Annotated in this window: 51 protein-coding genes (2 of these 51 running past the window's edge); 27 read left to right on the forward strand and 24 right to left on the reverse strand. The window is 74.0% G+C overall.

Annotated features, from left to right (window positions below; all coding sequences use genetic code 11):
* From ACFVGO_RS13730 to ACFVGO_RS13745, 4 genes are all read left to right on the forward strand, one after another.
* On the forward strand, positions 1 to 580 hold the final stretch of the coding sequence (locus ACFVGO_RS13730; protein ID WP_380631886.1) for a nitrate- and nitrite sensing domain-containing protein. 2585 nt of this gene lie to the left of the window's left edge; 580 of the gene's 3165 nt are visible here — the last part of the coding sequence; its start codon lies off the left edge, out of view; the stop codon is at positions 578 to 580.
* Positions 577 to 987, forward strand: a complete 411-nt coding sequence (locus ACFVGO_RS13735; RefSeq protein ID WP_359898615.1) for a roadblock/LC7 domain-containing protein — start codon at positions 577 to 579, stop codon at positions 985 to 987. The genes ACFVGO_RS13730 and ACFVGO_RS13735 overlap by 4 nt, the downstream gene beginning before the upstream one ends.
* 125 nt (positions 988 to 1112) lie before the next feature.
* Positions 1113 to 1460 (forward strand): DUF742 domain-containing protein, encoded by a 348-nt coding sequence (locus tag ACFVGO_RS13740; protein WP_359898661.1) that lies wholly within the window; start codon positions 1113 to 1115, stop codon positions 1458 to 1460.
* 196 nt (positions 1461 to 1656) lie between these two features.
* Positions 1657 to 2229, forward strand: a complete 573-nt coding sequence (locus ACFVGO_RS13745) for an ATP/GTP-binding protein (protein ID WP_359898660.1) — start codon at positions 1657 to 1659, stop codon at positions 2227 to 2229.
* Positions 2230 to 2366: 137 nt separating this feature from the next.
* Here the strand turns inward: ACFVGO_RS13745 and ACFVGO_RS13750 are convergent, their stop codons facing one another.
* On the reverse strand, positions 2367 to 2738 hold the full coding sequence (locus ACFVGO_RS13750; protein ID WP_359898613.1) for a hypothetical protein: 372 nt from the start codon (positions 2736 to 2738) through the stop codon (positions 2367 to 2369).
* A 361-nt stretch (positions 2739 to 3099) separates the two neighbouring features.
* Between ACFVGO_RS13750 and ACFVGO_RS13755 the strand changes: the two genes are divergently transcribed.
* Positions 3100 to 3666 carry an RNA polymerase sigma factor gene (locus tag ACFVGO_RS13755; RefSeq protein WP_359898611.1) on the forward strand — a complete coding sequence of 189 codons (567 nt, stop codon included), beginning with the start codon at positions 3100 to 3102 and terminating at the stop codon, positions 3664 to 3666.
* Between the two features lie 97 nt (positions 3667 to 3763).
* Positions 3764 to 4801, forward strand: a complete 1038-nt coding sequence (locus tag ACFVGO_RS13760; protein ID WP_380631889.1) for a hypothetical protein — start codon at positions 3764 to 3766, stop codon at positions 4799 to 4801.
* Positions 4802 to 4932: 131 nt separating this feature from the next.
* Here ACFVGO_RS13760 and ACFVGO_RS13765 read toward each other — a convergent pair whose 3' ends face one another.
* Positions 4933 to 6384 carry a cation:dicarboxylate symporter family transporter gene (locus tag ACFVGO_RS13765; RefSeq protein WP_359898608.1) on the reverse strand — a complete coding sequence of 484 codons (1452 nt, stop codon included), beginning with the start codon at positions 6382 to 6384 and terminating at the stop codon, positions 4933 to 4935.
* Between the two features lie 205 nt (positions 6385 to 6589).
* Between ACFVGO_RS13765 and ACFVGO_RS13770 the strand changes: the two genes are divergently transcribed.
* From ACFVGO_RS13770 to ACFVGO_RS13785, 4 genes are all read left to right on the forward strand, one after another.
* Positions 6590 to 8554 carry an ATP-binding protein gene (locus tag ACFVGO_RS13770; protein ID WP_380631891.1) on the forward strand — a complete coding sequence of 655 codons (1965 nt, stop codon included), beginning with the start codon at positions 6590 to 6592 and terminating at the stop codon, positions 8552 to 8554.
* Positions 8551 to 9279: a response regulator gene (locus tag ACFVGO_RS13775; RefSeq protein ID WP_359898606.1), complete on the forward strand. Its 729-nt coding sequence runs from the start codon at positions 8551 to 8553 to the stop codon at positions 9277 to 9279. Before ACFVGO_RS13770 ends, ACFVGO_RS13775 begins: the two co-directional genes overlap by 4 nt.
* Before the next feature lie 214 nt (positions 9280 to 9493).
* On the forward strand, positions 9494 to 10987 hold the full coding sequence (locus ACFVGO_RS13780) for a diaminobutyrate--2-oxoglutarate transaminase (RefSeq protein ID WP_359898605.1): 1494 nt from the start codon (positions 9494 to 9496) through the stop codon (positions 10985 to 10987).
* A gap of 92 nt (positions 10988 to 11079) precedes the next feature.
* Positions 11080 to 12534 (forward strand): pyridoxal phosphate-dependent decarboxylase family protein, encoded by a 1455-nt coding sequence (locus ACFVGO_RS13785; protein WP_380631939.1) that lies wholly within the window; start codon positions 11080 to 11082, stop codon positions 12532 to 12534.
* A gap of 127 nt (positions 12535 to 12661) precedes the next feature.
* On the opposite strand, the gene ACFVGO_RS13790 is transcribed toward ACFVGO_RS13785, so the two are convergent.
* The 10 genes from ACFVGO_RS13790 to ACFVGO_RS13835 form a co-directional block, all read right to left on the reverse strand.
* Positions 12662 to 13459 carry an inositol monophosphatase family protein gene (locus tag ACFVGO_RS13790; RefSeq protein ID WP_380631941.1) on the reverse strand — a complete coding sequence of 266 codons (798 nt, stop codon included), beginning with the start codon at positions 13457 to 13459 and terminating at the stop codon, positions 12662 to 12664.
* A 220-nt stretch (positions 13460 to 13679) separates the two neighbouring features.
* On the reverse strand, positions 13680 to 14945 hold the full coding sequence (locus ACFVGO_RS13795; RefSeq protein ID WP_380631893.1) for a type III PLP-dependent enzyme: 1266 nt from the start codon (positions 14943 to 14945) through the stop codon (positions 13680 to 13682).
* Positions 14942 to 16786, reverse strand: a complete 1845-nt coding sequence (locus ACFVGO_RS13800; protein ID WP_380631895.1) for an IucA/IucC family protein — start codon at positions 16784 to 16786, stop codon at positions 14942 to 14944. Before ACFVGO_RS13800 ends, ACFVGO_RS13795 begins: the two co-directional genes overlap by 4 nt.
* On the reverse strand, positions 16783 to 18000 hold the full coding sequence (locus tag ACFVGO_RS13805; RefSeq protein ID WP_380631943.1) for an MFS transporter: 1218 nt from the start codon (positions 17998 to 18000) through the stop codon (positions 16783 to 16785). Before ACFVGO_RS13805 ends, ACFVGO_RS13800 begins: the two co-directional genes overlap by 4 nt.
* Before the next feature lie 2 nt (positions 18001 to 18002).
* On the reverse strand, positions 18003 to 19982 hold the full coding sequence (locus ACFVGO_RS13810; protein WP_380631897.1) for an IucA/IucC family protein: 1980 nt from the start codon (positions 19980 to 19982) through the stop codon (positions 18003 to 18005).
* A complete protein-coding gene (locus tag ACFVGO_RS13815) occupies positions 19979 to 21205 on the reverse strand; it encodes an acetyl-CoA carboxylase biotin carboxylase subunit family protein (protein WP_380349183.1) in 1227 nt (408 codons plus the stop codon). Before ACFVGO_RS13815 ends, ACFVGO_RS13810 begins: the two co-directional genes overlap by 4 nt.
* A 144-nt stretch (positions 21206 to 21349) precedes the next feature.
* A complete protein-coding gene (locus tag ACFVGO_RS13820) occupies positions 21350 to 22354 on the reverse strand; it encodes an ABC transporter substrate-binding protein (RefSeq protein WP_380631899.1) in 1005 nt (334 codons plus the stop codon).
* Positions 22355 to 22462: 108 nt separating this feature from the next.
* Positions 22463 to 23290: an ABC transporter ATP-binding protein gene (locus tag ACFVGO_RS13825; RefSeq protein ID WP_380631901.1), complete on the reverse strand. Its 828-nt coding sequence runs from the start codon at positions 23288 to 23290 to the stop codon at positions 22463 to 22465.
* A 140-nt stretch (positions 23291 to 23430) separates the two neighbouring features.
* The gene (locus ACFVGO_RS13830; protein WP_380349179.1) at positions 23431 to 24465 is read right to left on the reverse strand and encodes a FecCD family ABC transporter permease; all 1035 of its coding nucleotides are present in this window, start codon (positions 24463 to 24465) and stop codon (positions 23431 to 23433) included.
* Complete coding sequence (locus ACFVGO_RS13835; protein WP_380631945.1) at positions 24462 to 25427, reverse strand: FecCD family ABC transporter permease; 966 nt, start codon at positions 25425 to 25427, stop codon at positions 24462 to 24464. Before ACFVGO_RS13835 ends, ACFVGO_RS13830 begins: the two co-directional genes overlap by 4 nt.
* A 257-nt stretch (positions 25428 to 25684) precedes the next feature.
* Here ACFVGO_RS13835 and ACFVGO_RS13840 point away from each other — a divergent pair, with 257 nt between their 5' ends.
* Together ACFVGO_RS13840 and ACFVGO_RS13845 are read left to right on the forward strand one after the other, a co-directional pair.
* Positions 25685 to 26518: a (2Fe-2S)-binding protein gene (locus tag ACFVGO_RS13840; RefSeq protein ID WP_380349178.1), complete on the forward strand. Its 834-nt coding sequence runs from the start codon at positions 25685 to 25687 to the stop codon at positions 26516 to 26518.
* 66 nt (positions 26519 to 26584) lie between these two features.
* Positions 26585 to 26986 carry a VOC family protein gene (locus ACFVGO_RS13845; RefSeq protein WP_359898598.1) on the forward strand — a complete coding sequence of 134 codons (402 nt, stop codon included), beginning with the start codon at positions 26585 to 26587 and terminating at the stop codon, positions 26984 to 26986.
* Here the strand turns inward: ACFVGO_RS13845 and ACFVGO_RS13850 are convergent.
* On the reverse strand, positions 26947 to 27360 hold the full coding sequence (locus tag ACFVGO_RS13850; RefSeq protein ID WP_380631904.1) for a DUF6191 domain-containing protein: 414 nt from the start codon (positions 27358 to 27360) through the stop codon (positions 26947 to 26949). The genes ACFVGO_RS13845 and ACFVGO_RS13850 overlap by 40 nt on opposite strands.
* A 226-nt stretch (positions 27361 to 27586) precedes the next feature.
* Between ACFVGO_RS13850 and ACFVGO_RS13855 the strand changes: the two genes are divergently transcribed.
* The 5 genes from ACFVGO_RS13855 (at position 27587) to ACFVGO_RS13875 (ending at position 35239) form a co-directional block, all read left to right on the forward strand.
* A complete protein-coding gene (locus tag ACFVGO_RS13855; protein WP_380631906.1) occupies positions 27587 to 28345 on the forward strand; it encodes a dienelactone hydrolase family protein in 759 nt (252 codons plus the stop codon).
* A gap of 185 nt (positions 28346 to 28530) precedes the next feature.
* On the forward strand, positions 28531 to 29508 hold the full coding sequence (locus ACFVGO_RS13860; RefSeq protein ID WP_380631908.1) for an alpha/beta fold hydrolase: 978 nt from the start codon (positions 28531 to 28533) through the stop codon (positions 29506 to 29508).
* Between the two features lie 115 nt (positions 29509 to 29623).
* The gene (locus ACFVGO_RS13865; RefSeq protein ID WP_380631910.1) at positions 29624 to 31702 is read left to right on the forward strand and encodes a serine/threonine-protein kinase; all 2079 of its coding nucleotides are present in this window, start codon (positions 29624 to 29626) and stop codon (positions 31700 to 31702) included.
* Between the two features lie 493 nt (positions 31703 to 32195).
* Positions 32196 to 33833: a M4 family metallopeptidase gene (locus ACFVGO_RS13870; RefSeq protein WP_359898593.1), complete on the forward strand. Its 1638-nt coding sequence runs from the start codon at positions 32196 to 32198 to the stop codon at positions 33831 to 33833.
* A gap of 437 nt (positions 33834 to 34270) precedes the next feature.
* Positions 34271 to 35239, forward strand: coding sequence for a CPBP family intramembrane glutamic endopeptidase (locus ACFVGO_RS13875; protein ID WP_359898592.1), 969 nt, complete (start codon positions 34271 to 34273; stop codon positions 35237 to 35239).
* A gap of 95 nt (positions 35240 to 35334) precedes the next feature.
* Here the strand turns inward: ACFVGO_RS13875 and ACFVGO_RS13880 are convergent, their stop codons facing one another.
* Positions 35335 to 36354, reverse strand: coding sequence for an ABC transporter substrate-binding protein (locus ACFVGO_RS13880; RefSeq protein WP_380631913.1), 1020 nt, complete (start codon positions 36352 to 36354; stop codon positions 35335 to 35337).
* Between the two features lie 59 nt (positions 36355 to 36413).
* Positions 36414 to 37190 carry a MerR family transcriptional regulator gene (locus ACFVGO_RS13885; RefSeq protein WP_380631915.1) on the reverse strand — a complete coding sequence of 259 codons (777 nt, stop codon included), beginning with the start codon at positions 37188 to 37190 and terminating at the stop codon, positions 36414 to 36416.
* Between the two features lie 213 nt (positions 37191 to 37403).
* Here ACFVGO_RS13885 and ACFVGO_RS13890 point away from each other — a divergent pair, with 213 nt between their 5' ends.
* From ACFVGO_RS13890 to ACFVGO_RS13900, 3 genes are read left to right on the forward strand one after another with little or no spacing between them, the layout of a single operon-like run.
* A complete protein-coding gene (locus ACFVGO_RS13890) occupies positions 37404 to 38978 on the forward strand; it encodes a flavin-containing monooxygenase (RefSeq protein ID WP_380631917.1) in 1575 nt (524 codons plus the stop codon).
* Positions 38975 to 39997 carry an alpha/beta fold hydrolase gene (locus tag ACFVGO_RS13895; RefSeq protein ID WP_380631919.1) on the forward strand — a complete coding sequence of 341 codons (1023 nt, stop codon included), beginning with the start codon at positions 38975 to 38977 and terminating at the stop codon, positions 39995 to 39997. Before ACFVGO_RS13890 ends, ACFVGO_RS13895 begins: the two co-directional genes overlap by 4 nt.
* Positions 39994 to 40899, forward strand: a complete 906-nt coding sequence (locus tag ACFVGO_RS13900; protein WP_380631921.1) for an SDR family oxidoreductase — start codon at positions 39994 to 39996, stop codon at positions 40897 to 40899. Before ACFVGO_RS13895 ends, ACFVGO_RS13900 begins: the two co-directional genes overlap by 4 nt.
* Before the next feature lie 114 nt (positions 40900 to 41013).
* On the opposite strand, the gene ACFVGO_RS13905 is transcribed toward ACFVGO_RS13900, so the two are convergent.
* The gene (locus tag ACFVGO_RS13905) at positions 41014 to 42360 is read right to left on the reverse strand and encodes a PLP-dependent aminotransferase family protein (RefSeq protein WP_380631923.1); all 1347 of its coding nucleotides are present in this window, start codon (positions 42358 to 42360) and stop codon (positions 41014 to 41016) included.
* Between the two features lie 156 nt (positions 42361 to 42516).
* Here ACFVGO_RS13905 and ACFVGO_RS13910 point away from each other — a divergent pair, with 156 nt between their 5' ends.
* Positions 42517 to 43179: a LysE family translocator gene (locus tag ACFVGO_RS13910; protein ID WP_359898585.1), complete on the forward strand. Its 663-nt coding sequence runs from the start codon at positions 42517 to 42519 to the stop codon at positions 43177 to 43179.
* Between the two features lie 55 nt (positions 43180 to 43234).
* Here the strand turns inward: ACFVGO_RS13910 and ACFVGO_RS13915 are convergent, their stop codons facing one another.
* From ACFVGO_RS13915 to ACFVGO_RS13930, 4 genes are all read right to left on the reverse strand, one after another.
* Positions 43235 to 44272, reverse strand: coding sequence for a serine hydrolase domain-containing protein (locus tag ACFVGO_RS13915; RefSeq protein WP_380349163.1), 1038 nt, complete (start codon positions 44270 to 44272; stop codon positions 43235 to 43237).
* Entirely contained in the window at positions 44269 to 45222 is a 954-nt protein-coding gene (locus tag ACFVGO_RS13920) for a DUF6895 family protein (RefSeq protein ID WP_359898583.1), read from the reverse strand. The genes ACFVGO_RS13915 and ACFVGO_RS13920 overlap by 4 nt, the downstream gene beginning before the upstream one ends.
* Positions 45219 to 45932: a hypothetical protein gene (locus tag ACFVGO_RS13925; protein WP_380631926.1), complete on the reverse strand. Its 714-nt coding sequence runs from the start codon at positions 45930 to 45932 to the stop codon at positions 45219 to 45221. Before ACFVGO_RS13925 ends, ACFVGO_RS13920 begins: the two co-directional genes overlap by 4 nt.
* 82 nt (positions 45933 to 46014) lie before the next feature.
* Positions 46015 to 46218, reverse strand: a complete 204-nt coding sequence (locus tag ACFVGO_RS13930) for a hypothetical protein (protein ID WP_359898581.1) — start codon at positions 46216 to 46218, stop codon at positions 46015 to 46017.
* A gap of 154 nt (positions 46219 to 46372) precedes the next feature.
* On the opposite strand from ACFVGO_RS13930, the gene ACFVGO_RS13935 reads away from it, so the two are divergent.
* On the forward strand, positions 46373 to 47146 hold the full coding sequence (locus tag ACFVGO_RS13935; RefSeq protein ID WP_380631928.1) for an SDR family NAD(P)-dependent oxidoreductase: 774 nt from the start codon (positions 46373 to 46375) through the stop codon (positions 47144 to 47146).
* 258 nt (positions 47147 to 47404) lie between these two features.
* The gene (locus tag ACFVGO_RS13940) at positions 47405 to 49243 is read left to right on the forward strand and encodes an ABC transporter ATP-binding protein (RefSeq protein WP_359898579.1); all 1839 of its coding nucleotides are present in this window, start codon (positions 47405 to 47407) and stop codon (positions 49241 to 49243) included.
* A gap of 115 nt (positions 49244 to 49358) precedes the next feature.
* On the opposite strand, the gene ACFVGO_RS13945 is transcribed toward ACFVGO_RS13940, so the two are convergent.
* Positions 49359 to 50027 carry a lysophospholipid acyltransferase family protein gene (locus ACFVGO_RS13945; RefSeq protein ID WP_359898578.1) on the reverse strand — a complete coding sequence of 223 codons (669 nt, stop codon included), beginning with the start codon at positions 50025 to 50027 and terminating at the stop codon, positions 49359 to 49361.
* Positions 50028 to 50202: 175 nt separating this feature from the next.
* On the opposite strand from ACFVGO_RS13945, the gene ACFVGO_RS13950 reads away from it, so the two are divergent.
* The gene (locus ACFVGO_RS13950; RefSeq protein ID WP_359898577.1) at positions 50203 to 50415 is read left to right on the forward strand and encodes an EF-hand domain-containing protein; all 213 of its coding nucleotides are present in this window, start codon (positions 50203 to 50205) and stop codon (positions 50413 to 50415) included.
* A 112-nt stretch (positions 50416 to 50527) separates the two neighbouring features.
* Here ACFVGO_RS13950 and ACFVGO_RS13955 read toward each other — a convergent pair whose 3' ends face one another.
* Complete coding sequence (locus ACFVGO_RS13955; protein WP_359898576.1) at positions 50528 to 52729, reverse strand: bifunctional glycosyltransferase family 2 protein/CDP-glycerol:glycerophosphate glycerophosphotransferase; 2202 nt, start codon at positions 52727 to 52729, stop codon at positions 50528 to 50530.
* Between the two features lie 923 nt (positions 52730 to 53652).
* Here ACFVGO_RS13955 and ACFVGO_RS13960 point away from each other — a divergent pair.
* A complete protein-coding gene (locus tag ACFVGO_RS13960; RefSeq protein ID WP_049650625.1) occupies positions 53653 to 53919 on the forward strand; it encodes a hypothetical protein in 267 nt (88 codons plus the stop codon).
* Positions 53920 to 54181: 262 nt separating this feature from the next.
* Complete coding sequence (locus tag ACFVGO_RS13965) at positions 54182 to 54643, forward strand: YjbQ family protein (RefSeq protein ID WP_359898575.1); 462 nt, start codon at positions 54182 to 54184, stop codon at positions 54641 to 54643.
* An 81-nt stretch (positions 54644 to 54724) separates the two neighbouring features.
* On the opposite strand, the gene ACFVGO_RS13970 is transcribed toward ACFVGO_RS13965, so the two are convergent.
* Positions 54725 to 55279: a DUF1990 family protein gene (locus ACFVGO_RS13970; protein WP_380631932.1), complete on the reverse strand. Its 555-nt coding sequence runs from the start codon at positions 55277 to 55279 to the stop codon at positions 54725 to 54727.
* Between the two features lie 212 nt (positions 55280 to 55491).
* Between ACFVGO_RS13970 and ACFVGO_RS13975 the strand changes: the two genes are divergently transcribed.
* Entirely contained in the window at positions 55492 to 55710 is a 219-nt protein-coding gene (locus ACFVGO_RS13975) for a hypothetical protein (RefSeq protein ID WP_359898573.1), read from the forward strand.
* A gap of 31 nt (positions 55711 to 55741) precedes the next feature.
* Here the strand turns inward: ACFVGO_RS13975 and ACFVGO_RS13980 are convergent, their stop codons facing one another.
* A protein-coding gene (locus ACFVGO_RS13980; RefSeq protein ID WP_380631935.1) for an AAA family ATPase crosses the window boundary here: on the reverse strand, positions 55742 to 56154 show its final stretch. 2623 nt of this gene lie beyond the right edge of the window; the window shows 413 of its 3036 coding nt (coding positions 2624-3036); its start codon lies off the right edge, out of view; the stop codon is at positions 55742 to 55744.

Below are 56154 nucleotides of genomic sequence, written 5' to 3' on the forward strand. Positions count from 1 at the left end.
CCGCACCCCCTTCCGGGCCTCCGGTGCCCGGGAGGCCGGTCCGGCTGCGGAGGGGCGCGCGGGTGCGGCCGCCCGTCCGCAGTCCGGGCCGCCGCAGCCGTACGGCGCGGAGCCGTACGGTCAGGGCTCCCTCGCGGAGCCGGTACCCGGACCGGCCACGGACGGTTCCGGCTCGGACGGCGTCGGATCGCGTGGCCCCGGCTCGGACGGTCCCCGCTCGGGCTGCCACCAACTCGGCCAGGGGCCTGAGGAGTTGCCGCGCCGGACCCGCCAGGCGAGCCTCGCGCCGCAGCTGCGCGAGGCCCCGGCCCGTCCGCCTGCGCACAGGGGCCGTACGGCTGCCTCCTCCTCCGTCCTCGCCTCCGCCGGGCCGGGTTCCGGGGGCGGTTCCGGCGACGGCTTCGGTGCGGCGGGCCGCAGCCCCGAGGAGGCGCGGGCGGCGATGTCCGCGTTCCAGAACGGATGGGCGCGCGGTCTGCACCCGGAAGGCCGGCGGGACGGGCAGCCCGCCGACCCTCCGCAGCCGCCGCGGGCGCACCACCCCCAATCCCCGTCCCGATCCGAAGGAGAGCGTCCGTGATCGCCACCACCCACCGCGCGGGAGCGCTGAACTGGCTCCTGGACGAGCTGGTCCAGCGCGCCCCCGAGCTGCGCTTCGCCGTGATGCTCTCCGCCGACGGCCTGGCCATGGGCACCTCGGCCGGACTGGCGCGGGAGGACGGAGAGCACCTGGCGGCCGTCGCCTCCGGATTCCACAGCCTTGCCAAGGGAGCGGGCCGGCACTTCGGTGCGGGCGAAGTCCGCCAGACCATGGTCGAGTTGGAGGGCGGCTACCTGCTGGTCGCGGCGGCCGGGGAGGGTACCTGCCTCGCCGTGTTCGCCACCTCCCGGGCCGACCTCGGCCTGATCGCCTACGAGATGGCCAGGCTGGTCCGCCGGGTCGGGGAGCATTTGGGCGCCCCGCCGCGGGCGGTGGGCGGCCGGTGAATCCGGTGCCCCGCCCGTACCGGGGGCGACATCCGGAGCACCCGGGGGTCGACCCCGACGGGCAGCCCCGCAACCCGCTCGCCGCGGCCCACCGGGCGCGCTGGTACGACGACGAGGCCGGGCCGATGGTCCGCCCGTACGCGATGACCAGGGGGCGCACCGGGGCCGGGGAGCAGCAGTTCGACCTGATCGCCGTGGTGGTCACCGAGCCGCCCGACCCGACGCTCCTGCCCGGCGTGCCCGAGCCGCCGGTCGGCCCGGAACAGGCGCACATCCTGGCGCTGTGCCGGGGCACCCCGCTGTCCGTGGCCGAGCTGGCCGCCGACCTCGACCTGCCGGTGGGTGTCGTGCGGGTGCTGCTCGGCGATCTGCTGACGGCCGGGCTCATCCGGGTCCGCCGTCCCGTCCCGCCCGCCCTGCTCCCCGACGAGCGCATCCTCCAGGAGGTCATCCGTGGACTCCGCGCACTCTGACCACCCGTCCGCATCGTCCGCACCGCGCGTACCGTCCGCACCGCGCGTACCGTCCGCACCGCGCGTACCGTCCGCACCGCGCGTACCGTCCGCACCGCGCGTACCGTCCGACCCCCTCGGCCTGTCCGATCCGTACGGCGGGCCGGATCCGTACGGCGGGCCGGATCCGTTCGACGCCGAGGATCCCGACGGCACCGTGCTCGCGCTCAAGATCCTGGTGGCGGGCGGCTTCGGGGTCGGCAAGACGACGCTGGTCGGCGCGGTCAGCGAGATCCGGCCGCTGCGCACCGAGGAGCGGCTGAGCGAGGCCGGGCGCGAGGTGGACGATCTGGACGGTGTGGAGCGGAAGACCACCACCACGGTGGCGATGGACTTCGGGCGGATCACCATCCGCGAGGGGCTGGCGGTCTACCTGTTCGGCACCCCCGGGCAGGACCGGTTCTGGTTCCTCTGGGACGAGTTGGCCCAGGGGGCGCTCGGTGCGGTGGTGCTCGCCGACACCCGCCGGCTGACCGACTGCTTCCCGGCCGTCGACTTCTTCGAGCACCGGGGCATCCCGTTCGTGGTCGCGGTGAATCGTTTCGCCGGGACGCGGGAGTTCGGCCCGGAGGACGTCGCCCGCGCGTTGGACCTGGATGCCGGGACACCCGTGCTGCTGTGTGACGCGCGCCGCCGGGCCTCGGGCAAGGAGGTGCTGATCAACCTGGTCGAGCACGCGGGCCGGGTGCACGCCGCCCGGCTGCTCGCGGACGTCTCGCCGGTGGGCTGAGACGGTGGCGGCGGAGGTGCAGCGGGCGGGCGGCGGACAAATGACGGCTGACAGATGACAGATGACAGCTTTCGAAATCTGTCAGCCGTCATCTGTCAGCCGTCGACCGCCGGTTCTGTCAGCGGTTCAGCAGTGCCTCAGCTGTGCCACTGGAACACGATCCGCGTCCAGGTGGACCCGGGACACTTGCCCCAGACCGCCCAGGCCTCCGGTCGCGCGCCGATCCACAGGCCGGTGGTGTGCGAGCCGTCGGCGCAGTAGGTGATGGTGCGCAGCCGCCCGGAGTAGACGTTGCAGTAGCCCTCCCAGCGCCAGCCGTAGTTGCCGGTGATGACGCAGTGGTAGGCCTCGGACGTGATGGTGTTCCAGGCCTCGGCGGCCCCGGGGGTGACGGAGCGGGTCCCGGCCGTCGCCGCGGCGGCCGGCAGGGCGGTGGCCCCGAGTGCGCCGAGGGCGGCCGTGGCGGCCAGCCCGAACGTGGCGATCTTCCTGGCGATGCAGCCTCGCACGGTGGTTCTCCTTGCTGAGGGGTTCTCGTCGGGCGGGTGTCCCGGACGTCGGGATGTCCGCGCGGTCCGAACGCGGATCGCGCGGTCCGAGCGGAGGTGAATTCCCGCCCCCCGTACGACTGGTGACGTGTTGCACACGAATGACTGCGCACAGTGAGACGACGAACTATGATGTGACCTGTGTCACAAGTAATCCGGTTGGCTCATGGTTCCTGCGGCCAGGACTGACCGGGTTCTCGGAGTGCCGATTTCCGGGGAGAGCGGCATGGCGGATTGCAGCGGTCGGAATGAGGGCGGCGGCGGACGGGAAAGGGACTTCGGTCCCAACGGGAGCGGCGGTCAATCGGCCGAATTCAACCAGGTGTTCACGGATCTGCTGCCCAGACTCCAGCAGGCGGCGGCCTCGCTCGCCGGCGGTCCGGCCGGTGCGGGGGACGTCGTCCACGACGCGTACCTCAGGATCGCCCGTCGGCCGGAGCGCTTCCTCGGCCATCCACAGCCGTACGCCTACGCGTTCACCACGATGGTCAACATCCTGCGCGACCAGTGGCGCCGGGAGCGCCGGCGGGTGTCGATGCCCGAGGTGCCGGAGACGGGCGACATCGGCGAGCGGGACCGGGGGCTGCCCGACCTCCGGGCCGGTGGGATGGCCGAGTTGCAGGCGCGGTGGGAGGTGATGCGGCTGCTCGGCTTCCTGACCGTCAAGCAGGCCCGTGCGGTGGTGCTGGTCGACCTCGACGGCTACAGCGTCGACGAGGCCGCCGAGCTGCTCGGGCTGCACCGCAGCACGCTGGCGGTCACCCGGCGCCGCGCCCACGGTCGGCTGCGCGCCGTCGTCCAGCGGGAGCGCGAGCGTGACGGGGAGTGCGGTCGGGAGCGCGGTCGGGAGCGCGATCGGGAACACGCGCGGGAGCGGGAGCGGAGCTGAGGGCGCGGTGGCGGGCGGGCGACCGCCGCGCCACCCCGACGCACCGAACCGTCGGCAAGTCGGCTCGGGCGCTGCCCCGGCCCGTACCCTGCGAATCGTGATCACGTACGAGGACGGCGGCCTGCGCGCACTGGCCGAGGACGGCCGCTGGCCCGAGCTGCTCGCCGCCTACCGGCAGGGCCGCGCGGCTGCCGTGGCGGAGGCGGGGGAGGAGGCCGCGGCGGCGCTGACGGCTCCGCTCGGCCACCTGATCGCCTACGCGGCGCCGCCCGAGCTGGCCGTCCGGCTGTTCGACCGGGAGGGTGGCGCGGGGACGGCCGCCGGGGTGGCCGACCATGACGCCGGTCCGCTCTGGGAGGTGCTGGCGACCAGGCACTCCTGGCTGCGGCTGGCCCCGCTGCTCGGTCCGGCCCCGGTGCGACGGCTGGTCGCACACACCAGGGCGCTGCTCGGCGAGGACCTCTCGCACACGGCCGAGCCCGATCCGGAGGGCGTGCCACTGCGTCTGGAGCCGTGGGAGGCGGCGGGCTGGGGCGAGACGGCCCGGGTGCGGGAGTACCTGCCCGGCGGGGGCGCGCGCAGTGCGCTGCTGACCCTGCCGGCCAGCCGGGAGGGCCTGGGCGAGGTGGAACTGCCCCCGGCGGCGCAGCCGGGTGGCCGGCCGGCCGGACCGCGGGTCGCCCGGGCGCTGGCCGGGCTGGGCGCGCTCGCGCCGTGGGCGCAGACGGCCTGCGTCCGCGGCCAGGCCCCGGCGGCGGCCGCCCTGCTGGCCCGCGACCGGCGGGTGGTCGGAGGCTATCTGCCGTTCGCGCTCGCCTACCCGGCGCTGGTGCGGGCCGCCGCCGTGGGACGGTCGCGGGGCTGTGCGCACGGGAGGCTGGGGCTGTGGCGGGCGCTGGCGGCGGTGGCCGGGGCGGACGGTCAGGGCGGTGCGAGCAGTACGGACGGTGCGGGCGGGACGGACGGCGCGGATCGTGCGGGCGGGACGGACCGGGGCGAGGTGAACGCGCTGGTGGCCCGGATGCGCTGCTTCACCTGGCAGGAACCGTCGGCCGGACTGCACCATCTGCACATCGCGCTGGAGGACCCGGCCAGTGGGGTGGCCTGGGTGGTCAGCGGCTCGCAGGAGTTGTGACGTGCCGGCCGGACTGCCGCCGGACCGAAAGCCGGACGGAAGCCGGGGGGAAAGACGAAACCCTGGTCCGGCGCCGATTCCGGGGGTTGGTGGGAGGCGCCGGACCAGGGAGTGAGGGGGTGCCGCCGGGCTCAGACGCCGACGGGGGAGGTCCCCTGAGGGGTTCCCTGCGGGGTTCCGTGGCCGGTTCCCTGGGCGGGGACGTCCTCCGGGGCGTCGGTCGTGGAGCCGTCCGCCGCGCCGGCGGGCCCGGCGGGCGCACCGTGGGCGTCGACCAGCGTCAGTTCGTCGAACGGCAGCTCGCCGGCCAGCACCTGCCGGGCCCGTGCGGCGTCGAGCTCGCCGGTCCAGTGCCCGATGAGCACGGTCGCGACGGCGTTGCCCGCGAAGTTGGTGAGCGCGCGGGCCTCCGACATGAAGCGGTCGATGCCGACGATCAGTCCCACGCCGTCCACCAGTGCGGGCTTGTGCGACTGGAGTCCGCCCGCGAGGGTGGCCAGTCCGGCGCCGGTGACCCCGGCCGCGCCCTTGCTCGCGATCACCATGAAGACCAGCAGTGAGAGCTGCTCGCCGAGCGACATCGGCTTGTCCATCGCCTCGGAGATGAAGATCGAGGCCATGGTCAGGTAGATGGCGGTGCCGTCGAGGTTGAAGCTGTAGCCGGTCGGCACGGTGATGCCGACGACGGGGCGGCTGACGCCCAGGTGCTCCATCTTGGCGATCAGGCGGGGCAGCGCGCTCTCGGACGAGGAGGTGGAGAGGATCAGCAGGAACTCGCGGCCGAGGTACTTCAGCAGCGCGAAGACGTTGACCCCGGCGACCAGGCGCAGCAGCGTGCCCAGCACCACGACGACGAACAGCACGCAGGTGACGTAGAAGCCGATCATGATGACGGCCAGGCTCTTCAGCGCGGCGGTGCCGGTGGCGCCGACGACGGCGGCCATCGCCCCGAAGGCGCCGATCGGCGCGACCCACATGATCATCGACATGACCCGGAAGACCAGGCGCTGCACGTGCTCGATCCCGCGCAGCACCGGCGCGCCGGCCGCGCCCATCGCCTGCAGCGCGAAGCCGGTGAACAGGGCGACCAGCAGGGTCTGGAGGACCTTGCCCTGGGTGAGGGCGGAGAACAGGGTCTCGGGGATCATCCCGAGCAGGAAGTCGGTGGTCGACTGGGCACCGCCGGCGGCCGCCTGGGCGTGGCCGGACTTGGCGAGCGCGGCGGTCAGGTGCAGGCCGCCGCCGGGCTCCAGGAGGTTGCCGACGACCATGCCGATGGCCAGCGCGACGGTCGACATGGCGAGGAAGTAGCCGATGGCGAGGCCGCCGACCTTGCCGACCTTCGCGGCCTTGGTCACCGAGCCGATGCCCAGGACGATGGTGCAGAAGATCACCGGGCTGATCATCATCTTGATCAGGTTGACGAAGCCCGTGCCGACCGGCTTCAGCTCCACGGCGAACCCTGGGGCGGCCAGACCGACCACGACGCCCGCGACCACCGCGGCGATCACCGCGATGTAGAGGTAGTGGGTCCGGTCCTTGCGTCTGGGTCCCGCCGCCGGGGCGGCTCCAGCGATCGACATCTGCGGCTCCCTTGCCGTGCAGTCCTGGTGGCCCCGGGGGATGGGCCGCTCCGACTATGGGCCCCGAAGTGACGGAGGTCACGTTTGCGTTCATAGAGTTCACGAACGCGGCGGACGGCCGGGACCGCCCGGACGGCGGGCCCGCGAAGGGTGCGGGCCGGGCGGGCCCCCGGGGTGTCCGGGGGCGTGGTGCACACTGGCAGGCATGTCCGAGCGCACCGCCCCCACCGCCCCGCGCCGCCGCTCGCACCGGCCGACGGGCCGCGGAGCCCGGCGGCTGCCTCCGGGTCCGCCCCGGCATCCGGCCCGCCGGCTGCCCCGCGGGCTGTCCCGGAGCCTGGTCCGATGCCTGGTCCGATGCCTGCCCCGGCGCCTGGTCCGCAGTCTGGCCGGGCAACTCTTCGTCGTCCAGGTGGTGATCGTCGCCGCCGTGGTCGCCGGTGGCGCGGTGCTCGCGTACCTCTTCACCGCCGATCGCGCCGAGGACGCCGCCCGCCGCCAGGTCACCGCGGTCGCGCATGCCGTCGCGGACTCGCCGTCCGTCCGGGCCGCGGTCGCCGGTCCGGACCCGACCTCGGTGCTCCAGCCGTACGTGGAGCAGGTGCGGGCGGACACCGGGGTCTCCTTCATCACCGTCATGGACACCGACGGCGTGCGCTGGACCCACCCGCTGCCCGAGCAGATCGGGCGGACCTACCTCGGGCACATCGACTGGGCGCTCGCCGGGCAGACCCGCAGTGAGACGTACACCGGCACGCTCGGCCCGTCCGTGCGGGTGGTCGCCCCGGTGTGGGACGACCGGCACCGGGTGGTCGCGCTGGTCAGCGCGGGTCTCACGGTGGAGTCGATCTCCGCACAGCTGAGCGGCCCGCTGCTCGCCCTGGTCGGCGTGGCGGTGGCCGCGCTCGCGGTCGGTGGCGTCGGCACCTACCTCGCCAACTCCCGACTGCGGCGGCACACCCACGGGATGGGGCCGGACGAGCTGAGCCACCTCTACGAGTACCACCAGGCCACCCTGCACGCGGTGCGCGAGGGACTGGTGCTGCTGGACCGCTCGCACCAGGTGGTGCTGTGCAACGACGCGGCCCGGGAACTGCTCGGCCTGGCAGGCGAATTGGACGGCCGTCCGGTGGCGGATCTGGGGCTTCCGGAGGCACTGGTGGCGGCCGTACTGGGGGAGGAGCCGGTCCGGGACGAGGTGCACCTGACCGCCGAGCGGGTCGTGGTGCTGAACACCTCCACCATCGGCACCGGCACCGGTCTCGGCCAGGTGGTCACCCTTCGGGACCACACCGAACTCCAAGCGCTCAGCGGCGAGTTGGACTCGGTTCGCGATTTCACCGAGGCGCTCGGCGCGCAGGCGCACGAGGCCGCCAACCGCCTGCACGCGGTGGTATCGCTGATCGAACTCGGCCGCCACGAACAGGCGGTGGAGTTCGCCACCGCCGAGCTCGAACTCGCCCAACAGCTCACCGACCGGGTGGTCGCGGCGGTGAGCGAGCCGGTCCTGGCCGCCCTGCTGCTCGGCAAGGCGGCGCAGGCCGCCGAACGAGGAGTGGAGTTGACCCTCACCGAGGACAGCCGGATCGACGACGGGGTGCTGCCGCCCGGGCTCCCCGCACGGGACCTGATCACCGTGCTCGGCAACCTGATCGACAACGCCGTGGACGCCGCCATCGCCGGTGCGGCCGAGAGCCCCGTCCCGCCGGAGGTCACCGTCACGGCACGGGTCGCCCGCGGCCGGGACTGCGGAGGGCCGGGCCGCAGCGCCCACGGCGACGAGAACGGGGACGGGGACCGGGGCGGGGGCGGGGGCGGCAACGGCGTCAGCGGCGGTGGCGCGGCGGCGGTGGCCGGTGACTTCCTGCTGCTGCGGGTCGCCGACACCGGTGCGGGCATCGACCCGGGCGCGGTCGAGGACGTCTTCCGGCGTGGCTGGAGCACCAAGCAGGACGGCCACGGGCACGGGCACGGGCTCGGGCTGGCGCTGGTCGCCCAGGCCGCCCGGCGCAACGGCGGCACCGTCGAGGTCGGGCGGGAGCGAGGCGCCGTGCTCACGGTGCGACTGCCGCTGGCCGGACGGCCGGGAGAGGCCGTCGGCGACCAGGGGGAGTCCATCCGGCGGCCGGGGGAGTCCCCCGGCCGGGAGCAGGAAGGGGCGCTGGTGTGACCGGTACCGCCGACACCCCCGCCGCGACGGGCATCTCGGTCCTGGTGGTCGAGGACGACCCGGTGGCCGCTGCCGCGCACACCCTGTACGTCCGGCGCGAGCCCGGCTTCCACGCCGCGGGGACCGTCCACAGCTGCGCCGACGCGCTGCGCTTCCTGGACCGGGCCCGCGCCGCCGGCACGCCCGTCGACCTCACCCTGCTCGACCTCTACCTCCCGGACGGCCACGGGCTCCAGCTCTGCCGCACGCTGCGCGCGGCCGGTCACAGCACCGACGTCATCGCGGTGACCTCGGCCCGCGACCTCGCCATGGTCCGGCAGGCGGTCTCCGCGGGCGTCGTGCAGTACCTGCTGAAACCGTTCAGCGCGGCCGCCCTGCACGACCGCCTGGAGCGCTACGCCCGGTACCGCGACAGCCTCGGGCGCACCGGCGAGGCGACCGGGCAGGAGGAGGTCGACCAGGCGTTCGCGCTGCTCCGCACGCCGGAGCGCAGCACCCTGCCCAAGGGGCTGAGCGCGCCCACCCTGGACACCGTCGCCTCGGTGCTGCGCGAGGCGGCCGCCGGGCTGTCGGCCGCGGCCGCGGGCGCCGCCGCCGGGGTCTCGCGGATCACCGCGCGGCGCTACCTGGAGCACCTGGTGGAGACCGGGTGCGCGGTGCGGGAGCCCCAGTACGGGAGTGTCGGGCGGCCGGAGCTCTGCTACCGCTGGAGGGGGCGGGCCTGACGGCCGCCGGGGGTGAGGCGGCATGGGTCGGCGGTCGGGATGGGTCGGAATGGGTTGGCGAGGGCCCGGCCCCGGGCCGTGACCCTTCCGCGCGATGCTCGTTGGATGAACCGGGGGAGGTTCACTCACTCGGGTGGTTCCGGAGGCCCCGGGGCGTTCCTCCAGGTCAAGGGCAGTAAAGTTAGGCTAACCTAACTTCCCCTGGGGGTTTCTCGTGTCACTCGCTGCCGTACCCGTCCAGGCCGCCTCCGGAGCCCCGGCCGCCGGTGAAGCCATCCTGCGCCGTCAGCGCGTCCGCGAGTCCGCCGCCAGAACGTACGCCCGCTCCTTCCCGATCGTCCCGGTCCGCGCCCACGGCATGACCGTCGAGGGCGCCGACGGGAGGCGCTACCTCGACTGCCTCTCCGGCGCCGGCACGCTCGCCCTCGGGCACAACCACCCGGTGGTGCTGGAGGCGATCCGCCGCACCCTCGACAGCGGTGCCCCGCTGCACCTGCTCGACCTCGCCACCGCGGAGAAGGACGACTTCACCAGCGCGCTGTTCGAGAGCCTGCCCGCGGAGTTCGCCGCCCGTGCCCGGGTGCACTTCTGCGGACCGGCCGGGACGGACGCCGTCGAGGCCGCCCTCAAGCTGATGCAGACCGCCACCGGCCGCTCCGGCGCGCTCGCCTTCACCGGCGCGTACCACGGCATGACCGCCGGCGCCCTCGCGCTCACCGGCAACGTCGCCGTCAAGGAGCCGCTGCCGAGCGGTGGCGAAGTCGCCCGGCTGCCCTTCCCCTACGGCTACCGCTGCCCGTTCGGGGTCGGCGGCGACGCGGGCGCCGGCCTCGCCGCGACCTACGTGGAGCGGCTGCTGGACGACCCCTCGGGCGGCGTGGTCCCGCCGGCCGCGATGATCCTGGAGGCCGTCCAGGGTGAGGGCGGGGTCGTCCCCGCGCCCGACGGCTGGCTGCGCGAGATGCGCCGGATCACCGCCGAGCGCGGCATCCCGCTGATCGTCGACGAGGTGCAGACCGGAGTCGGCCGCACCGGCGCGATGTGGGCGATCGAGCACAGCGGCATCGTCCCAGACGCCATGGTCCTCTCCAAGGCCATCGGCGGCAGCCTGCCGCTCGCCGTCGTCGTCTACCGCGAGGACTACGACGGCTGGCGGCCCGGCGCCCACACCGGCACCTTCCGCGGCAACACCCTCGCCATGGCCGCCGGGGCCGCGACGCTGCGCCACGTCGCGGCGAACGGGCTGGCCGAGCGGGCCGCCGCCGTCGGCGAGCGGATGACGGCCCGGCTGCGCGAACTCGCCGTCGAACTACCGGTGATCGGCGACGTGCGCGGCCGGGGGCTGATGCTCGGCGTCGAACTGGTCGACCCGGCGGCCGAGCCCGACGCCTGCGGCGCCCGGCCGGCCGACCCGGCGCTCGCGGTGCGGGTCCGGGAGGCCTGCCTGGCGCGGGGCCTGATCGTCGAGCTCGGCGGACGCCACGACGCGGTGCTGCGGCTGCTTCCGCCGCTCACCATCACGGACGAGCAGGTGGCGGCGGTCCTGGAGCGGCTGGCGGAGGCGATCGCGGCGGCCTCCACGACCGGGCGGCCGGGTGGATCGGCGAACGGGTCGGCGGGCGGATCACCGAGCGGGTCGGCGGGCGGGCCGGGGCAGGCGGTGGCAGGTGCGTCCGCGGGCGCGCCGGCGGCTCGGGGCCGGCGGTGAGCGGCCCCGGACCGGACCCCGGAACCGACCCAGGAACCGACCCCGGCACCGACCCCGTCGGGCTCCCCGCGGACGGCGTCGCGACGGACGCCCTGGCGGGCGGCGCCGCCGGGCCGGGCGCGCTCGGACCGCTGCTGGCCACCGTCCTCGACTCCCTGGAGACGGGCACCGCCATGCGCTCCGGACCGCTGCCGGCCGGCAGTCCGGCCGAGATCGCCGCACTCGTCGACGACGCGCTGGCCAGCGACGACGGACCGGGCGCGCTCGCCCGGCTCACCGAACTGCTCGCCTACGGCGCCGCCGACCCCGCCGACCCGGCCTGCGCCGCGCACCTGCACTGCCCGCCGCTCGCCGTCGCCGCCGCGGCGGACCTCGCGGTCAGCGCCCTCAACCCCTCCCAGGACTCCTGGGACCAGGCCCCCGCCGCCACCGCCCTGGAGAGCGCACTGCTCGCCGAGATCGCCGGACTGGTCGGCTACGACCCGGCGCGCGCCGCCGGCGTCTTCACCTCCGGCGGCACCGAGTCCAACCTCATGGGGCTCATGCTGGCGCGCGACCAGAAGCTCGACGGCATCGTGGAGCTGGACGGCATCCCGGCCGGAGTCCGGCCGTGCATCCTCGCCTCCGAGGCCGCGCACTTCTCCGTCCAGCGCGCCGCCGCCCTGCTCGGCCTCGGCGAGCGGGCCGTCATCCCCGTCCCGGTCGACCGCGGGCTGCGGATGCGGGAGGACGAACTGGAACGGGCGATGGCCGAGGCCAGTTGGGCCGGCCGGACCCCGATCGCCGTGGTCGCCACCGCCGGCACCACCGACACCGGGGCCGTCGACCCGTTGTCCGCCGCCGCCGACCTCGCCGGCCGCTACGGCGCCTGGCTGCACGTGGACGCCGCGTACGGCGGCGGCGCGCTGCTCTCCGACCGGCTCGCCCCGCTGCTCGACGGCATCGCCCGCGCCGACTCGGTCTCGCTCGACTGGCACAAGCTCGGCTGGCAGCCGGCCGCGGCCGGGGTCTTCCTGGTCCGCCGCGCGGAGACCTACGTCTCGCTCGCCCGCCGCGCCGAGTACCTCAACCCGGTCGACGACGAGCAGGCCGGGTACCCCAGTCTGCTCGGCCGCTCGCTGCGCACCACCCGCCGGGCCGACGCCTTCAAGCTCGCCGTCACCCTGCGCACCCTCGGCCGCGACGGACTGGGCCGGCTGGTCGACGCCTGCCACGACCTCGCCCGCACCGCCGCCGACGCCGTGCGCGCCGACCCGGCGCTCGAACTCCACGCCGAGCCCGTGCTCACCGTCATCCTCTTCCGCTACCGGCCGCCCGGGGTGACGGGCGAGGCGGCGTTGGACGAGGTGAACGGCCGGCTGCGGCGCCTGCTGCTGCGCACCGGCCGGGCGGTGGTCGGCCGCACCGAACTCCCGGGCGACGGCCCGGGCCGGGTCCGGCTGAAGCTCACGCTGCTGAACCCCCACGCCACGGTGGGGGAGGTCGGCGCGCTGCTGCGGGAGGTGGTGGGCGCCGGGCGCAAGGTGGCGGGCGAGCGGGCGGGGTAGGGCGGACGGGCGGGGCAGGGCGGACGGCTCTGGGCGGGCCGGGCGCTCCCGGGCGGGTCGGCCCTTCGGTCGGACCGGGCTTCCGGGCGGGCAGGCCCCGGGGTTCCGGGCGGGCTGGGCCTCGGGATCAGCTGCCCAGGAGGATCGACCGGGTGAGCTCCCAGGTGTCGGGGTCGGCGGCGACCAGGAGGCCGTCCTCGCAGCCGGGGGCCTCCGGGCGGTACGGGGTGCCGTCCGGGCGGGCGGAGACGCCGCCGGCCTCGGTGACCAGGAGCGAGCCGGGGGCGTGGTCCCAGGGAAGGGTGCGCCAGTAGAGGATGAAGTCGAAGCGGCCCTCGACGACGTCCGGGTACTCGATCCCGGCGGCGTGCCGGCCGGGGGAGATCTCGCCGAAGGACGCGATGTTGTCCTGGAGCCGGCGGCGGTGCTCGGCGTCGAGGTAGCGGCTCTTCACCGAGCCGCGCAGCTTCGCGACGTCCCGGGGTGCCGGTGGACGGGTCAGGCGCTCGCCGTCGCGCCAGGCGCCGGAGCCCAGTTCGGCGCAGTAGGCGGTGGCGGTGGCGGGCTGCCAGATCCAGGAGGCGACGGTCCGGCCGGAGCGGACCAGGGAGCACATCACGGCGTACTCGGGTCTACCGGCGACGAAGTTGGCGGTGCCGTCCACCGGGTCGACCAGCCAGACGGCGGGTTCGTCGCGAAGGGCCAGGGCGAGCGACGGGTCGGCGGAGACCGCCTCCTCGCCGACCACGGGGACGGGCAGCAGCTCGTGCAGTCGGCGGGCGATGATCGTCTCGGCCTCGCGGTCGGCGACCGTCACCACCTCGCCGGGGGCCTTCTCCATCACCTCGCCGGCGGCCAGCGCCCGGAAGCGCGGCTCCACCGCCTCGGCCGATGCCTCGGCGAGTATCTCCGCCACCTTGTCCATCAGCACGTTCGCGCTCCCTTCGCTGCATACCACTCTCCCACGAGTGGAGGAACGGGGCGGCGGCGGACCGGGGGCGGTGGGACAGCCGCCGGGCGGGAGGCGACGGGTGACAGCTCACGAGTGACAGCTGACAGCTTTCGAAATCTGTCAGCTGTCAGTTGTCGGCTGTTATCCGTCACCCGTCGGCCGCCGTCACCCGTCGCCCGTCCTTCGTCCTCCGTCACCCCTCCGCCGGGCTCGGTCCATCGCCGCCCAGGTAGTGGAAGCCCGGGCGAGGGTGCATCAGGAACTCGTGGTGCGAGATGTTCCACGCGTACGCGCCCGCCATCGCGAACAGCACGCGGTCGCCCGTCCGCAGGCCGTCCGCGCCCTCGGCCGCATGGGCGAGGACGTCCTTCGGGGTGCAGAGCTGTCCGGCCAGGGTGGCGCGGCCGCCGGTGACGGCCGGGCGCGGCCAGGGGTGCGGCCAGGCGTCCACCGGGAGCACCGCGAAGGGCTGGGAGTGCCCCCGGGTCGCGGGCGTGCGCAGGTGGTGGGTGCCGCCGCGGACCACCGCGAAGTCCTCGCCGTGGCTCGCCTTCACGTCCAGCACCTCGGTCGCGTACCAGCCGCAGTAGGCGGTCAGCGCCCGGCCGGGCTCGATCCGCAGGGTCAGCCCGGGGCGGGCGTCGAGCAGCTCGGCCAGGCCCTCGCCGAAGGCCGTCCAGTCGAAGCGGGAGGAGGGGTCCGCGTAGTCCACGGCCATTCCGCCGCCGATGTTGACCTCCGCCAGGGGGATGCCGTGCCGCTCGGCCAGTGCGGCCGACCAGGCGACGATCCGCGCCGCGACCGACAGCTGCTCCGCCGCCGGGAGCCCGCTGGCCAGGTGGGCGTGCACGCCGCGCAGCCGCAGCCGGCGCGCCGACGGACCGCCGCCGGTGAGCAGCCGGACGCACTCCTCGGCCCGGTCCGGGTCCAGCCCGAACGGCGTCGGACGGCCGCCCATCGCGAGCGGCACCGCGTCGAGCGCTGCCGTCTCGACCGCGAGGTTGACCCGCAGCAGCACGTCCACGACCGCGCCGGGCCGGTCCGCGAGGACGGCGGCCAGCCGGTGCAGCTCCTGCTCGCTCTCGACGTGCCAGCGGTGCACCCCGGCGTCCACCGCCGCGGTGATCTCGGCCGGAGTCTTGCCCGGCCCGCCGAAGGCCAGAGGAGCGTCCGGCACGACGGCCCGGACGTGGGCCAACTCCCCTCCGCTGGAGACCTCGTAGCCGTCCACCACCGGGCGCAGCGCGGTCAGCAGTGGCGCCTCCGGGTTGGCCTTGGCGGCGTAGTACAGCTCGACCCGCTCGGGCAGCGCGGCCCGGACGGCGGCAGCGTGCTCCCGAAGGGCTGCCAAGTCGTAGACGTAGGAGGGAAGTTCGTCGGGGGTGAGGCCGGCGGTGAAGCTGCGGACGGCCTCGGTGGGTCGGACGGCCTCGGCGGGCCGTGCGGTCTCGGTCGTCATCGGGCGGTGCTCCCGGCGGGTAGGCGGACGGGCGTGTGCGCCGGCGGGCGGGCGGACGCGTGGTCCGGTGTGCGGGCGGGCATGCGGGCGGCCCCGGCGAGGACGGAGCCGGCCAGCGGGGAGGGCAGCCGGACGTAGCCGGCCTCGCGGTCGGCCTTGCGCTCCCAGCGGGTCAACAGGTTGGCCTTGGCGGGCAGTGGCACACCGGCGAGCAGAGCGCGCAGCCGGGGCGGGCAGCCGTGCGCGGCGGCATACTCCTCCAGGGTGTCCCGGACGGCCTGCCAGAGCGCGCACTCCAGCTCGGGGTGGCGGTCGGCGAGCGCGGCGAGCAGTTCGGCGACGTGGTTGACCAGCAGGCAGTACACCACCCGGTCCCAGCCGCGTTCCGCGTCGTAGGTCATCGGGCCGGCCACCTCGGGCGCGAGCGCGGCGAGGATGTCGGCGTTCTGCTCGGGGACGAGCTTGGTGCCCTCCAGGTCGCGGAAGAGCACCTGGACGGGGTGCCCGGAGGGGTCCACGCCGATCAGCACGTTCTGCAGGTGCGGTTCGAGCACCACACCGTGGTCGAAGTAGGCGGACAGGACCGGCGGGAGGAGCAGTCGCAGGTAGTCGCGCCACCAGTCGAGCGCCGCCGCGCCGTCCGGACTCGCGCCCAGCAGGCGGGAGATGTGCGCGGAACTGGTCGGGTGCTCGTCGGCGACGGCGGCCGCGAGCAGCGGGGTGGCGCCGGGCCGCAGCACACCGCCGAAGCCCTCCCGGACGATCAGGCCGAAGCCTTCGTACAGTGCCCGGTCGGGCCGGCCGTCGGTGCCGGGCAGCGCGAGGGTGCGGAAGGCCGGTTCGCGCAGCACGCCCGAGGCCGGGAAGCGCCGGGCGAGGTCGGCCAGGGCCGGGGCGAGCAGCCGGGTGAGCGCGACGGCGCCGGTGAGCTCGTACGCGGCGTTCTTGCGCAGGCAGTTGGTGATGCGGACGTTCAGGCTGAACTTGAGGAAGGCGTCGGCGCCGTGCAGGGTGCGCACCGAGGCGGTGGCGGTGAAACGCTCGCCGCGGGGGCCCAGGTCGAGGACGTCGCCCCGGGCCAGGGCGGCGCGCAACAGGGGGTGGTCGCCGATGAGTTGGTACTGCCAGGGGTGCGCTGGCAGCAGCCGGTAGCCGTCCGGCATCTCGCCGAGGCCGTCCAGCAGTGCGGTCGCGCTCCCGTCCAGTGACTCCTCGGCCAGCAGGTCCGCGCGGACGGCGAGGTGGCGCAGGGGGAAGGCGGCGCGGGACTCGGGGGCGTAGCCGCGCCAGTCGCCGCGGGCGGCGGATCGGGACTTGGGGGCCGGGTGGAAGCGGTGGCCGAACAGTAGTGCCTGCTCGGACTCCAGGTAGCGGTCGGCGCCGGGGGCCGGCCGGTCGTCCAGGCCCTGGCGGACGCCCTGGTGGCTGGACGCGACCTGGTCGAGGAACTCCTCGTTCACCGTGCCGGTGCGCAGCTCCAGTTCGTGCTGGACGTACTCGGCCAGCTCCTGCCAGCCCAACTCGACCCAGTCGCCGTCCCGTTCGACCTCGACCGGCCCGGTGAAGCGGTGCGCGCCGAGCAGCGAGGTGCGGCGCAGGGCGACCCGCAGCAGGGCGCCTCGGCGCGGCAGCCGCAGCAGCAGGCGGCCGCCGTCGGCGGCGGTCTGGTGCTCGGGCGCGGAGACCTCCCGCAGCAGGCAGTTCAGCAGGGTGTGGACCACCGCCTCGTCGGCGGTGGGCAGTTCGTCGCCGCCGAGCCGGCCGGTGGTGTCGAGGGGCCGGCCGGTGGGGTCGCGGGGTTCGTCGGTCCTGGGCGAGTGGGCGGACTGCTCGGGGGTCATCGGCGACTCCAGCGCTGGCGGAGGGACGGGAGGGTGAGGGTGGCGGCCGCGACGGCGGCCAGCAGGGCGGCGGCGGTTCCGGCCACCACGGGGGCGGCGGCGCCGAACCACCCGTTGGCCAGCGCGGCGACGGCGCCGGCGGCGACGGCGCCGCCCTTGGAGACGAGTTCGAGGGTGCCGAACATCCGCCCGGGCGGGCGCCCCCGGGCGGCACCGGCGGCGAGTACGGCGAGGCAGACCAGCCCGAGTGTGAGCCCGGCGCCGAGCAGCAACCGGACGGCGACGAACACGGGCAGCGAGTATGCCACCGTGTGTCCGGCCAGGCCGAGCGCGACGAAGCCGAAGCCGAGCGCGATGCCGGTGTGCGGGCGGGCGTGGAACACGGTGTGGGTGCGGGAGGCGAACACCAGGTAGCACAGGTGCGGCAGGGCGAACAGCACGCCGGTCGTGGTGCCGTCCACGCCGGGCAGGCGCTGCTCGGCGAGGGCGATCAGGTAGGGGAGGGAGATCACCGTCGCGAAGACGAAGGCGAACTCGAAGGCGTAGAGCGGCAGCAGCGACACCGTGGCGACCCGCTCGGCCGGCCGGCCGGCGGTGGCCGCCGCGGCCTCGGCGAGCTCCGGTTCGGGCAGCAGGGAGAGGAACACCGCTGCCGCGAGCGGGAGTACGGCCATCACGAGGTACTGGCGGTGCGGATCGATCCACGGGGAGAGCGCCCCGACCAGGATCGGCGCCGCCACCAGCGCCGCCCGCGCGCTGCCCTGCATCAGGGTGAGGGCGCGGGAGAGCCGGGAGCCGTCGAGCGCGGCGGCCAGATAGCCGTTGGTGGCGGCGAAGGTGCCGCCGAGGAAGCCCTGGAGGACCAGCGCGAGGGTGAACGCGGTCAGGCTGTCGGCCGCCCCGGCCAGCAGGAAGGAGACGGCGAGGCCGAGTTGGGCGCGCAGCAGCAGTCGCTTGCGCCCGAAGCGGTCGGCCAGCCGGCCCCACAGCGGTGCGCCGAGCGCGCTGAACACCGTCGGGACGATGTACAGCACACCGGCCCAGCGGGCCTGGGGGTCGCCGAGGGCGGGCAGGATCGCGGTCAGAAAGGGCGGCAGGCCGAGAGCGGCGAAAGAGGCGACGAAGTAGCAGGCCGCGACGGCGTGCACCTGGCGCCGGGCGAGCCCGCCGGAGGGGTCGGCCGATGGCTGCGACCGCTGCGGCAGGGTCTCCACGCTCACCGGTGGGTCCCGTCCGGGTGCCGGTGGCCGTGCGGACCGCCGTACGGTCGGTTGTCCGGGTGACTGTCCAGGTGGCTGCCCGGGTGACTGTACGGACGGGTGTCCTGAGGAGCGTCCGGATGGTTCCGCGCGTGCTCGTTCAGATGGTCCTGCGGTGGTTCGCAGGCCTGTTCGCGCAGGTAGTTGGGCCCGCTGGTGTAGTGCTTGTTGATGTCGGCGGCCCCCGAGCGCTGCTTGCTGAGCAGTGTTCCGGCGGTGACCATGGCCTTGACCGGCAGCCGCTCGGCGTCCAGCAGGGCGGCCCGCAGGGGTTCGCCGACCGGCCCGATCCGCGCCACGGACTCCGCCGTGTGCTTCCTCAACAGGGCCAGGGTGTCCGTGAGTTCGGCCCTTCCGTGGTCGGCGAGGCCGAAGGCGAGGGCGCCGGTGCACAGGTGGCCGGTGATGGTGGCGAACAGGTCGACGAGCGGCCGGTCGTCCTCGCCGAAGATCCGCGCGTCGTCGAACTCCTCCTGGTCGGGTGCGAGTTCGCCGAGCGAGGCGGTCATCCGGGCGGTGTGCACGCGCGGTCCGTCGTCGTCCTTGTAGAGCAGCCGCAGGCCGTTCCGGTCGAGCACCAGGGAGGTGTTCTGCTGGTGCGACTCCAGGGCCACGCCGTGGCCGAACAGTGCGGCCTGCCAGTCGAGCAGCAGCTCCAGCAGGGCGTCGTAGCAGGCGAGGACGTCGCCGCCGTAGTAGCGGTCCGCGAGGTGGTCGACGACGAGCCGCCCGCCGGGCGCGGGGGCCAGCAGGGCGGCCAGCGGGACGGTCGACGCCTGCTCCAGTCCTGCCGGGTAGCGGCGCAGCAGTACGGCCAGCAGCTCGTGCCCGGCGTGTGCCCAGGACTGCTCGTCGGCGTGCAGGACGCGGCCGGCGAAGCGCGGCTCGCGCGCCAGGACGGCCTCGATCAGCCGTTGGCCGGCGGCGCCGTCGAGCAGCGTGCCGGGCTTGATGGTGCGGCGGTTGAGGCGGCCCAGAGTGGCGGTGGCCAGCGGGAGCTTGAGGTGGCAGGCGGGGTCGTCGGCGACGGCGACGGTGCGCATGGACAGCGTCGGGACGACGGTCAGGTACGACCGTTCGGCGAGCACCGCGCGGCCGGCCAGGCCGGTGGCGGCCAGTGCCTCGTCCAGCGGCGCGCCGACGGTGAGGGGGTGGACCGGAAGAGTGGCCCAGCCCTCGCCGGGGCACCGGTCGGCGAGGCCGAGCCAGGCCGGGGTGGGCCACCAGCTCGGCAGCGGCCGGTCGCCGTGGACGGTCAGCGCGCCGGCCGGGACGGCCAGCCAGCGCAGTTCGAAGGGGGCGTGGAACTCGGGTGCGTAGGACTGGAGTTGGGATTCGCTGAGGCCGGAGCGGCCGCGTGCGGTGGGGTAGACCGGGTGGTCGAGGTAGGCGGCCAGGGTGTCGTGGCCGAGGGCGGCGGCGAGGCCGGTCCAGTCGGCCGGGTCCGCGCCGTACAGGTCGGCGAGCCGGTCGTGCACCTCGGGGCGGACGCGCTCGTGCAGCTCCATGGTGGCGAGGGTCTGGCGGCACTCCTCGGCGAAGGCCGCCCAGCCGGGCCGGTCCTCGGCCTCGGCGGACTCGGCGAGTCCCGCCACGACGGCGTCCGGACCGGTGAGCCGCCGGCCGGCCAGCTCCAGCAGCGGCAGCCGGGCCGCGTACTCGCACTGGAAGCCCTCCGGGCGTACGGGCAGGGCGAGTTGCAGCCCGGGAACGGTCAGCCAGGGGCCGTCGGCGCGGTCCTCGACGGTGCCCTGGGAGCGCAGGCCGAGGACGTCCTCGCGCAGCAGGGCGGAGAGCACGCGCAGGGTGAGCTGCTCGGCCGCGGTCCACGGCTTCTCGCCGACCGCGGTCGACGGCTGTCCGGCGGGAGTCGCGGGGTGGGCCCCGGCCGCGGTCCGGTGTCCGCGGGCCGTGGCGGGTCGGTCTCCGGCGGTCACGGGGTGATCTCCCAGCGGTTGGCGGCGAGGAAGCGGGCGGCGGCGGCGTCGACCGCTGCCTGGTCGGTGCCGACCGTCCAGACGACGCCCAGGTAGTCGCGGTTGGTGCGGTAGTGCTCGTGGCGCTCGCCGACCGGGCGCAGCGGGCGATAGGCGAGCCGGACGCCGTCGCGCTCCTCGTCGTACGGACCGGGGGCGGCGGCGAGGACGCCGGCGCGGTCGGCGCAGACCACCTCGTTGCGGGCCCGGCGGGGCGTGGCGGCGCACTGCTCGGCGAGGTCGGCGGGCAGGTCGCGGCCCAGGTGGACACCGAGGATCAGCTCGAACAGGGGTATGCCGAGGACCTCGGCCAGCATCAGGTCGCACTGGTCGCCGATGGCGCGGTAGTTGACCTCGATGATGCGGGCGCGGCCGTCCGGCTGGACGACGAACTCGGTGTGGCAGGAGCCGAAACCGACGCCCAGCGCGTCGAGTTGGGCGAGCACCTGGTCGACCACCGGCTGCGGGTGGGCCGGGACGAAGGTGAGCACCTCCTCGATGAAGTCGGGCGGCGGGGAGACCCGGGTGCGGAAGCCGCCGAGGACGTGTCGTCGCCGGGCGTCGCCGAGGGTCTCCAGGGTGCACAGCTGCCCGGTCAGGAACTCCTCGACGACCAGGGTGGCGCCGGCCCTGCGGTGCTGGATCTCCCGGCAGCGCCGGGCGAGTTCGTCGGCGTCGGCGACCAGGGTGACGTCCTCGCTGGCGACCCCCTCGCGGGGCTTGACCACACAGGGGAACGGCACGTCCAGCTCGGCCGGGTCCTGGCCGGGGTCCAGCTCGGCGGACCGGACGGTGTCCAGGCCGGTCAGTGCGAGGTGGCGGCGCAGTTGGCCCTTGTCCTTGGCGCGCAGCGCGGCCTTCCAGTCCTTGGCCGGGAGGCCGAAGTACTCGGCGGCCAGCGCGGTCTGGGTCTGGAGGTGGTCGCTGTTGCTGAACACCGCCTCGGGCGCGTGGCCGGGGGCGGCCGCGGTGCGGCGGGAGATGAGGCTGATGACGGCGCGGAAGTCGCGGACGTCGCACTCCAGGACCTCGGGTGCGGGGAAGGACAGCTCGGCGTAGGCCCGCCGGTGGGCTTCGGCGCCGTCGGTCAGGACGGTGACGTCGAGCCCGAGCCGGGCGGCGGCGGGCAGGAAGCCGGAGGTGACCGAGTCGGTGGGGTTGAGCGCGAGCAGGTAGAGGCGCATGGAGGGTCCTCGGAGGGTGGCGGAGGAAGGAGGGAGAACAGATGACAGCTGACAACTTTCGAAATCTGTCAGTTGAATTCCGTCGTCTGTCATCGGTCGTCCGACGGATGACGGACGTCATCTGTTCGCCCCGGCTGTCGACGGTTACTTCGGCGTGTCCATGCCCGCCGCCTTGGCGATGTCGCCGAGCATCGCGTCGGCGGCCTGGACTCCGATGCCGGACATCCAGGTCTCGTCCGGGACGTTGAACACCTTGTTGTTCTTGACGGCGTTCAGGCCCTGCCAGACCGGGGTCTGCTGGACCTCGCTCTCCTTGGTCTTGGTCGGGTCGTCGGCGGTGGTGACGAACACCAGGTCCGCGTCGGCCTGGTTGATCTGTTCGGCGCTGACCTCGACGATGTTCTGCTCCACGTCCTGCGGGGCCGGACGGGCCAGGCCGACGTCCTTGAGCACCACGCCGCTGTAGGAGGCCTTGGCGTACAGGCGGGTCGGGCCGGCCACGAAGCGGACCACCGACGCCGTCGGCATGGTCCCGTCGTTCTTCGCCTTGATCGCCTCACCGAGCTTCTTCGCCCGCGCCTCGTAGTCGGCCAGCGCCTTCTTGGCGTCGTCCTCCTTGCCGAGCGCCTGGGCGTACAGCGCGAGGTTCTCCTTCCACGGGAAGCCCGTGGTCTCGGCCAGTACGGTCGGGGCGATCGCGTTCAGCTGGTCGTACACCTTGGCGTGGCGGACCTTGGAGGAGAGGATCAGGTCGGGCTTGAGGGAGGCGATCAGCTCCAGGTTCGGCTCGTTCATCGGGCCGACGTCCTTGGTGTCCTTGATCTTGTCCTTGAGGTAGTTCGGGAACCCGCCCTCGGTCTTCATGTGCGGGGACACGGCGCCGACCGGCGTGATGCCGAGCAGGGTGACGTCGTCCAGCTCGCCGCTGTCCAGCACCACGACGCGCTTGGGCCGGCTCTTGATCTGGGCCGTTCCGGCGGCGTGCTTGACGCTGCGCGGGAATCCGGCGGCGGTGGCGGCCGAGCCGGAGGACGCGGACGACGCGGAGTCGCCGCCCGACTCGGCGCCGTCCCCGGTGCTGCCGCAGGCGGCGAGCAGGGTGGTGGAGAGGGCGACGGCGAGGACGGCGACAGGGAGTCGGCGGTTCATCGGGGTTCCTTGGGTCGGTTCGAGCCGGCTGACCGAACAGGGCTGTGGGGAGGGGGAGTTCATCAACAGGAGGTCAGGGGGAGATCAGGGGGGAGGTCAGGGGGGAGGTCAGGGGGAGGGCGGGGCGTCACCGCGCCGCGTCCGTGCTCGCGGCACGACCAGCGGCGTGCCGGTCTCCGGGTCGGGCACGACCCGGCACGGCACCTGGAAGACGGCTTCCACCAGCTCCGCTGTCAGCACCTCCGACGGCGGACCGGCGGCCGCGAGCCGCCCGTCCTTGAGCACCACCAGGTGGTCGGCGTACCGGGCGGCCTGCCCGAGGTCGTGCAGCACCATCACGACGGTCCGCCCGGCCTCGGCGTGCAGGTCGGCGACCAGGTCGAGGACGTCCAGCTGGTGGCGCAGGTCCAGGAAGGTGGTCGGCTCGTCGAGCAGCAGCAGGTCGGTCTCCTGGGCGAGGGCGAGCGCGATCCAGACCCGCTGGCGCTGCCCGCCCGAGAGCCGGTCCACCTGGCGGTCGCGCAGCTCGGCGGTGCCGGTGCGCTCCAGCGCCTCCTCGACCGCCGCCTGGTCCGCCTTGGACCACGGGCTGAGCATCCGCTGGTGCGGGTAGCGCCCGAGCCGCACCAGCGCCTCGACGGTGACGGCTTCGGGGGTGACGGGCTGCTGGGGGAGCAGCCCCATCCGCTTGGCGAGCGCCCGGGCGGGCATCCGGTGGATGTCGGCGCCGTCCAGGGTGACCGTCCCGGTGGCCGGGTCGAGCAGCCGGACCAGCCCGCGCAGCAGCGTGGACTTTCCGCAGGCGTTCGGCCCGACGATCGCGGTGACGGCGTCGCCGGGCAGTTCGAGGTCGAGCCCGTCCACGATGGTCCGGTCGCCGTAGCGCAGGCCGAGGCCCCGGGCGGCGAGCCGGTTGGCACCGGCACCGGCGGCCACAACGGCGGGACTCCCGGCAGTCGCACCCGAGGCTTCGGCGGCCCTGTCAACCCTGTCAACCCTGTCAGCCCGTTCGGCCCCAGCAGCCCTAACAGTCCCGGCGGCGCCGGCCGTCCCGGCGGTCGTCTCGACGGAGGTCATCAGCTGCTCCTCTGGGGAAGCCGGCCCTGGCGGATCATCAGCACCAGGAGCCAGGGCGCGCCGAGGGTGGCGGTGACGGCACCGACCGGCAGGCCGTGGACGGGGATCACGTGCAGCACGAGGAGGTCGGCGGAGAGCAGCAGTACGGCGCCGGTGAGCGCGGTGAGGCCGAGCGTGCCGAGGGTGGGCGGTCCGGCGAGCAGCCGGACCAGGTGCGGGACGGCGAGGGCGACGAAGGCGACCGGCCCGGTGAGCGCGGCGGCCAGCGAGGCCAGGGTGATGGTGAGCAGCAGCAGTCCGAGCCGGTCCCGGGCCGGGCTGAGACCGAGGCCGCCGGCCGAGTCGTCGCCGAGGTCGAGCACGGCGATCCGCCGCTGGCAGAGCAGCAGGGCGACCGCGGTCAGCGCGATGGCGGTGCCGCCGATCGACACCTCGGTCCAGTTGCGGCCGTAGAGCGAGCCGGTGGTCCACTGGAGCGCGGAGGAGGCCAGCTCGGCCGGGAACCGTACGATCATCAGATTCACGGCGGCGGCCAGGCCTTGCTGGACCGCCAGTCCGACCAGCACCAGCCGGGTGACGGCCATCCTGGAGCGCCAGGCGAAGCCGCCGAGCAGCAGCGCCGCGAGCAGCCCGCCGCCGACCGCGGCCAGCGGGATCAGCTGCTGGGAGGCGCCGGTGGCGAGCATCAGCACCGCACCGAAGGAGGCGCCGCCGGTGATGCCGATGGTGTCGGGGGCGGCGAGCGGATTGCGGAACAGCCGCTGGAGCGTCGATCCGGCCATCGCCAGCCCGGCACCCGCGATCAGTGCCGAGACCACCCGGGGCGCGCGGAACTGCCGCACCACCAGGACGTTTCCGGGCTCGCCCTGTCCGACCAGCGCGCGCAGCGCGTCCCAGGCGGAGATGCCGACCCGCCCGGTGCCGAGTGCGATCCCGGTCAGCAGCACCAGCAGCGCGGCGGCCACCAGCGACCAGACGGCGGTACGGGCGCGGCGGCGGCCGAGGGCCCGGACGGGCAGGGGGATCGCGGTCACCTGGCCACCTTCCGGGCCAGCACCGCGAGCAGCGGCGCACCGAGGAACGCGGTCACGATGCCGACCTCGATCTCGGACGGGCGGACCACCAGCCGGCCGAGCACGTCGGCGGTGAGCAGCAGCAGTGGACCGGTGACCAGGCAGCCGGGCAGCAGCCAGCGGTGGTCGTTGCCGAGCAGTGGACGGACCAGGTGCGGGGCAGCCAGTCCGATGAACGCCAGCGGTCCGGCCACGGCGACCGCGCTGCCCGCGAGCAGCACCACGGCCAGGCCGCCGACCACCCGGATCCGGGCCACCGGCACGCCCAGCGCCTGCGCGGTCTCGTCGCCGAGCGCCAGCGCGTTGAGGGCGGGTGCCACGGCGAGGGCGCCGACCAGGCCGAGCACGAGGAACGGCAGGACGGGGGTGAGGGTGTCCAGGTGCCGCCCGGCGATCGAGCCGGCCAGCCAGAACCGGGCCTCGTCCAGGGTGCGGTGACTGGCCAGCATCAGCGCGGAGGTCCAGGAGGTGAGCACCACGGTGAGCACGGTGCCGCCGAGCGCGAGCCGGACCGGGTCGAGGTCCCCGCCTCGCCGGGACATCGCGTACGCGGCGACGGCGGCGACGGCCGCCCCGGCGAAGGCGAACCAGACGTACTCGACCGGGCGGGCGAGGTTCAGCGTGTAGATCGCGGCGACCACGAAGAGGCTCGCCCCGGCGTTGATGCCGAGGGTGACCGGGGAGGCCAGCGGGTTGCGGGTCACGCCCTGGGCGACCGCCCCGGCGACGCCGAGCGCGGCCCCGACCGCCAGTCCGATGAGCGTGCGCGGGACCCGAAGGCCCGTCACCACGTCGGCGTCACCGCCGTGGGCGGCACCGGTGAGGGCGTCGAGCACGGTGGAGAGCGGAATGGAACGGGAGCCCAGCGCAAGGCTCAGGGCGGCACACAGCACGAGCGTACACACGCCGGCGAACAGCAGCAGGGGCTGCCGGACCGCCGGAGAACGAGGCGTCGCCGGGGCTGTGGGGGCCGGCGGGTCGGTTCTCAGCACGAAGCGAGATCTTAGGTTAGGTTCGCCTAAGTTCGTCAAACCCCGACGGGCTCGGCCGATGGGGTCGACGGGTCGACCGGCGGGCCGGGCCGTGGTCGCCGGGCGCCGTGAGGCGTTGTAAGGTGAGCCTCACCTTAATCGATCATGCAGAATCGATCTCGGGAGTGCCAATGGTTCCCGGAACACCCATGCCCGTCGCGCCCTCGGTGCGTGCCGGGGCCCCGGCGCTCGTCGCCGACTACCGGCGACTGGTGGAGCTCTGCCCAGTGCTGGAGCTGCGCCTCCTGGACAGCGGCGAGCCCGACCCGCGCGCCGCCGACGGCTGGCACTCCGGAGCCCGACTCGCCGCCGACGAAAGCGCGCTGGCCGCCGTCTTGGCCGGTGCGGAGGCCCGCATCGCCGACGAGCACGGCAGTGCCCCGCGACCGCACGTCACCGCCTCCCGGCTGCTCCACCACTACGCCTGGTCGGCCTGCCTGCTGATCGCCGGCCCCTGGCACCTCTCCCGCCGAGTGCCGGCCGTCGACCCCGCCGACCTCTGGCTGCACGCCCCCACCGGTGCGCTCGCCCTGCGCCCGCGCGGCCACGTCACCCTGCCCGGCGATGTCACCATGCCTGGCCACGTCACCCTGCCCGGCGACGACGAACTGCGCGCCGAACTGCGGACCGCCGTGGTCGCGCACCTCGGGCCGGTGCTCGCCGCGTTCGCCGGGCCCACCCGGCGCCGCGACCGCGCCCTCTGGGGCATGGTGACGGACGACCTGGCCTCCGCCCTCTGGTACCTCGGCCGGATGCTCGGCGAGGAGGACGCCTCCGTCGCCGCCGCCGAGGCCGTCCTGCCCGGTGGCACCCTGCCGCTCCCCGGCGGCGCCGACTTCCGCCGCCTGCACACCCCCGACGGGCGCGCCCACCACACCCGCACCCGGCTCGGCTGCTGCCTCTACTACGCGGTCGGGCCCGCGGCGACCGCCTGCCTGACCTGCCCCCGGACCTCCGACGAGGAACGCCTGCGGCGGCTCTGACGGCCCGTCCGCGAACCCGCCGCACCGCGGGGTTCGCTGTCAGTGGCATGGGCTATGGTCGCCGGCATGATCGATTCCACCGTGCGGGTCCGGATCGCCCGCCCCTCGCGCGACCTCGCGGCGGCCGAGCGGTTCTACGTCGGCGGCCTCGGCCTCGCCGTGCTGTGGCGCAGCACCGAGCGGGTGTCCGGCGAGCACGACCTGCTGATGGTCGGCCCGTCCGGCGGCAGCTGGCACTTCGAGCTGACGCACGACCCGGAGCGGCCGCTGGAGCCCACCCCGACGGTGGACGACCTGTTCGTCGTCTACCTCGGCGCCCCGGTGGACGAGGCCCTGGTCGCCCGGCTGGAGGAGGCCGGCGGCACCCGGGTCGAGTCCCACAACCCGTACTGGGACGAGTACGGCGTGACGGTGGCCGACCCGGACGGCTACCGGCTGGTGCTCTGCTCCCGCACCTGGGGCGCCTGAGCGTCCGGCGCCAGGGGCACCGGGTCGGCCGTAGCCGTCGGGCCCTCCTCGCGCGGTGCGGGAGGGGGCGTCCGTCCCGCGGCCCCGACCGGCATCACCGCCACGCCCCGGTCCAGGTCCACGCCCAGGTGCGGCGGCCCGCCGGCCTGCGCGTCGTCCCGCAGCACGAGCTGCTCCCGCTTCTGCTCGATCTGCACCTGCTTGCCCGGGCTGAACAGGGCGTGCAGCTCGTCCAGCCCGCCGGCGCCCATCCCGGCCCCGGGCCCGCGGCGCCGCGGGCGCGACGAGGACTCGTCCTGAACCTGCCACGCCGCCAGCAGCACCATCCCCAGCACCGCCACCACCGCCGCCGCCACACCCACGATCCACCCCATGCCCGCTCAACGCGGCCGCGGGGCCGTCGCGTTCCCGGGGCAGGGCCGGGAGGAGTTGGGCCGGGCTGGACCGGGCTGAGCTGGGTCGGGTCGGGCCGGGCCGGGCCGGGCCCAGGAAGCCGGCGCGCCGTGGGCGCAGTGCGGGCGCAGTGTGGCGAAAACCGCATGGGCGGGCGACGGGCCCACCGGATACGCTGCCGGACGAACCGGAAGGAGCGCCCTGACCATGCCCGTGCGCGGAACCCTCGTGGACATTCCGACGGCGGACGGCACCGCCGACGCCTACCTCGCCCACCCCGACGACGGCCGGGCCCACCCGGGTGTCATCCTCTACATGGACGCCTTCGGGCTCCGACCGCACCTTGAGCGCATGGCCGACCGGCTGGCCGCGGCCGGGTACACCGTGCTCGTCCCCAACGCCTTCTACCGGGCGGGGCGCGCGCCGGTCGTCGAACTGCCGGAGCTCATCGACCTGGAGCAGGCCGACGAACTGTTCGCCCGGATCGTCCCGCTGCTCGACACGCTCACCCCGGAGGCGACCGCGCGCGACGCGGACGCGTATCTGCGCTGGCTCGGCGAGTCCCCGCTGGTCCAGGACGGCCCGCTCGGCCTGACCGGCTACTGCCGCGGGGCCCTGCTGGCGCTGCGCACGGCCGCCAGTCACCCGGACCGGATCGCCGTCGCGGCCGGATTCCACGGCGGCAGCCTCGCCACCGACAGCCCGGACAGCCCGCACCTGGGCGCCGACCGGATCACCGCAGAGCTGTACTTCGGCCACGCGGACGACGACCCCGCGCTGCCGCCCGAGCAGATCGACCGGCTCGCCGCGGCCCTCACCGCCGCCGGCGTCCGGTACCGGGCCGAGGTCTACGCCGGAGCCCCGCACGGCTACGCCCAGGCCGACACCAGCCGCTACGACGCCGCGGCCGCCGAGCGGCACTGGGAGGCGCTGCTCGGCCTGCTGAAGCGGGTCCTGCCGGCCTGAGGTCGTACCTGTTGACCGGGCGCCCGTTCGGCCACGCACCGGTCCGCGCGAGTCCGCACCGGTCCGCGCGGGTCCGCGGGAGTCCACACAGGTCCGTGCGAGTCCACACAGGTCCGCGCGGGTCCGCGCGGTCATCGGAACCGGCCCCGGGGGAGGGGCCGGACCACGATCCAGGGGGACGGCACATGAACGCCAGCCAGGACGAGCGGGCGAAGCCCGCCGGGCCGGATCTGCGGAGCGTCCAGCAGGCCGTCGCGCGGGCGCTCGGCGAGCACCTGCCCGGCGACGTTCGCAGCGGTGAACTGGACCGCGACGGAAGGGCGTTGCGCTGGGTGGAGGCCGGGCGGGGCGGTGTCGCACCGATGGTCCTGATCGCGGGTTGCGGCACCACGGCGCTCGGCTGGTCGGCCGTCCTGCCCGAACTCGCCCGGTACGGGCGGGTCGTGGCGTACGACCGGGCGGGGTTGGGCGCCAGCGAGCCCGGTCGGGCCGCCGCCCCGACGCTGGGCGGCCAGATCGCCGACCTGGCCGCCCTCGTTCAGCACCTGGAAGCTGGACCGGCGCTCCTGATCGGGCACAGCTGGGGCGGCCAGCTGGCCCAACTCCTCGCCTGGCAGCGGCCGGAGCTGGTGGCCGGGCTGGTCCTGGTGGACCCGGCGCACGAGGAGTTCCAGCCACGGTCCATCCGGCTCGCCGAGGCGGTGCTGAACCGGCTGTGGCTGTACCGGGCTGGATCGGTGCCGACGGCGTCGGCACCGGCGTCCCTCGATGCGGAGGTGCCGCTCGATCGGGCGACGCCGCTCGATCCGGTGACGCCGCTCGACCGGGCCGAGGCGGCCGTGATCGCGCACCGGCACCAGCGGCGGGCCGTCCTCGCCGAGCAGCGGCTGACCTCCGTCGCCGTTCCGGAGATCCGGCGACGCCGCTCCACCGCGCGACCGTTCGAGATGCCGGTGACGGTCCTGAGCGCGACCCGGGGACTGCCCGGTGCGATGCGCGTCCGCTGGACCGCCCTGCAGGCGGGCATCGCGAGGAACGCCGTCCGGGGAACCCACAGCACGGTCCACGGTGCCGGTCACGCCATTCAGGCCGACCGGCCCCGGGCGGTCGTCGCGGCCGTCCGAGAGGTTTCGGATCACGCCCGATACTTCCTCATGGACTGATGATTCGTGCTCAATTCCTGTCCGGACCTGATCAACTGAGCCCGCAACCCGCTCTGGCACACTGTGTGCCGATGACCCGTCGGGGCGGGGCACGGAACACGGGGGGAGCAGGGGTATGAGCGGGGCGGGCACCGTGCTCGGCGGGCGGTACGAGCTGGTCGAGAAGATCGGCGGCGGCGCGATGGGTTCGGTCTGGAGGGCCGAGGACACCGTGCTGGCACGCCGGGTCGCGGTCAAGATCCTGCGCTCGGAGCTGCTGGAGGACGACACCTCCGCCCAGCGCTTCCGCCGCGAGGCCCAGCTCGTCGCCGCGGTCGACCACCCCGGCGTGGTGGGCGTCCACGACTACGGCGAGAGCGGCGGGGACGGCGAGGAACGCTGCGCCTACATCGTCATGGAGCTGATCGACGGCCGTCCGCTGGACAGGGTGCTCAAGGACACCGGCCCGATGAGCGTCGAGCGCACCCTCGACCTGGTGGCCGGCGCCCTGGACGCGCTGCACGCCGCGCACCGGCGGGAGATCGTGCACCGGGACATCAAGCCGTCCAACCTGATGGTGCGCGTCGACGGGCGGGTGGCCATCACCGACTTCGGCATCGCCCGGGCGCTCGCCAGCACCAAGCTGACCGCCCCGTTCGCGATCATCGGCACCGCGCTCTACATGTCCCCGGAGCAGGCCGAGGGCGTGAACCTCGGACCGGCCACCGACCTCTACTCGATCGGCGTGGTCTGCTACGAGCTGCTGGTCGGCGTGCCGCCGTACTCCGGTGACGGGCCGCTCCAGATCGCGCTCAAGCACGTCAACCAGCCGGTGCCGGAACTGCCGGACACCTTTCCGGTGTCGGTGCGGGCGCTGGTGGCCAGGGCGCTCGCCAAGAAGCCCGAGGAACGGTACGCGGACGCCGCCGCGATGGCGGCGGCGGCCCGAGCGGCCCGTGCGGCACTCGCGAGGGACGGCGGCGCGGGCGGCGCGCAGGCACCCGGGAAGGCAGGCCCCGAGGGCAGCGGGACCATTCCGCTCGGGGTCGGCGCGGGCTCGGCGGACAAGAACGGTGCGGCGGACAAGAACGGTGCGGCGGCCAAGGGCGGTGCGGGGGCCAAGGGCGGTGCTGTCGAACTGATCAAGGGCGGCGCCGGGGCGGACCCGGCCGGGGCGGGGGCCTTGGTGGTCCCCGCTGCGGGCGGTGCCCCGGCGGCGGACGAGGTCGCGAAGGTGGAACCGCAGGCTCCCACCGAGCCCGGCCGCAAGCGGTCGCGGCGCGCCCTGCTGGTGCCCATCGTCATCCCCGTCGTCATCTCGATGGGCACGGCGACCGTGCTGCTGGTCGACCGCGGGGCGGGCGGCTCCGACGCGGTCCTGCCGCCCGGCGCCCAGCCGACCGTGGTGGTCACCGTGCCGGCGAACCCGGGCACCGCCACCGCGGCGCCCGCGACCACCACCGCGCCGGTCACCCCGGCGCCGACCGACACTCCGGCGGCCACCCCGGGCCCCGACCAGTCGGCACCCGCCGCCGGCCAGGGCCAGCCGCAGGCCCCGGTGCCCCCGGTGCCGGCCGCCGGACAGGGCGGCAGCGGCGGTGCGGGCGGTTCGAGTGGTGCGGGCGGTTCGAGCGGCGGCCGGACCGGTGGTACGGGCGCGGGTACGGGTACGGCTGCGGGCGGATCACCGGCCGATCAGGTGAACAAGCCCGGCGGTGGCAACCCGCCCAACCCGCCCGCCGACCAGAACCCGCAGCCCCCGGCCCAGACCACGAGCGGCACCGGCAACACCTCGTCAGGTGCGAACAGGCCGCCGTCCTGCGGCGGCAACAGCTGGAGCACCATCGTCAGCGTGAAGGACGGCCGCACGATCGGGATGCGCGACGACAACCTGAGCGGGGACAACCCGATCCTGGTCGGCGGTCACTCGCAGTACGGCTGGGTGCGCTCGACCAATCCCGGCGCGTGGATCCTCTTCAACGCCTGCAACAACGGCGGCCCGCAGCTGGTCCAGACGATGGACGGGAAGGTCGTGCTGAGCAACGGGTTCAGCTTCCTCACCAACTGGACTGTCCGCAGCGGAAGTTCGGCCGGCTCGTACACGCTCGGCGACTACCAGAACCAGAGCTGCATGACCAACAACGGCCCCGGCAACGCGGTCACCATGGTCGCCTGCACCGCCGGCAACGCCGCCCAGGAGTGGCGGCTCCAGTGACAACCCCCGGCTGCTAGCAGCCGTCCTTCCGGTGGGCAAGGGGGATCGGGTGGCGGAACCTCGCCACCCGGGTGTCAAGGGACCGTATGGAATCTTCTACACACATGTAAAAGTCGATCGACGGTCGGCCTGCCCGGTGCTCCGGGCCCGCGTTCGGTGGGCGAGTGCCCGTAGGCGCAGGCGATCGGCCGTCGCTCTGCTCGAAACCCTTGGCGGGATGCGGTGAATTGCCCCGATTCGTCTGCCGATTGGACGCTCTTTACCCAATGGCGGGACCTGGCCAATCAATGAAGCAGACCTGTCAATTCATCTGCTGGATTGTCATGCTTCTGGTCACCCCCTGGCGGTAGCCCCACCCCCACCCCTTGGTGGCGAGCCGCTCGACTGCACGGGGTTCCCGCACGTCAGCACCCGTCCCGCCCCACAGGGCCGACCCGGCCCCCGGGACGCGGTGCGACCGCGCCCTGACGCGGTTTCCCGGAAGGACTCGTTCGTGAAGCGTAAGCTCGCAGCCGTCGCCGTGCTCTCGGCCACGGCCCTGTTGACCGGTGTGATCCAGGTGAGCACCGCCGCCCAGGCCGCTCCCGCCCCCTCGCTGCAGGCGCAGGCCGCCCAGCAGCACGCGACCGCGCTCAAGTTGGCGGCCGGTCAGGCCGGCCCGCTGGCCAAGGCGCTCAAGCTCGGCGACAAGGAGCAACTGGTCGCCAAGGACGCCGTGGTGGACAAGGACGGCACCCGCCACCTGCGCTTCGAGCGCATCTACGCCGGCCTGCCGGTGATCGGTGGAGACCTGGTCGTCCACCAGAAGGCCGACGGCTCGGTGAAGTCGGTCGACAAGGCGGTCGCCGCACGGATCGCGCTGCCGAGCCTGACCCCGAAGATCGCCGCCGACCAGGCCGTCACCCAGGTCACCGCGGGAGTCAAGGCCACCGTCGGGGTGAGCGCCGACGCCGACGAGTCGCCGCTCACCGAGGTCCACCGGGCCGGTCGGGCCGAGCTGGTGGTCTGGGCCACCGACGGAACCCCGCGCCTGGCGTACCGCACCACGGTCGAGGGCCTGCGCGCCGACGGCACCCCGAGCCGCCAGATCCTCGTCACCGACGCCGCCGACGGCCGGGTCCTCGCCACGCACGAGACGATCGAGACCGCGGCCGGCACCGGCAACGGCGTCTTCGTCGGTCAGGTTCCGCTGACCACCACCCAGAGCGGTTCGAGCTACTCGCTCAAGGACGCGAGCCGCGGCGACCAGTCCACCAGCGACCTCAACGGCGGCACCGACGGAACCGGCTCGCTGTTCGCCAACACCAGCAACAACTTCGGCGACGGAACCGTCAACAGCCGCGAATCCGCCGCCGTGGACGCCCAGTTCGGCGCCGCCACCACCTGGGACTTCTACAAGAACACCTTCGGCCGCAGCGGCATCCGCAACGACGGCGTCGGTGCCCTGAGCCGGGTGCACTACGGCTCCAACTACGTCAACGCCTTCTGGGACGACAGCTGCTTCTGCATGTCGTACGGCGACGGCAACAACGACACCGCGCCGCTCACCGAGATCGACGTGGCCGGGCACGAGATGAGCCACGGCGTCACCGCCGCGACCGCCAACCTCAACTACTCCGGTGAGTCCGGCGGCCTCAACGAGGCCACCTCGGACATCATGGGCACGATGGTCGAGTGGTACGCCAACCTGCCCTCCAACCCGCCGAACTACTGGATCGGCGAGCTGATCAACCTGCGCGGCGACGGCAGCCCGCTGCGCTACATGGACCAGCCGAGCAAGGACGGCGCCTCGGCGGACTACTGGGACGCGAACGTCGGCAACCTGGACGTGCACTACTCGTCCGGGGTGGCGAACCACTTCTTCTACCTGCTGTCCGAGGGCAGCGGCGCGAAGACGATCAACGGGTTCAGCTACAACAGCCCGACGTACGACAACTCCACGCTCGCGGGCATCGGGCGGGACAAGGCCGCGCAGATCTGGTACCGCGCGCTGACCACCTACTTCACCTCCACCACCGACTACTCGGGCGCCCGGGCGGGCACCCTCAGCGCGGCGGCGGACCTGTACGGATCGGGCAGCGCGGAGTACAACGCCGTCGCCGCCACCTGGACGGCCGTCAACGTCAACTGAGCTGAGCTGAGCTGAGCTGAGCCGAGTCCGGTGCCGGTTCCGGTGAGACCTCGGGCGTGAGCCGAGCCCGGAACCGGGTCGGAACCGGGCCGGCCCGGGCCAGGGCCGATCAGGCCCGGGCCCGGGAAGGAGTCGAGGCCCCGCCGGGCCGTGGGTGCCGGCCGGCGGGGGAGTACGGCGGGAGCGACGGTGAGCGGACCACCGTCGCTCCCGCTGTATGGCGCCTGACGATACGTCAATTTTCCTTCTCGTGCAGCTTTGGAAGAGGTTCGCGGAACAGCCGGTGGCGGGCGGCGGAGCGCGGGGCGCGAAGTAGCACCTCCACCGGGCCTCCGTACACCCAGAAAACTCGACCATCGCGGTGGTAGTGGACAACCCTCGGGAGCGGCAGTGCACTTGGTTCCGGGGCGAGCCCCCGGGTCCGTAGCGTCCCCGGCATGACGCTACTGAAGCAAAACCCGTCGAGCGCCGTCCGATGGCGCGGCCTGCTGGTCTACCTGGTGCTCGCCTACGCCGGGATGTGGGCGGCCATGACACCACTGCTCGCCGACGGCTACCGGCGCGCCGACGCCCGCGAGGAGGTCGGCGTCCTGGAACAACTCTGCATCGGGGCCGCCATGCTGGCCCCGGCGCTGGCGGCCCTGCTCGTGGTCCGCTTCGTCGAGCGCGGCGGCGGGGTGCGGGAGGCGCTCGCGCTGCGGTGGCCCCGGCCGCGGGCCCGCGCGGTCCGGGCCTGTCTGCTGCCGATCGGGGTGCTCGGCGCACTGACGGCCGGGACGCTGGTGCTCGGTGCGGTGGCGGGCGGCTACCCGTTCGCCGGCTTCGGATCGCTGGACGCGGGGCGGATCGGATCGTGGGCGCTCCAGGGCTCGATCGGGATGGTGCTGTCGCTGCCGCTGTTCTTCGGTGAGGAGATCGGCTGGCAGGGCTTCCTCTTCCCCCGGTTGCTGCGACTCGGCCGGGGCGAGGGGCAGGGCGACGGCCGGGGCGAGGGCGGAAGCGGAGGCGGTGGCGGTGGCGGTACAGCGGCGTTGGTCCGGGCGTACGTGCTCACCGGAACGGCCTTCGCGCTCTGGCACCTGCCGACGCTGCTGATGGGCGGCCAGTACCCGGGGCGGCCCTGGTACCTGGCGGTGCCCGCGCTGACGGTGAGCTGTGTGCTCGTCCTGCCGGTCTTCACCTGGCTGAGGCTGCGCTCGGGGTCGGTGGTCCCGGCGGTGCTGGCGCACGCCTTCGCGAGCAGCATGAGCGTGTCGATGGTGCGGGAGTTCGCCGCCCCGGGCGCCGAGCTGGATCCGCTCACCATGTCGCTGGCCGGCTGGCCCGGCTGGATCGTCCTCGGCGGGTTCGTGGCCTTCCTCGCGTGCACCGGGCGGCTGCGGCCGGAGCGGTACGGGCAGTGGTGACCGCCCGGGCGGCGGGTGGATGACGGGTGGCGAATGACGAATGACAGATTTCATCATCTGTTATCTGTTATCCGTCCTCAGATATCTGTCGTCCGTCACCCGCCCGCCGGCGCCAGGTCCCTGCGGATCTCGTCCAGGATCAGCCCGGCGCCGGTGTAGCCGATGCCGAGCATCCACAGGCTGTCGTCCACGCCGAACACCCGCCTGCTGCGTACGGCGTCTAGGTTCTTCCAGAGCGCGCCCTCGGTGATCCTTCCCCGGTCCGACTTGGCCGCGTCCCCGTACACGGAGTAGAAGATGACGTCGGCCGCCGCCTGGTCCACCTGCTCGGGGCTGATCTCCATCGAGAAGCCGGGCTTGTCCTGGTTGGCGGGCCGGCCGAGCCCGACGTCCTTGAACAGCGAGCCGACGAAGGTGTCGTTGAGGTAGAGCCTGGTCGGCGCGCCCGCCAGGAAGCGGGCCATCTCGACCCGGGTGGCCGCCGCCCTGGCAGGCCCGCCGAGTGCGGTCACGAGGTCCCGCAGCCTGGTCCGGTACGCCGCGTCCGCGGCCTCGGCCTCGGGCTGGCGGCCCAGTGCCTCGGCGTGCAGCCGGACGTTCTCCTTCCAGGTCGGGCCGGTGGTCCTGGAGAGCACCGTCGGCGCGATCTTCGAGAGCTCGTCGTAGCGCTTGTCGTCGCGGACCTGGTTGCTCAGGATGAGGTCCGGCCGCAGTGCCGCGATCGTCTCCAGGCCGGGCTGGCCGATCGCCCCGACGGGCTTCGTCCCGGAAAGTCGCTCCGCCGGCAGGTAGGCGGGGAAGGGGGCGCCCGCGGTGACGGTGGTGGCGCCGACCGGGCTGAGGCCGAGGGTGACCACCGAGTCCAGCGCGTCGGTGTCCAGGACCACCACCCGGCTCGCCCGCGCGGGCACGGTGCTCTCGCCGCGCGCGTGCCGGACCGTCCGCGTTCCGCCTGCCGAGCCGCCGCCGGTCGAGCCTGCCGAGCCGCCGCCGGTCGAGCCTGCCGAGCCGGCACCCGGCGCCGGGGAGCCGGACCCGCAGGCGGTGAGCACGACCCCGGGGGCGAGCCCGGCGGCGAGGCCGAGGGCGGCGCGGCGGCTGAGCGGTCGGGGCATCGGCGGTACCTCCAACGTGCGGGCGGGACGCGGGGATCCCTGCCCGGACAGCGGCCCGGTTACGCCTCGGAGCCGTTCTCCCGTCGCTGGCGCAGGAGTTCGGTGTACTCGACGTGCACCCGTCGGTCCATCGCGAGGGCGAACTGGGCGTCCGCGACCGTACGCGCCAGCGGCCGGACCCGCAGGATGCGCTCGGTGAGCCGGGCCGCCGCGCCGGGCGGCAACGGGGTGTCGGCGGCCAGCGCGCTGAGCAGGTGCTCGCTGACCACCTCGATGAAGATCTCGGCGATGGCGTCCACGTGCTCCTGGGTGCGCCGGCTGGCCTCCAGTACGGCCGAGAGCGGCACCCCCTCCGCCACCAGCTCGGTGGTGGCGTCCATCAGCCGGCGGCTGACGTGGGTGATGCCGTCCTCCTCGACGGTGATGTAGCCCTGGGCGATCGATTCGGCGGTGTTCTCCTCGGTGAGCTGGTCGCCGAACGCGGTCTTCAGTTCGTCCCAGTCCAGGCGAACCGGGGTCTCGTCGGACCACGGCGCGACGATCGCCGCCTCCAGTCCGATCAGCTCGGCGACGTCCCGCCCGCTCTCGCCGGCGCCGATCAGCTCGGTGATGCCGCCCAGGGTGTGGCCGCGTTCGAGCAGTTCACCGATCATCCGCAGCCGGGCCAGGTGCTCCTCGCTGTACCAGGCGATGCGGCCCTCCCTGCGGGGTGGCTGAAGCAGTTTGCGCTCGCGGTAGAAGCGCAGGGTGCGGGTGGTGATGCCGGCGGCCTCGGCCAGTTCCTCCACCCGGTACTCGCGTTTTCTGTCGCCCGCAGCAGCTCTGACCTTGTCCACGGCGATCAGCATAGGACCGCCGGCCCGGAAGGTTCCCCGAACCGGAGCCGTCGTGCTTCTTCCATCCGGTGTCAGCAAGGGCTACCCTGCCAACCATGCCAGTGATTACTGGCGCGATTGGCAGGGTCCCGGAGGCGAGCCCCCGGGAGGTTCCGGGGCCGCGACCCCGGGAGAGCGCGACGATCACCGTCCCACCCTCAGGAGGTTTGCCGCATGGCACCCAGCAGCAAGCGCCCCCGCTCCGGCGCGTCCGCAGCGACCGACACCGCCGCTGCGCAGGAGCCCGTCCCGCACGTCCGGGTGGCGGTGATCGGCTCCGGCTTCGGCGGCCTCGGCGCCGCGGTCCGACTGCGTCGCGCCGGGATCACCGACTTCGTGGTGCTGGAACGGGCGGACTCCGTCGGCGGCACCTGGCGGGACAACAGCTACCCCGGCTGCGCCTGCGACGTTCCCTCGCACCTCTACTCCTTCTCCTTCGCGCCCAACCCCGACTGGCCGCGCAGCTTCTCCGGCCAGCCGGACATCCGCGCCTACCTGGAAAAGGTCGCGACCGTCTTCGGCCTCCGCCCCCACCTGCGCTTCAACACCGAAGTACTGGAAGCCCGCTGGGAGAGCGAGCAGACCCGCTGGCGGATCACCACCTCGGCCGGCCAGTGGACCGCCGACGCCGTCGTCTCCGCCGCCGGACCGCTCGCCGACCCGCAGATCCCCGACCTGCCCGGACTGAGCGGCTTCCCCGGCAAGGTCTTCCACTCCTCCCGCTGGGACCACGACTTCGACCTGACCGGCAAGCGCGTGGCGATGGTAGGCACCGGCGCCTCCGCCGCCCAGATCATCCCGTCGATCCAGCCCGGAGTCGGCAAGCTGACGGTCTTCCAGCGCACCCCGGCCTGGGTGCTGCCCCGTCGCGACCGCGAGATCACCCAGCTGGAGAAGTGGCTGCACGGCCGCCTGCCGGTCACCACGAAGATCCGCCGCGGCACGCTCTTCGCCCTCCGGGAGATCCAGGTCGACGCCTTCGTGCGCCGGCCCGGACTGCTGCGCCTGGTCCAGCGGCTCGCCGAGCGCCACATCGCCCAGGGCGTCCGCGACCCGGAGCTGCGCGCCAGGCTCACCCCGGACTACCGGATCGGCTGCAAGCGCATCCTGCTCAGCAACACCTACTACCCGGCCCTCGCGGCGGCCAACACCGAGGTCGTCTCCTCCGGCCTGCGCGAACTGCGCGGCTCCACCCTGGTCGCGGCCGACGGCAGCGAGCACGAAGTGGACGCCATCGTCTTCGGCACCGGCTTCCACGTCACCGACATGCCCATCGGCGCCCGGGTGTTCGGCGCCAACGGCACCAGCCTGGCCGAGGAGTGGAAGGATGGCATGGAGGCGCTGCGCGGCTCGACCGTGCGCGGCTTCCCGAACCTCTTCTTCGTCATCGGGCCCAACACCGGCCTCGGCAACAGCTCGATGATCCTGATGATCGAGTCCCAACTGAACTACATGATCGACGCGTTGACCACGCTCGGCTCGATCGGTGCCGCCGCGATGCAGCCCACCGCGCGCGCCCAGCGGCAGTGGAACCTCGAAGTCCAGCACCGGATGGACCGCACCGTCTGGACCACCGGCGGCTGCCTCAGCTGGTACCTCGACCCGAACGGCAAGAACACCGTGCTCTGGCCCGGTTCCACCACCTCGTTCCGCCGGGCCACCCGCAAGGTCGACCTCGGCGAGTACGAGCTGATCATGCGCGCCGCACCGGCCGCCACCCGCACCACTGCCCAGGAGGTCTCCGCGTGAGCGCCCGGCTGCCCGAGGAATACGAACCGCCGCTTCCGGCCGAGGAGTTGAGCGTCCGGTCGGCGGACGGCATCCGGCTGCACGTCGAGGTGCACGGCCGGCCCGGAGCGCCCACCGTGGTGCTCGCCCACGGCTGGACCTGCTCGACCGCCTTCTGGGCCCCGGTGATCCGCCGACTGTCCGACCGCTACCGGGTGGTGGCCTACGACCAGCGCGGCCACGGGAACAGCGAGATCCCGCCGAGCCGGGCCCGCTACTCGACCCGGGCGCTGGCCGAGGACCTGTCCGCCGTACTCGCGCGGACCGTTCCGGCGGGTGAACGGGCCGTCCTCGCCGGGCACAGCATGGGCGGGATGACCATCATGACCGCCGGCGGCCGTCCCGAGGTCGCCGACCGCACCGCGGCGGCCGTCCTGATCTCCACCGGGCCGGGCGACCTCGTGGCCGAACTCACCGTCCTGCCACCGGCCGTACGGCCCCGCGGCCTGCGGCGCTTCCTGCACCGGCAGCTGCTGCGCTCCCGGATGCCGCTCGGGCCGGTCTCGCCGGTCAGCCGGGTGGCGCTCAAGTACGCCACCATGGGGCCCGGTTCGTCCGCCGGCCAGGTCGAGGCGACGGCCCGGATCGTGCACGCCTGCCCGACCGCCGTCCGCGCCAACTGGGCCGCGGTGCTGGAACGGCTGGACGTCCACGCCGGGCTCGCCCGGCTCGCCGCGCCCACGGCGGTGGTGGTCGGCACCGGCGACCGGCTGACCCCGCCCGTGCACGCCCACCGGATCGTCGCCGAACTCCCGAACCCTCAGGGGCTGTTGCTGCTTCCCGGGGTCGGCCACATGTCGCCGCTGGAGCGCCCGGACGAGGTCGCCGCCGAGATCCACCGGATGGCCGCCGCGTACCTGGCGTCCGCGCCGGCCGGTGCGGCTTCGGCCGGTGCTGGTTCGGCCGGTGGTGCTTCCGCCGGTGGTGCTCCCGCCGGTGCTGCTTCCGCTTCCGTCGATGAGAGGACCGCCGTCGCATGAACGCCATCCCGCCGTTGTCCGCGCAGGTCGTCGTCGTCACCGGGGCCGCGCGCGGCGTCGGTGCGTCGCTGGCCCGCAAGCTCGCCCGGCGCGGGGCCAAGGTCGCCCTGCTGGGACTGGAGCCGGAGGAGCTGAAGGCCGCCGCCGCGCAGTGCGGGCCGTCCGCGAGCAGCTGGGAGGTGGACGTCACCGACCTCGACGCGCTGGAGGACACCGCCTGGCGGATCAAGGAGCACTACGGTCGGATCGACGCCGTCGTCGCCAATGCCGGGATCGCCATCGGCGGTCCGCTGACCGACAGCGACCACAAGGCGTTCAGCCGGGTCATCGAGGTCAACCTGCTCGGCAGCGTGGCCACCGCGCGGGCGTTCCTGCCGGCGCTCGCCGAGAGCCGCGGCTATCTGCTCCAGATCGCCTCGCTCGCGGCGCTGACTCCTGCGCCGCTGATGAGTGCGTACTGCGCCAGCAAGTCCGGGGTGGAGGCCTTCGCCCACTCGATCCGTGCGGAGGTGGCCTATCAGGGGGTCAAGGTCGGTGTTGGGTACCTGAGTTGGACCGACACGGACATGGTGCGCGGGGCCGACCAGGACGCCGTGCTGAAGCAGATGCGCTCCCGGCTGCCGTGGCCGGCGAACAAGACGTATCCGCTGGAGCCCGCGGTGGACCGGATCGTCGCCGGGATCGCCCGCCGGTCCGCCCACGTCTACGCGCAGGCCTGGCTGCGCGGGATGCAGCCGGTCCGCTGGCTTCTGCCGTCCCTGATCGCGGTGGTCGGCTCCCGGGACGTGGCCCGGATCGCACCCCAGCTCGCCGCCACCGCGGCGAGCCGCCTGCGCGCCGTCGGCGCCGGGGGCGCGGCGGACACCGCGGTCCGGGGGAGCCGGAGCGGGGCGGGCGACTGACGGGTGAGGACTGAGGGCTGAGGGCTGAGGGCGAAGGGCCAACGGCGGACAGCTGACAGCCGACGGACGACAGCGAACAGATGACGGACGACAGCTGACAGATTTTGAAACCTGTCAGCTGTCACCCGTTCGCCGTTCACCCGCCCCCTCCGCGATCCCCGCCAGCGTCTCCAGCGCCCGCGCGAGCACCGGCAGCGGCGGGGACGCGAGCCCGACCCGGACGGCGGAGGGCGAGCGCCGGGGGTCGACGGCGAAGGCCGCCGCGGGCGTGACCGAGATCCCGGCACGCGCCGCCTCCGCGACGAAGGCCTCCGCCCGTCGGCACGTCGGCAGCTCCCACCACAGGTAGTACGAGCAGGGGTCGGACCGCAGCCGTCGCCCCGTCAGCACCTCGCGGGCCAGCAGCTGCCGGGCCCTCGCGTCGGCCCGCTTCGCCGTCTCCACCGCGGCCAGCGTGCCGTCCCCGATCCAGCGCACCGCCGCCTCCAGCGCGAAACCGCTCGGCGTCCACCCGCCCGAGCGCAGCGCCCCCGCCACCCGCTCGCGCAGCGCCGTCGGGACGACCGCGAACCCGGTGGTCAGCCCCGGGGCGAGCCGCTTGGAGAGGCTGTCCACGAGCACGGTGCGCTCCGGCGCGAGCGCGGCCAGCGGTGCGAGCTCGGGTCGCAGGAAGGACCAGATGGCGTCCTCGACCACCGGCAGGTCGAGCCGTCGCAGCACCGCGACGAGTGCCACCGCCCGCTCCTGCGGCAGGCTCGCGCCGAGTGGGTTCTGCAGGCGCGGCTGGACGTACACCGCGCGCAGCGGCCCGGCCCGGTGGGCGGCGGCCACGGCCTCCGGCAGCAGTCCGTGCTCGTCCACGGCCAGCGGCACCAGTACGATGCCCAGCCGATCCGCCACCGCCTTGACCACCGGATAGGTCAGCTCCTCCACGCCCAGCCGCTGCCCGGGCGGCACCAGCGCGGACAGGGCCCCGGCGATGGCCTGCCGCCCGTTGCCGGCGAACAGCAGTCGCTCCGCCCCGACCTCCCAGGAGCCGGACGACACCAGGCCCGCGAACGCCCGCCGGGCCGCGACCGTCCCGGCCGCGCCGACCGGCCGCAAGGCGTCGCCCAGCGCGTCCGGACGCAGCAGCGGCGCCAGGGCGCCCGCCAGCAGCTCGGCCTGCCCGGGGACGGAGGGGTAGTTGAGCTCCAGGTCCACGGGGGCGGCGGCCGGCTCCGCGAGCGGCACCCGGGCGCCGTCCGGTGCGCGCCCGGCCCGGACGAACGTCCCGCGCCCGACCTCCCCGACGGTCAGCCCGCGCCGGGCCAGTTCCCGGTAGACGCGTCCGGCGGTCGAGTTGGCGATGCCCCGGCTGCGCGCGAAGGCGCGCTGGGTGGGCAGCTGCTGGCCGGGCCGCAGCCGCCCGTCCGCGATCTCGGCGGCGATCCGGTCGGCGATCAGGCGGTAGTCGTCCATCGGCGGTCGGCCTCCAGAGGTCTCTCGTTGCTCGCGGGCTCGCGCACCGGCCAAGCACCAGCCCGCGCGACGGCCCGCACGCCGGCCCCGGCCCACATTGCACCGAGTGCAAAGTCATCATTGCATTGACCCGATGGTCCGTCCTAGCCTCCTCGCATGGACGCGTTGACATCGGCCGTGGACGGCCGGGCCGTACTCGGGATCGCCGCCGTGGCCCTGGGCATGGTGCTGTCGCCCGGGCCCAACATGATCTACCTGGTCTCGCGCTCGATCGCGCAGGGCCGCCGCGCCGGGCTGATCTCGCTGACCGGGGTCGCGGCCGGTTTCCTCGTGTACCTGGTCGCGGTGACGGCGGGAGTGGCCGCGGTGTTCTCCGTGGTGCCCGCCCTCTACACCGCGATCAAGCTGGCCGGCGCCGGGTACCTGCTCTGGCTGGCCTGGAAGGCGGTCAAGCCGGGCGGCACGGCGGTCTTCGCCCCGCAGCAGCTGCCGCCGGACCCGCCGCGCCGGCTGTTCGCGATGGGCTTCCTGACCTGCCTGCTCAACCCCAAGATCGCCATCATGTACATCTCGCTGCTGCCCCAGTTCGTGGCCCCGGAGCGCGGCCACGTCGCCGTGCAGAGCCTGCTGCTGGGCCTGGTCCAGATCGCGATCGCGATCACCGTCAACGGCCTGATCGCGGTGAGCGCGGGCGGCATCGCCGCCTTCCTCAACCGCCGGCCCGGCTGGCTGCGGATCCAGCGCTACGCGATGGGCACCGTCCTCGCCGGCCTCGCCGTGCGCATCGCCGCCGACCGCGCCAAGGCCGTGGCGGTCTGAAGCCATAGTGCTCCGAGGCCGCAGCGGTCCAGGGGCGAGGTGCGAGTGCGAGATGCTAGGTGCTACGGCCGGTGGCGGTCCGCAGCACCTCGTACCCCGCCTGGACGAAGCGTCCGCCGCGCTTCGGGCCGGTGTTGGCGAGGGCCGCCACGGCGGTCGCGCCCGTCGGAGAGAACCCGACGAAGGCGGTGAACCCCCGGGTCGCGCCAGTGTGGAAGTACAGCTCGCGCCCGCCCGAGCGGCGGTGGTTCCACACCAGGCACAGCTCGTCGGGGGAGTGCGGAAGCCGCAGCCTGACCCGTTGGACCTCGGCCAGTGGCGTACCCAACTCGCCGCCCTCCTGGTCGAGATGGGCCTGGAGGTAGCGCAGCAGGTCGCTTCCGCTGGCCCGTACCGCGCCCGCGCCCGGCAGTCCGGGGATCCGCCAGGTCGGCATCGCCCGTTCACGCCGGTAACCGGTCGCCCGGCTCGGCGCGTCCGGCGCGTCCGGCGCGCATGTGGTGGCATCGAGTCCCAGTGGCACCAGGACCCGCTTGGCGAGCAGCTCCCCGTACGGCAGTCCGCCCGTCTCGGCCAGCAGTCGCCCGAGCAGTCCGACCCCGTAGTTGGAGTACCGGTACGTGCTGCCGGGCCTGCCGCGCACGGTGGTTCGGGCCAGGGCGGCTCTCAACCGGTCGTCGTCGAATGCCGCGTACGGGTTGGTCTGCCAGGTCGGCACGGCTCCGGCGAGCAGTCCGGGCGGCAACCCGGGCAGCCCCGAGGTGTGGGTGGCGAGGTGCAGCAGCCGGATCGGCTCGGGGGAGCGGACGGTCATCGGACGCCAGTCGGGCGGCAGTCGGTGTTCGACCGGGTCGTCGAGGGCGAGTTCGCCGCGCGTGGCCAGGTCGGCGAGCAGCAGCGCGGTGAACGTCTTGCTGACCGAGCCGAGTTCGAAGACGGTGTCCGGGGTGCATGCTGCCGCCCGCCCTCGCGCGAGGCGCCCGAAGCATCGCACCTCGCCCTGTCCTTCGCGCGCCACGGCCACGGTGACCGCGGTCGCGTACGGCGCGGCCGCCCGCACTGCCGCACGGACGGCCGTGTCGAGTTCGTTCATGCGGCCGCGATGTCGGCGGTTTCGGCGCCGTCCGCGCCGCCGAGTGCCCGGGAGAGTGCGACCGTCGAGGCCACGACCGCGACCACGCCGGTGTGTTCGTGTGCGCGGATGGCCAACTCCTCGTCGTCCTCGATCGGTTCGTTGTCCCGGGGCACCAGGCCGTCCGCCCGCTGCACCGAGGCCAGGGCCTCCCAGCCGGACCGCCCGGTGATGGGTTCCCCGATGCACGAGTCGACGATCAGCAGCTCGCCGACCAGGTCCCACTCGCCGATCTCCAGCCAGATGTCGAGCCAGACCGGCAGCCAGTCGTGCAGGTAGTCCCGCATCGGCTCGGGCAGGTCCTGGGGTCGGGCGCCCCAGTCGGTGAGGTGGAAGACGGTGTGGGTGACCTGGTAGGCGGTGGACCAGGAGACGGTCCAGGGTTCGGGGAGCGCGCCGAGCCAGGTGCGGGCTGCGAGCGTGGCCCAGTCCGGCCGGTGGCTGAGTCCGATGATCCGACGCGCGTTGGCCACGGCCAGCTGCCGGCTGCCCTGGATCTCGACGGCGTGCACGGCCCGCAACCGGCTGAGTGATTCGAGCAGCTCCTCCAGTGCGGCGTGCCGGTGGCCGAGCCGGGCGAAGTGGGCGTACGTCTCCAGCGGGTCCGTGATGGTGACGTACCGCAGCTGGCGCTCGTAGAGCATGTCGCCCTCGCGCAGCTGGCCCCAGGCGGTCGTGAGGAGGTCGCGCGCGGCAAGGATGTCCTGCGGTCCGGCGACCCCGTCGCGCAGCACCAGGGAGGAGGCCATCGCGACCTCGCAGAGCGGCTTGTAGATGTCGTCCGGTTCGGAGAGGTTGATAACGCTGTTGTCCGCGAACTTGCCGTAGCTGCCCTGGTACGAGGTGTGCAGCCAGGACAGCGCGCGGGTGCCGAGCTGTTGGGCGATGGTGAGCGTCTGGGTGTCGGTCATGCCGGGCTTCCCTCCAACAGGCGCTGGGCGACGGCGAGTTCGAGGCGCGTCCGGACTGCTCCGATGCCGACCAGGCGGGTCCGGTCCAGGACCGGTTCGACCTCGAGCCGTGGCGGGAGCCCCTCGGCGCTCGTCCAGGCGAGCCACCGGGCGAGCCGTACGGCGGTGGTGAAGTCCCGTCGGAGCATGGAGCGGACGGTGCCGTGGGCGAGGTGCAGGGTGCCGGAGCGGGCGGCGTCGTGCACCGGACCGTCCAGTCCGGGCAGCGCGAGCACGGACAACTGCGCCATCCGTACCGACCAGGACTGCCAGCCCAGGTCGGCCGGTCCGGGCACGGGGGAGGGCGGTGAGGCCGGTGCGGCGTCCCCGTACGGTGTGCGGGCGAGCAGCCGGTCGATCGCCCAGTCCTGCCAGGCGATGACCAGCGCGGCCTCGGCGGATGCCGGTGCCGGGGCGGGGAAGGCCCGTCGGGCCTCGGCGAGCAGCGCGGCGGTGGGTCCGTCGGGCTCGGCCCCGGCGAGCAGTTGCGGGGTGAAGAGGTCGGCGCCGAGCACGCGCACCGCGGCCAGCAGCGGGCGGGGCGCGGCGGTGTCCGGGTCCGCGAGTGCGGCCGCACCCCCGGCGCCCCGGAGGGCGTCGAGGGTCCGGCCGGCCACCCGCTCGACCGCCGCGGCGTACTCGTCACGGAGAGGGGTATCGGCGAACGGCATGGTGGTGAGCTACTCCTTCAGGAGACTCGGGAAGGGCGCGGGGCCCCAGGGGCGCACGGCCCGGTGGGGCGAGGAGGCCCGGCTACCTGATCGGCTTCTCCTTCGGTCCCTTCGGGGAGAGCAGGACCAGGCCGAGCAGGAGCAGGAGCCCCGCGGCCTCGGGCGAGTACGTGGGCGCGTCGGACACGACGGCCTCTTCCTCCACCATCAGGCTCGCGAGTGTCTCGGCCTCAAGCGTCGCGCTGCGTGACGTCGTTGCCGTTCCGGTCCGGAACTGAGTAAGCATCAGAAGTGCCTCCTCGTCTGGATTTCACCGCCCGGTCGGACGATGCCCCCGTTCGACAGTACGAGCACCTCCGGTGACCTGCATCCGCAGCCCGCTGAGCTGGGGCATTGCCCTGGATGTGGGCCCTGTCGAGGCGAGTCGGTACGGTCGGGGCATGACCACAGCCTTGATCACCGGCGCGACCGCCGGCATCGGAGCCGCCTTCGCCCGCCGGCTCGCCCGCAGCGGCTACCAGCTCGTGCTGGTGGCCCGGGACACCGAGCGCCTGGAGCGCGCAGCCGCCGACCTGCACGGCAGGTACGGCATCGAGGCGGAGGTGCTGGCCGCCGACCTCGCGACGGACGAGGGCATCGGCGCCGTGGAGGCCCTGCTCGCCGACGCCGCCCGCCCGGTGGACCTCCTGGTCAACAACGCCGGCTTCGGCAACAAGGGCGCCTTCGGCACGGTTCCGCTCCAGGACGAGCTGGCCATGCTGAAGGTGCACATCGAGGCGATCCTGCGGCTGACCACGGCCGCCCTGCCCGGCATGCGGGAGCGCGGCCGCGGTGCGATCGTCAACGTCGCCTCGGTGGCGGCCTTCCTGCCGCGCGGCACGTACGGCGCGAGCAAGGCCTGGGTGGTGAGCTTCACCCAGGGCGTGCTGCGCGACCTCGGCGGTACGGGCGTGCGGATGATGGCGCTGTGCCCGGGCTTCACCCGGACCGAGTTCCACCAGCGGGCCGGGATGGGCACCGGCAACATCCCGTCCTGGTCCTGGCTCTCCGCCGAGCGGGTGGTGGACGAGGCGATGCGCGACCTGGCCCGCGGTCGGTCCGTGTCCGTGCCGGGCAAGCGGTACAAGGCCGCCGTGGCCATCGCGCGGGTGCTGCCCTCCGGCAAGCTCGGCGGGTTCTCCTCGAAGGCGGCGCGCACCTACCGGACCAACTGACGGCCGGGGCGGTCGGGCGGTCGGGTACGGGCGCGGGTCCTGGGCGGCCGCCGGGCTCCGGGCGGCCGGCTGGCCGGGGCGGTCGGGCGCGGGTCCCGGGCGTCCGCCGGGTCCCGGCCGGTCGGGCGGTCCGCGGGTCGGCGGGAGTCGAGGAATAGAGCAACCCTCACTATTAGCTTGTCTAACTATGAGCTATCCTCGCTATGCTGACCCCAGTCCGACCGTCCGCCCGACTGTCCCACCCAGGGAGGCCCGTCCTTGAGGCCCACCGCCATCGACTGGACCCCGCCCGAGCGCGCCGAGGGCGAACCCCGCCCCTCGGCCGAGTGGCGCCGCATCCTCGCGCTCTTCCGCCCGTACCGGGGCCGCCTGACCGTCGTCGGGCTGCTGGTGGCCGCCTCCGCGGTGGTCTCGGTCGTCTCCCCGTTCCTGCTCAGGGCCGTCCTGGACATCGCCATCCCGCAGGGCCGTACCGGGCTGCTCAGCCTGCTCGCGCTCGGGATGATCCTGACCGCCGTGGTGAACAGCGTCTTCAACGTCCTCCAGACGCTGATCTCCACCACCGTCGGCCAGCGCGTGATGCACGACCTGCGGACCTCCGTCTACGGCCACCTCCAGCGGCAGTCGCTGGCCTTCTTCACCCGGACCCGCACCGGCGAGGTGCAGTCCCGGATCGCCAACGACATCGGCGGCATGCAGTCCACGGTGACCTCCACCGCGACCAGCCTGGTCTCCAACCTGACCGCGGTGGTCGCCTCGGTCGTCGCCATGGTCGCCCTCGACTGGCGGCTGACCGTCGTCTCGCTGCTGCTGCTCCCACTGTTCGTCTGGATCAGCCGCCGGGTCGGCCGGGAGCGCAAGAAGATCACCACCGAGCGGCAGAAGCAGCTGGCCGCGATGAGCTCGGCGGTCCAGGAGTCGCTGTCGGTCAGCGGCATCCTGCTCGGCCGCACGATGGGCCGCTCCGGTTCGCTGGCCCGGGAGTTCACCGACCAGTCCGACCAGCTCGCGGACCTGGAGGTGCGGGCCAGCATGGCCGGGCGCTGGCGGATGAACACCATCATGATCGTGATGGCCGCGATGCCCGCGCTGATCTACTGGGCGGCCGGGCTGACCTCCGCCGCCGGCGCGCCGATCGTCTCGGTCGGCACCCTGGTCGCCTTCGTCACCCTCCAGCAGGGCCTCTTCCGCCCGACCGTCAGCCTGCTCTCCACCGGCGTGGACGTGCAGACCTCCCTGGCGCTCTTCCAGCGCATCTTCGAGTACCTCGACCTGCCGGTGGAGATCGACGAGCCGGCCGACCCGGTCACCCTGACGGGCATCCGCGGCGAGGTCCGCTTCAAGGACGTCGACTTCCGCTACGACCCGGAGCAGGAGCGCCCGACCCTGGCCGGCGTCGACCTCACCGTCCCGGCCGGGAGCTCACTGGCCGTGGTCGGCGAGACCGGCTCGGGCAAGACCACCCTCAGCTACCTCGTGCCGCGGCTGTACGACGTCACCGGCGGGCAGGTCGCCCTGGACGGCGTGGACGTGCGCGAACTGTCCTTCGACACCCTGGCCCGAGCCGTCGGCGTGGTCTCCCAGGAGACCTACCTCTTCCACGCCTCGGTCGCCGAGAACCTGCGCTTCGCCAAGCCCGGCGCCGACGACGCGGAACTGGTCGAGGCCGCCCGGGCAGCGCAGATCCACGACACCATCGCCGCCCTCCCGGACGGCTACGACACCCTGGTCGGCGAGCGCGGCTACCGCTTCTCCGGCGGCGAGAAGCAGCGCCTCGCGCTCGCCCGGACGATCCTGCGCAACCCGCCGGTGCTGATCCTCGACGAGGCCACCAGCGCGCTCGACAACCGCACCGAGCGCGCCGTCCAGCAGGCCGTGGACACCCTGGCCGCCGGCCGCACCACGATCACCATCGCGCACCGGCTCTCCACCGTCCGCGCCGCCGACCAGATAGCCGTCCTGGACCGCGGTGAGGTGGTCGAACTCGGCACCCACGAGGAGCTGGTGGCGCTGGACGGCCGGTACGCGGCGCTGCTGCGCCGGGAGGTGCCGGAGGCCGCCGGGCAGCCCGAACCGGCCGTGCTCGGGCGCGTGTGACGACCCGGGTGCGGGCGCGTGCGACGACCCGGGTGCGGGCGCGTGCGACGACCCGGGGCGCGGGTGCGAGCGTGGGTGTGCGCGTGGGTGTGCGCGCCGGTGACGGACGCGGCGGTCAGGCCGCCTTCGGCACCTCGTTGTAGCTCTCCGCGACCTCCTGGCCGGAGAGCCGCTGGATGGCCGCCATGACCTCGTCGGTCACCTGCCGACGGGCCTTCAGCGAACGGGCCTGCCCGTGCAACTCGTCGAAGTGCAGCGGCTCGCCGAAGCGGACCGTCACCTTCTTCAACCGCGGGATCCGCTTGCCCACCGGCAGGATCTGCTCCGGACCCTCCAGCGCCACCGGCACGACCGGCACGCCCGCGGTCAGCGCGAGCCAGGCGACGCCCGTCTTGCCCCGGTAGAGCCGGCCGTCCAGCGAGCGGGTGCCCTCGGGGTAGATGCCGAAGGCCTTGCCGTCCTCCAGGATCTCCAGCGCCGACTCCAGCGAGGCCTGAGCGGAACGGTAGGTGCCGCGCTCGACCGGCACGGCGCCGATGGCCTCGAAGAAGTCCTTGGAGAGCCGGCCCTTGAGCCCGGTGCCGGTGAAGTACTCGGCCTTCGCGAGGAAGTGGACCCGGCGCGGGGCGGTCAGCGGGATCACCACGCTGTCGATGAAGGACAGGTGGTTGCTGGCCAGGATCACCCCGCCCTTGCGCGGCACGTTCTCGATTCCCTCGATGGCCGGCCGCCAGATCCCCCGCGAGACCGGTTTCAGCACCAACTTGGTGACGAGGTCGAGCACGATTCCCTCCCTGGACGAACGACCGCCCGGGAGGAGCCCGGGCCTGCAATCAGATCCGCAGACTACGACACCCACCCCCGCGCACGTCCACTCCCGGCGACCGTGGCGCGCGCCACGGCCGGGTAGGGTACGGCCGTCCGAACCGAGCGACACCCGCAGTACCCAGGAGGGCACGATGGAGACCACCGAGGCGATCAAGGCCTTTTTCGACCGTTTCGACAAGGACGGCGACGGCAGGATCACCCCGGCCGAGTACGCCCTGGCCGCCAACGAGATGGGCGACCACGACGTCACCATCTCGATGGCCGAGGCGCTGATCCACAGCATGGACACCAACCACGACGGCGTCCTGACCTTCGAGGAGTTCCTGGCCGCCCGCCGGCGCTGAACCCGCGCCGACGGGGCCGGTCGCCGTACCGGCGGCACCGGCCCCGTCCGGAGGCCCCCGCTGTTCCCCGCAGGGCCCTCGCTGTTCTCCGCAGGGCCCTCGGCAGGGGCCGCTACTCCTCCACCGGGAACACCCGGCGCACCACCCGCTCCGAGGCCCCGCCGTCGTCCCAGACGCAGAACTTCGCCCGGAACCGCGCCCGCGCCGCCGGCTCCGGGTCGCCCGCCAGCAGCGCCCGCGCCAGCCCGTCCGCGTCCACCGTGACCGCGCCCGGCGGCTCCGCGAACAGGTCGAAGTAGACGCCGCGTTCCCGCTGGTACTCCTCCCAGTCCGGGGCGAAGATCACCACCGGCCGGTCCAGCACCGCGTAGTCGAACATCATCGACGAGTAGTCCGTCACCAGCACGTCCGCCGCGAGGTAGAGGTCCTCGACGGTCGGGTGCGCCGAGACGTCCACGATCCGCGCCGATTCCGCGCCGGCCGCCGACAGGTCGCCCGGTCCGTCGGTGTGGAAGTAGTGGGTGCGCACCAGCAGCGTGAAGTCCGGGCCCAGCCGCCGGGCCAGCGCCGCCACGTCCAGCAGCGGCACGTAGCCGCCCTTGCTGCCGCGGTGGGTCGGCGCGTACAGCACCGCCCGGGTGTCCGGCCGCAGCCCGAGCCGCTCGCGCATCGCCCGGACCTCGTCCGGAGCGGCGTTCGCCAGCCGGTCGTTGCGCGGGTATCCGGTGTCCAGCATCTCGTACCGGCCGGGGAAGGCGCGGGCGAAGTGCCCGCTGGTGTGCGGGTTGGGGGAGACCAGGAAGTCCCAGCGGTCGACGGCCTCCTGGAGCAGCTCGAAGTCCATCCCCTCGGCCGCCGCCGGGTGGTCGCGCAGGTCCATGCCCATCGCCTTGAGCGGGGTGCCGTGCTGGGTCTGGACGTGCACCGTGCCCGGCCGCTTCGTCATGGTGCGGGGGAAGTTGACGTTGTTGACGAAGTACTTGGCGGTCGCCATCGCCCTGAGGTAGGCGGGGGTGTTGACGATCACGTGCGGAACCCCGGGCGGCAGCGCGGCGGCCTGGGCGCGGTTCTCCACCACCCACACGCCCCGGATCCGCGGGGCGAGTTCCTTCGCCTTCTCGTAGATCGCCGCCGGGCTGCACGCGTAACCCCGGTGCCAGTAGGCGGCGTAGACGGCGAGGTTCTCGTCCAGCGGCAGCCGGCGGAACGCGTTGTACGCGGTGAACCGGGCGCCGCTGCGCATCCCCTTCTTCACCGCGGGTGCCACCGCCCGTGCCCCGCGCTTGAGTTCGCGCGGCAGCCGCCCGGTGCGGCGCAGCTCCGCGTAGGCGATCCGGGCGCCGCGGGCGGCCAGCCGGTACTGCACGCCGCGCACCCCGCCGGGGAAGCGGTAGCCGGCCGGGCGGTGGCGGTCGAAGTGCCGGGCGATCCGCCGGAAGAAGTCCTTGCGCAGGTCGGCGGGGACCAGCCCGGGGGTGTCGTAGACGTTCAGCGCCTGGCGGACGGTCCGGTCGAAGACCAGGGTGCGCAGCGGGTCCGGGACCGGCCGGCCGGGGCGGTCCGGGCGGTCCAGGAAGGCGAAGATCGCGTCGTACTGGGCGAACACGTCCGCGTGCTTGGGGGAGGAGGTGGCGGTGATCGCGCCGTCCCGGCCGCGCCGGTAGAAGTAGCAGGGGCGGTCGAGGTAGCGCAGCCGCTCGGCGGCCAGCAGCGCCGGGTAGGTGACCGAGATGTCCTCGTAGTAGCCGCGGCCGAAGGAGACGCCGAGGCCGTCCAGGAACGCGCGGCGGAACAGCTTGTTCCACACCGACATCACGGTCTGGAACAGCGCCGGGTGCTCGGCCAGGGTGCAGCCCTCGACCAGCGGGGAGCCGGCCAGCACGTGGCGCCAGGGGTTGGGCTCCGTCCCGCCGTCCGGGTAGACGTGGGTGAAGTCGGTGATCAGCACGTCGGCGGGGGTCTCCCGGCGGCGCTCCTGCGTCAGCTCGTCCAGCAGCGCGCCGACCGTCCCCTCGGGCACCCAGTCGTCGCTGTCCACGAACCAGACGTACTCGCCGCGGGCCTGCGGCAGGGCGGCGGTGCGGGCGCCGCCGAGGCCCTGGTTCTCGGTGAGGTGCAGCACCCGCAGCCGGCTGTCGCGGGCCGCGTAGGCGTCCAGGATCGCGCCGGAGCCGTCGGGGGAGAGGTCGTCGACCGCGATCACCTCGAAGCGGGTCTCCGCGGCGGGGGTGTCGCCGAGGATCGAGTCGAGGCAGTGCGGGAGGTACCGCTCCACGCCGTGGACCGGGAGCACGATGCTGAGGAGGAGGGACACGCTGGCCGAGTGTACCGATCCACCGGGTGTCACCTGCGCGGACGTCCGGTGCGGGGCTTCCGGGGTGGTGGCCGGGGCGGTGACCGGGGGTGGCGGTGGTGGTGGGGCGGGGTGGCGGCCACGGTGGGGCGGCTCGCGGCAGGGGCCGTGGTGCACCCGGAACCGCCGGTGCCGGGCCCCTTGCGGGACGGCACCGGCAGTCAGGTGGCGGTCCGGCCGACCCTCGACGGCCGACCGCCGGTCCGGGCACCGCGCGAGCCGGGCCACCGCAGCGTCGAGGCGGCCGGGCAGTGGCTCGCGGGAGCCGGAGTTCTTCATCAATCGAACACACGCTTGGGTGCGGTGCGAGCACTGGCGTGTGCATCAGATACTGCTTGGAGGTTCGGCGGGAGTCAATCCCTCGAATGTGTTCACTTCCTGAAGTCTGTCGGTCACGGTGTCGGTCGGCGCCCGGTTCGGCCGGGCCGTGCACGGATCGGGCGCGGAGAACGCCCCCGATGATCGCTTTGTCGATGTGGCGGCCGTCTCCCGGCTGTCCCCTATATGGCGGCGCGAGCGGGGTGCGGGCGGGTCGCGGGCCGGCTGCGGGGCCGGCTGCGGGGTGGGGCGCGGGCGGGTCGTCGGTGGGGTGCGGGCGGGCCGCGGGGCCCGGATCCGCAGGGGCGCCGCCGTGCGCCGGGTGAGCGTCGTGCGCGTGCCGTGCGTACGGTTGCCGCACCCGCGCCTGTCGGACCGGGTGACGTACGGCCGGTCGTGCACCATCATTGATGCCTAGTCGTGACCGGCCTGGTGGCCCCTGGTGCTTCGTCAGTTGACGCCGCACGATACGGTGGCACAACACCAAGGACGGTTGCGCGAAGGCCGTCCTTCACGGATAGTCTTCGCCTCACGGCCCTGGCGCCTCGTAGGGGTGGGAAAAACTGATGGAACACATGCAAGTGCGGACTCGGCCCCGCGTGCCGGCGATCCAGTGCGGTGTCGGCACGACCGGCCGCCGGATCGACCGACACCTGGCCGTGCTCGGCGCGCCCGCACTCCCGGCGGTGGACACCGCCGAAGCGCTCGGGTTGATAAGGGAGCTCACGCCGCGCGGCGCCGAGGCCCCGACGACCCGTCGTCGCCACACCAGGATCTCGCTGCTGACGCCGCTGCGTCGGCTGCGGCGGAGCCTCTTCGGCGGGCGCGGCTAGTTCGACCGGCGCGGTACGGGTCCCTCCCCACCGCCCGGTCGGGAACCGACCCGGTGGACCGTCCGGTCCACCGGGTCTTCGGTGTGTCCGGACGATGTCCCGGGTTCGGGCCCGGTGAAGGCCCCGGGTGGCGGCTCCGGCACGTGCCCCGCCGTCCGGGTGATGTGGTCTGAACCTTTCACCCTACGCGAGTTCGCCTCCCCGGCGCGGCGACTCGGCGAGGGAGTACGCCCGGCCCGCTGGCCTGGGACAGGATGGCGCCATGGCGGACAACAACCACTCCACCCGGACCGGCTCCTTCCCGGACACCACCTTCCAGAGCGGCACCATCGAGATCACCACCGGCAGCCGCGAGGTCGCGCTCGACATCACCGACCGCTGCGCCGCGTTCCTCGACGAACGGGCCACCGGGCGCGACGGCCTGCTCAACATCTTCGTCCCGCACGCCACCGCGGGGATCGCGGTGCTGGAGACCGGCTCCGGCAGCGACGACGACTTCCTCGCCACCCTGCGCGACCTGCTCCCGGCCGACGACCGCTGGCGCCACCGGCACGGCAGCCCCGGCCACGGCCGGGACCACGTGGTGCCCGGCCTGGTCGCCCCGCACGCCACCCTGCCGGTCCTCGGCGGCCAACTGGCCCTCGGCGTCTGGCAGTCGGTGGTGCTGATCGACACCAACGGGGACAACCCGCGCCGGACCGTCCGGCTGTCCTTCCTCGGCTGACCTTCCTCGGCTGACCTCGGCGCGGTGCGCGCGGGCCCGGGCGCGCTCGGCGGGTTCGATGGGTCCGGCGGGCTTCGCGACTCAGCGGACGTGCGAGGCCACCGCGGCGAGGTAGCGCTCGATCGCGAGGTGCTGGCAGAGCAGGGCCACCGGGCGGCCCACCCTGGCGTACCAGGCGGACAGCCGGGAGAACGCGGTGACCTCGAACCACACCTCGCCGTCGGCGTCCATCGACACCAGGAACGCCTCCTCGCCACGCTCGGGGTGCCCGGGGAGGGTTCCGTACCCGAATCCGATCCGGTCCGGCTCGTCCACCGTCCACACCACCCGGCAGGGGATCACCAGCCGCGGCCGCCGGCTCCCCGGCAGGTTCAGCCGCAGCAGCACCGTCCCGCCCTCCCGGGCCGGGCCGGCGGGGTACACCGCGAAGCCGGTGCCCAACTGGCTGCCCCAGTCGAGCACGTACCGACCGGCCCGCTCCAGAACCTCCGCGCCGCGCCCCAGGTGGACCCGCCGCCGCAGGTGGGCGTAGCCGTCCGGCAGCCGTCCGCCCCCGCCCCGGGTGGCGCCCACCTCGGGGTACGACGGGGCGGTGGCGTGGGCGGCGAGGAGACGTCGGTGCAGGTCGGTGGGCATGCCGGTCACGGTAGCCGCCGGGCGGGAGGGGGCCTGCGGCGGGGCGGGATGGGTTTCAGGGAACGGGTTTCAGTGAACAGATTTCAGATGACGGATTTCAGCGAACGTTTTCTGAAATCTGTTCGCTGTCATTCGTTCGCCGGGACGCTCGGGCCGGCTCGGCCAGGACCGAGCCTGTTGCAGCTCAGCGGGGAGCGGAGTAGGAAGGCGGCATGAACGACACCGGTACGAACCAGGAAGCGGCCGTCTGCGAACTCGCGTCCGAGGGCGAAGCGGAGGCGGCGCTGCGGCACGACCCGGAGGCGACCGGGCCGCGCGCCGACTGCGTGCTGTGCGGGGAGCCGACCGAACTGCCCGCCGACCGGCCCGGCAGCACCCTCTGCCCGGTGTGCGCCTGGCAGCAGGCGCAGCGGATCGCCTGCTCGGGCTGATCCACGGCCGACCCCGGCCCCCCGGGTCGGCCTACGCGTCCTCCCGCCCGGCCAGCGCCAGGTTCGAGCCGCGCCGCCCCTTGCGGACCAGCAGCTGGGCGGGGATGCGGCTGCGCAGGTCGGCGACGTGGCTGACGATGCCGACCGCGCGGTCCCGCTCGCGCAGGCCGTCCAGGACGTCCATGACCTCCTCCAGGGCCTGCTCGTCGAGGGTGCCGAAGCCCTCGTCGATGAAGAGGGTGTCCAGCGGCATGCCGCCGGCCTCGTCGGTGACCACGTCGGCCAGTCCCAGGGCGAGGGAGAGCGAGGCGAAGAAGCTCTCGCCGCCGGAGAGGGTCGCGGTGTCCCGCTCGGTGCCCGTCCACGCGTCGACCACCCGCAGGGCCAGGCCCGAGCGCTTGGTGCCGCTGCCCCGGTCGTCGCTGTGCACCAGGGTGTAGCGCC

It is taken from the genome of Kitasatospora sp. NPDC057738, from assembly GCF_042798815.1.
Lineage (GTDB): Bacteria > Actinomycetota > Actinomycetes > Streptomycetales > Streptomycetaceae > Kitasatospora > Kitasatospora lactacystinica.

What these genes read in the sequence shown, in the direction of transcription:
- ACFVGO_RS13740 (WP_359898661.1), top strand. Translation starts at nt 1,113, where the DNA reads ATGGTCCGCCCGTACGCGATGACCAGGGGGCGCACCGGGGCCGGGGAG.
- ACFVGO_RS13765 (WP_359898608.1), bottom strand. Translation starts at nt 6,384, where the DNA reads ATGTCGATCGCTGGAGCCGCCCCGGCGGCGGGACCCAGACGCAAGGAC.
- ACFVGO_RS13770 (WP_380631891.1), top strand. Translation starts at nt 6,590, where the DNA reads ATGTCCGAGCGCACCGCCCCCACCGCCCCGCGCCGCCGCTCGCACCGG.
- ACFVGO_RS13790 (WP_380631941.1), bottom strand. Translation starts at nt 13,459, where the DNA reads ATGGACAAGGTGGCGGAGATACTCGCCGAGGCATCGGCCGAGGCGGTG.
- ACFVGO_RS13795 (WP_380631893.1), bottom strand. Translation starts at nt 14,945, where the DNA reads ATGACGACCGAGACCGCACGGCCCGCCGAGGCCGTCCGACCCACCGAG.
- ACFVGO_RS13800 (WP_380631895.1), bottom strand. Translation starts at nt 16,786, where the DNA reads ATGACCCCCGAGCAGTCCGCCCACTCGCCCAGGACCGACGAACCCCGC.
- ACFVGO_RS13815 (WP_380349183.1), bottom strand. Translation starts at nt 21,205, where the DNA reads ATGCGCCTCTACCTGCTCGCGCTCAACCCCACCGACTCGGTCACCTCC.
- ACFVGO_RS13820 (WP_380631899.1), bottom strand. Translation starts at nt 22,354, where the DNA reads ATGAACCGCCGACTCCCTGTCGCCGTCCTCGCCGTCGCCCTCTCCACC.
- ACFVGO_RS13840 (WP_380349178.1), top strand. Translation starts at nt 25,685, where the DNA reads ATGCCCGTCGCGCCCTCGGTGCGTGCCGGGGCCCCGGCGCTCGTCGCC.
- ACFVGO_RS13845 (WP_359898598.1), top strand. Translation starts at nt 26,585, where the DNA reads ATGATCGATTCCACCGTGCGGGTCCGGATCGCCCGCCCCTCGCGCGAC.
- ACFVGO_RS13850 (WP_380631904.1), bottom strand. Translation starts at nt 27,360, where the DNA reads ATGGGGTGGATCGTGGGTGTGGCGGCGGCGGTGGTGGCGGTGCTGGGG.
- ACFVGO_RS13855 (WP_380631906.1), top strand. Translation starts at nt 27,587, where the DNA reads ATGCCCGTGCGCGGAACCCTCGTGGACATTCCGACGGCGGACGGCACC.
- ACFVGO_RS13860 (WP_380631908.1), top strand. Translation starts at nt 28,531, where the DNA reads ATGAACGCCAGCCAGGACGAGCGGGCGAAGCCCGCCGGGCCGGATCTG.
- ACFVGO_RS13865 (WP_380631910.1), top strand. Translation starts at nt 29,624, where the DNA reads ATGAGCGGGGCGGGCACCGTGCTCGGCGGGCGGTACGAGCTGGTCGAG.
- ACFVGO_RS13875 (WP_359898592.1), top strand. Translation starts at nt 34,271, where the DNA reads ATGACGCTACTGAAGCAAAACCCGTCGAGCGCCGTCCGATGGCGCGGC.
- ACFVGO_RS13880 (WP_380631913.1), bottom strand. Translation starts at nt 36,354, where the DNA reads ATGCCCCGACCGCTCAGCCGCCGCGCCGCCCTCGGCCTCGCCGCCGGG.
- ACFVGO_RS13890 (WP_380631917.1), top strand. Translation starts at nt 37,404, where the DNA reads ATGGCACCCAGCAGCAAGCGCCCCCGCTCCGGCGCGTCCGCAGCGACC.
- ACFVGO_RS13900 (WP_380631921.1), top strand. Translation starts at nt 39,994, where the DNA reads ATGAACGCCATCCCGCCGTTGTCCGCGCAGGTCGTCGTCGTCACCGGG.
- ACFVGO_RS13905 (WP_380631923.1), bottom strand. Translation starts at nt 42,360, where the DNA reads ATGGACGACTACCGCCTGATCGCCGACCGGATCGCCGCCGAGATCGCG.
- ACFVGO_RS13910 (WP_359898585.1), top strand. Translation starts at nt 42,517, where the DNA reads ATGGACGCGTTGACATCGGCCGTGGACGGCCGGGCCGTACTCGGGATC.
- ACFVGO_RS13915 (WP_380349163.1), bottom strand. Translation starts at nt 44,272, where the DNA reads ATGAACGAACTCGACACGGCCGTCCGTGCGGCAGTGCGGGCGGCCGCG.
- ACFVGO_RS13920 (WP_359898583.1), bottom strand. Translation starts at nt 45,222, where the DNA reads ATGACCGACACCCAGACGCTCACCATCGCCCAACAGCTCGGCACCCGC.
- ACFVGO_RS13925 (WP_380631926.1), bottom strand. Translation starts at nt 45,932, where the DNA reads ATGCCGTTCGCCGATACCCCTCTCCGTGACGAGTACGCCGCGGCGGTC.
- ACFVGO_RS13930 (WP_359898581.1), bottom strand. Translation starts at nt 46,218, where the DNA reads ATGCTTACTCAGTTCCGGACCGGAACGGCAACGACGTCACGCAGCGCG.
- ACFVGO_RS13935 (WP_380631928.1), top strand. Translation starts at nt 46,373, where the DNA reads ATGACCACAGCCTTGATCACCGGCGCGACCGCCGGCATCGGAGCCGCC.
- ACFVGO_RS13950 (WP_359898577.1), top strand. Translation starts at nt 50,203, where the DNA reads ATGGAGACCACCGAGGCGATCAAGGCCTTTTTCGACCGTTTCGACAAG.
- ACFVGO_RS13960 (WP_049650625.1), top strand. Translation starts at nt 53,653, where the DNA reads ATGGAACACATGCAAGTGCGGACTCGGCCCCGCGTGCCGGCGATCCAG.
- ACFVGO_RS13965 (WP_359898575.1), top strand. Translation starts at nt 54,182, where the DNA reads ATGGCGGACAACAACCACTCCACCCGGACCGGCTCCTTCCCGGACACC.
- ACFVGO_RS13970 (WP_380631932.1), bottom strand. Translation starts at nt 55,279, where the DNA reads ATGCCCACCGACCTGCACCGACGTCTCCTCGCCGCCCACGCCACCGCC.
- ACFVGO_RS13975 (WP_359898573.1), top strand. Translation starts at nt 55,492, where the DNA reads ATGAACGACACCGGTACGAACCAGGAAGCGGCCGTCTGCGAACTCGCG.